Raw genomic sequence first — 45,869 nt, forward strand, 5'->3', positions numbered from 1 at the left:
GGGTACCTCTTGTTCTTGGAATATGCGCCAAGGCTAGAGGACAGGGGGCTCGGGAATCYAACCTTCAGTTGGCAACGAGCGTTCGCGAAATGCGAACGCTCTGGAAGATTGTCGTGACCTGTAGTCCGTCATCGCGAGCAAGCTCGCTCCCACAGGGATCTTCGGTGTTCGCACAACTTGTGCTTCACATTGCCCACTGTGGGAGCGGGCTTGCCCGCGATGGGGCCAGCGCTACCAGCCGGGATCTTTCAGACATCCCCCCGCAAATGCTCAAACAACATCCGGCTCACCGGCGACAGCAACGCCTCATCGCGCACCACCAGGATCAACGCCCGGTCCGACCATTCGTCCGTCAACGGCACCGCGTGCAAACCCAGTGCCCGGCCAAACAATTCATAGGCCCGCTGCGGAAGGATGCCAATCCCCATGTTGGCCTGGATCATGCGGCACATGGCATCGAACCCTGGCACATGAATGCGCACCCGCAACACCTTGCCGGCCTCCCGGGCCGCGGCATGGGTACGCATGTTGATCGAACTGGCGGCATGCAAGCCAACGTAATCGCTGTCCAGCGTATCGGCGAATGCCAGGCTCGAACGGCTCGCCAGCGGATGATGGGGCGGCATCAACACCACCAGTTTGTCCTGGCGATACAGCACGCTGTGCAGGCCTTTGATATCACTGTCGATGGAACAGATCCCGAGGTCGGCCACCCCGTCGAGCACGCCTTGAATCACCCCGGCGCTGGGGCGTTCTTCGAGGTCGGTCTTGACCTGTGGGTGACGCTCGGAAAAGTCCCGCAGGTCCTCGGGCAAAAACTGAATGATCGCCGACAGGTTGGCGAGCATCCGCACATAACCGCGTACACCGTGGCTGTGCTCGCCCAGTTCAAGGCCCATTTTCTCGACGTTGAACAGCATCTGCCGGGCATGGTGCAGCAGGGTTTCACCGGCAGGCGTCAGGGACATGCCCTTGGCCTGGCGCACGAACAGGCTGATGCCCAGTGCCTCCTCCAGCTCCATCAAGCGCTTGCTCGCCGCCGAAACGGCAATCGCTTCGCGCGAGGCGGCACGAGTCAGCGTGCCCTCTTCATGCACGGCGACGAACAATTGCAGAGTGATCAGGTCGAGACGGCGGATCAGGCTTTTTTGCAGCATCGGGTACTCGGCGAAGTCGGCTCAGACAGAATCGCAGCATAGCGTTCTTCGCCCGCGTCGTGCCGTGGTCCGGGCACCCGGTCGTGATAAAGTCGCCGCCCAAAGACCTTTTGCCGTGAGACGAAGACCGCAATGACCGATTTCCAGGATGTCGATGCCCAACTTGAAGACTGGAACGCCTTGCGCAACACCGCTTCGTTCAGTGGTTTGCTGGTGGGCAACGGCGCCAGTCGCGCGGTGTGGGACGATTTCGGCTACGAGTCGCTGTTCGAAAACGCCCGCACCGTTGAAGAAAAACCCTTGAGCCCGTCCGAGCTGAGCGTGTTCGATGCGCTGCAGACCCGCAGTTTCGAGCAGGTACTGAGTGCACTGAAAACCACCAGCCGGGTTAACAAGGCCCTGGCTGTCAGCTCCGCCGCCCCGCGCAATCGCTACTACGCGATCAAGGAAGCGCTGATCAACACCGTGCATGCGGTGCATATCCCGTGGCGGCTGGTGGTGCCCTCGACGCTGGCAACCATCAATCAGGAACTGGCCAGTTATCGCACGGTGTTCACCACCAATTACGACCTGCTCAACTACTGGGCGGTGCAACAGCAGCCCGAGGCGATCACCGATTTGTTCCAGGGCGCAGAACCCGGTTTCGACCTGAGCGACACGGCCACCGACAAAACCCGTTTGCTGTACCTGCACGGCGGTCTGCATCTGGTGCGCAACCAGGACGGCACGGCGCGCAAGCTGATGTCGACCGAGGGCACCTTGCTGGGCAGTTTCGCCATCAACAACACGATCAAGACCCTCGACGACGTGCCGCTGTTCGTCAACGAAGGGCCGAGCGCGGACAAGCTCAAGACCATCCGCAGTTCGGACTATCTGTCGTTCTGCTACGAGCAACTACTCGGTCACGGCCAGGCACTGTGCATCTTCGGCCATGCGTTGGGGGAGCAGGACAGTCATATCATCCACGCCTTGCGCCTGGCGAAGCCGCAGGTGGTGGCGATCTCGATCTATCCGCGCAGCAAGGCATTCATCCAGCACCAGAAGCGGCATTACGCGAAGGTGTTTGAGGGGACGGGTGTGGAGTTGCGGTTTTTTGATTCCAAGAGCCATGCGCTGGGTGGCCCGAAGCTGGCGGTTCCGGTCGAGGTTTAGCGGCGACGCGGCTGCCGCCATTGTCGGATCGCATTACCCCTGTGGGAGCGAGCTTGCTCGCGATGAGGCCATTACATTCAACACAGATGTTGATTGTCAGACCGCCATCGCGAGCAAGCTCGCTCCCACAGGATTGGTACTGGATGTGAAGGTAGCGTTCAAAGCACTGGCAAGGTCTTGTCCTTGACCACTTTGCTCGGGCCATTAGCCTTCACGCTGGCGATGCCTTTCTCCATGGCTGCAGCGGAGGAATAGGCCTCGCTGCTGCCGATGATCTCGTGGTTGCCTGCCTTGAGGTTGAAATACGGGTGGCCATCCTTGGTGGTTTTCTTCTCGTAACGCTCATCCAGCGGGCTGTTGGCCTGGACCGCGGCGATGCCTTTGTCGGCGGCGGCGTGGGTGGTGTACAGCTCGCTGGTCAGGATGGTCTCGGCGTTGGCCGCCTTGAGGACAAACCTGAACTGGCCATTGCTGCTTTTGCTCACTTCATACCATCCGGACATGCTCTTTCTCCTGGGCGATTGAGAGGTTGCGCGCTTCACAGTAAAGACCAGCCTGGTGTTTCTGTCGTCTGTACCGGCCCCATCGCGAGCAAGCTCGCTCCCACAGGTTCAGCGTGATCCCTGTGGGAGCGAGCTTGCTCGCGAAAGGGGCAATGCGGTTGCAGCTATTTCACCACTGCCCGAACCACCGACAACTCCGGCGCCGACGTCCGCCGCTGGCTCAGATACCGCGTACAACTCACCCGCAAGAACGAAGCGAAATTGACCACCTCGCCGCGATAGTCCATCACCTCTTCATACAACTTGGCGATCAACTGATTGGTGGTCATGCCATCGACCTCGGCGATTTCGCTGAGGATGTCCCAGAACTGATTCTCCAGCCGCAGGGTGGTGACCACCCCGCAGATGCGCAGCGAGCGGGAGCGCGATTCGTAAAGAATCGGGTCGGCTTTGACGTACAGCTCGCACATGGACATGCCCCCTCGTTACAGCGTGATTTTGGTACCCAGCAACCCCAGGAAACCGGCCAGCCAGTTCGGGTGCGCAGGCCAGGCCGGAGCCGTGGCCAGATTGCCCTGAACATGGCCGTCCGTCACCGGAATATCGATATACGTACCGCCCGCCAGTCGCACTTCCGGAGCGCAGGCCGGATAAGCGCTGCATTCGCGACCTTCGAGAACACCCGCTGCCGCCAGCAACTGCGCGCCATGGCACACGGCGGCGATCGGTTTGCCGGCCTTGTCGAATGCGCGCACCAGTTCCAGGACTTTTTCGTTCAGGCGCAGATACTCCGGCGCACGGCCGCCCGGAATCAGCACGGCGTCATAATCGGCGGCGTTGACCTTGGCGAAATCGAAGTTGAGGGCAAACAGGTGACCGGGTTTTTCGCTGTAGGTCTGATCGCCTTCAAAGTCATGAATCGCCGTGCGCACGGTCTGGCCGGCAGTTTTGTCCGGGCAAACGGCGTGTACTGTGTGGCCGACCATCAGCAGCGCCTGGAACGGCACCATCACCTCATAGTCTTCGACGTAATCACCAACCAGCATCAGAATTTTTTTCGCAGCCATGGGAGGACTCCTCTGGAAGTGGGCGTGCAGGAGTATTCAAGGTAGTCCTTATCCGGTGGGGTGGGTAACAACCGGCTACTACCTGATGGACCGCGTTATCGTTCTTCGCGGGCAAGCCACGCTCCCACAGGTTTTGCGTTGGCCACGAGAACGACACAGGACCTGTGGGAGCGAGCTTGCTCGCGATGGCGGCCTCAAACTGTACGGATACTTCTGTAGCCAGCTGTAAGCGCCACAGCCCCGGGTTTATGGCTAGATAACACCCTCTCCCACCCTCCACGATTCTGGTTGCCATCATGTCCTCGCGCGAAAACACCGGCATGGCCCTGGGCCTGCTCGGCGTTGTGATCTTCAGCCTCACCCTGCCCTTCACGCGGATCGTCGTGCAGGAACTGCACCCGCTGCTCAATGGCCTGGGCCGGGCACTGTTTGCAGCGGTTCCGGCGGCGTTGTTGTTGCTGTGGCACCGGGAAAAATGGCCGACCTGGAAACAGGTCAAAGGCCTGACGCTGGTGATGGCCGGGGTGATCCTCGGTTTCCCGGTATTGTCGGCCTGGGCCATGCAAACCTTGCCGGCGTCCCACGGTGCGCTGGTCAACGGTTTGCAGCCGCTGTGCGTGGCCCTGTATGCCGCGTGGTTGTCCCATGAACGGCCTTCAAAAGCCTTCTGGGCCTGCGCCGCATTGGGCAGCGCGTTGGTGCTCGGTTATGCACTGATCAGCGGTGCCGGCAGCATTCAGGCCGGTGATTTGCTGATGCTGGGGGCCATTGCAGTGGGCGGATTGGGCTACGCCGAGGGAGGCCGACTGGCCAGGGAGATGGGCGGCTGGCAGGTGATCTGCTGGGCACTGGTGCTGTCGACGCCGTTGCTGATCGGGCCGGTGGTGTATCTGGCGCTGCAACATCAGGGCGAAATTTCCGCCAAGACCTGGTGGGCCTTCGGTTATGTCTCGCTGTTTTCGCAGTTCATCGGCTTCTTCGCGTGGTACGCCGGGCTGGCCATGGGCGGCATTGCCCGGGTCAGTCAGATCCAGTTGCTGCAGATCTTCTTCACCATCGCCTTCTCGGCGCTGTTCTTCGGTGAACATGTGGAGCCGATTACCTGGCTGTTTGCTGCCGGCGTCATTGTGACTGTGATGCTGGGACGCAAGACCGCGATCAAACCCAATCCTGTGGGAGCGACGGTGCGGCGATCCGACTTGCTCGCGATGGGGACATCACATTCAACACATCTGTCGACTGTAAATCCGCCATCGCGAGCAAGCTCGCTCCCACAGGATCAAAGGTAACCGTCAGCGCGCAGCAAGGTTTCCAGGCAATGCTCGCTGATGTGATAGAAGTCCTTCAGTTCCTGAATCTTCGCCAGCAACCGGGCCGGGTCCCCCGGCTCGGCGCGTTTGACTGCCAGGATCATCTTGTTCTTGTTGGTGTGGTCCAGTGAGATGAACTCGAACACCTTGGTCTCGTAGCCGCAGGCCTCAAGGAATAACGCGCGCAAACTGTCGGTGACCATTTCCGCCTGCTGGCCCAGGTGCAGGCCGTATTGCAGCATCGGCTTGAGCAGCGCCGGGCTCTGGATTTGCAGGCGGATCTGTTTGTGGCAGCACGGCGAGCACATGATGATCGCCGCGCCGGAGCGGATGCCGGTGTGGATCGCATAGTCGGTGGCGATGTCGCAGGCATGCAGGGCGATCATTACATCCAGCTCGCTCGGTGCCACGCTGCGCACGTCACCGCACTTGAACACCAGGCCGGGGTGTTCAAGCTTGGCGGCCGCGGCGTTGCACAGGGTGACCATGTCTTCACGCAACTCGACGCCGGTCACTTCACCTTCGGCCTTCAAGGTGTTGCGCAGATAGTCGTGGATGGCGAAGGTCAGGTAACCCTTGCCCGATCCGAAGTCCGCCACGCGCACCGGTTTGTCCAGCGCCAGGGGCGACGAGGTCAGCGCATGGCTGAACACTTCGATGAACTTGTTGATCTGCTTCCACTTGCGCGACATCGCCGGGATCAGTTCATGCTGCTTGTTGGTCACACCCAGGTCGGCGAGAAACGGCCGGCTCAGGTCAAGAAAACGGTTTTTCTCACGGTTGTGCTCGGCCGATGGCACTTCGCGCAATTGTTGAGGTTTGCTCTTGAACAGCGATGACTTGCCCTTTTTGCTGTATTCGAGCTGGACTTCGTCGGTCAACGCCAACAAATGCGCATTTTTGAAAGACGCTGGCAGCAGTCCGGCAATGCTTGCCACACCTTCGGCCAGCGGCAGGTTCTTGGTGATGTCGCGGGTCTTGTAGCGGTAGACAAAGGACAGGCTAGGCAGCGCCTTGACCGTCACCGGTTTGATGATGATCCGCTGCAGGTCCGTTTCATCACCCACGTACCTGGCCAGCACCAGTTTGATGAACGCATTTTGCTCGAGGCTGGTTTGCACCAGGTCGATGAACTGGGTGTGATGATCCGGCGCGAGACTGGCGGGAGTGGCGGTGACGGACATGGAAAAACGGCCTCAGGCGATGCAAATCGGAGAATGCCGTTATTTTAAGGGGGACGAGGACTTTGGGCACGGAGTTATTTTGCGGCAGGTCCCAGTCATGATGCCCAGGACCTCAATACAACCGCCGAAAACTCAGGGTTCCACCAAGCGAAGCCTGCGGTTGTTCGGCGAGTTGATGATGTGTTTGACGATCAGCCCCACTGGTACCGCCCAAGTCAGGCCATTGGCAGGGTCAGTCACCACGGCGACCGTTTCGGAACTTGCCTCGATATCCAGGCGCCGCCGGTCGTTGCACGACTTGAGTACGCCGTAGGCACGGCTAACCAGCCTTTCCGCCAGGTACATCGGTACATCCATATTCTGCAGATGCTTCACCGCGCGACAAAACAGGACTTGATCATCGTTCCCCCCTTCACTTTCATGGCGCCCCAGAAACGCCTGGGCTATAGCCAGCAGCTCCCCATTCAGGTCTGCATATTCATCGATGATTTTCATGCTCACGCCCCCTGCGGCACGTCTGTCGTGGCAGGACTGACTGCTACGGGCCGGGCGGCACGGCGCAAATCGGGTCCGGCGCAAGGCAAACGTACGGCCGGATTGGGCATGCCGCTGGGCGAAAGTTCATGGGTCATTTCAAACTCGGCACGTACGGACCAACCGCAAGCTTCCGACGTACATTGCAGATACGCCACCCGCAGGAAAATATGTCGGCCCTCGCTGGTGCGGATGCGCATCCTGTTCAAGCAGTGCGGACACACCATTTTATAAGTACTCATGCTTGATTCCCGACGGTCATTGAGTGGCAATCAACCTGATCAAACGCAATACTGCTTGAAACGTTCATCGCGGCACTCCGGACTTGCGAACAGTGTCTGCCAGGCATAAGGAGGTGCATCCGGCGGACGTGTAATGGGTTCGAGCCATGCTCGTAGGAAATCACCCTGATACTATTAGGAAGTTTCAACATCGTATTCTTCTGACTCATCTTTGAAGATTGATTACTCACATGAAAAAAAGTATTCATTACGCATAAATTAGGCACTCAAAAAGCATAAGTCAAAAGAAAGAGGCTCAAATTGCGTAGCAAAAAATCACAAGCTGTTCTGGCTCGATTAAAGCAAGTCACGGGCACAAAAACCGATGCCTCTTTATCTTCCGCGCTACAGATCAGCCCGCAAACCCTTAGCAGCTGGAAAGGGCGCGATAGCACGCCATACTCACTATGCGTAGAAATCGCTCAAAACCGGGGAATATCCCTTGACTGGCTGCTGCTGGGCGAAGGTCCGATTTTGAGACAAACAGTTACTAATTCTTCGGAAGCCAATCAGGAAAGCACAGCACGGGAAAACACCATTCTCACGCTCTGGCGGTTGCTCGGCGAAGATGATCGCTGCGCCATACAAAACGCACTCGAGGAAAAGCAACGACTGCGTGATATGGAACTCAGGCTTTCCGAAATGGCTTCCATTCTGGCAACGCTTAAACCTTCGAATGAAACTTGATGACCCATGTAATCCGAAGTTTCATTGCTTCAAGACATGCCGCGTCCGCCACCCACACCAGAGCAACCCATTCACGGCCCCTCATCTTCGCCCTCGCAGGTGTCGAATGATTTCGCCGATACCGACGCTATCGATCCATTGCATGAGCTTGATGCTGATAGGAATAACAACCAGTGCGCAAAGAAAGGCTGTCACGCCTGCTGTCAGAAAAGGCACCAGCGGATGTGCGACAGGCGTGAAGAGGTAACCGACACCCGCAGACAGCAACCAGGAACCGATGCGCTGCCAGGCTTTGAAGTCAGTGCGAGTGGTTGTGACCAGCCACGCGCCGAGCATTGCACCGAACAGTACCTCGCCATCAACCACTGGCAGCGATGCAATCCCCATTCCCAACATGAGCCCGCTGATACCGTTGTAGGTCGAATCAGTCAGGCTCATGCGCACCTCGCGCAACGACCGAATCCACGATGATGGCTCCCGACTCGATCGCCTTGAGCAAGGCAGAACTGCGAGAGTCGACGTCGAACTTTCGGCGAATATTGGCGAAGTGAAAATTGACGGTAGACTCCGCGCAATTCTCGATCCTGGCGATTTCCCAGGAAGTCTTGCCCTTGAAACACCACATCAGGATTTGTGTTTCTTTCGCCGTCAGCTTCGCCGTTGGCGTACTTCCCTCTCCGCCGGGTGCTACCCGTGCCAAAGAGTCATTCGATTGTTGGCTTGACATAAGAATCCCTCTTCGCGGGAACACCCGTCGCTGGGCGTCCACTGTTAGAGAGAAATACTGACGACAAGGCCGAACCCGAACAATTAACGGGAGTTGTAGCGGCGAGCGCTACACAACGCCACTGCAAGACTTAGCCGAGCACCACCAACCGGTTCGGCAACTCATTGCGCACATGGGTCACTGGCACATGCACCTTGAGCAGCTCGCCGCAGGCTTCGATGCAGCTGATAAACCCTTGCAGCGTCTGCCCCAGCTGCACCTGCCGGGTGAATGTGGCGACGATCGCGTCCCAGTGCTTGTTGTCCAGGCGACTGGAAATCCCTTCATCCACCAGGATCTCCACGTAACGCTCGGCTTCGGAAACGAAAATCAGCACGCCAGTGCTGCCCTCGGTGTGGTGCAGGTTCTGCTCCAGGAACTGTCGGCGCGCCAGGTTCGAGGCGCGCCAGTGGCGCACCGAGCGCGGGATCAGATGGGTGGTGACTTTCGGCAGGCGGAACACCAGGCATAACACGATGAAGAGGGCCCATTGCACCAGCAGCAGGCTGTGCAGGGTCAGCCAACCGGTGAAGTAATGCACGATGCCCGGTACCAGCAGCGCCAGCAGGCTGGCCCACAGCAGCGGGATGTACGCATAGTCGTCGGCGCGGGCCGCGAGCACGGTCACCAGTTCTGCGTCGGTCTCGCGCTCGACCCGGGCAATGGCCTCGGCCACTTTGCGTTGTTCGTGTTCAGTCAGTAATGCCATGTCGTGAATTGCCTGCTCGTTTTTATTATCACCAGCCGCCGGACGAACCGCCCCCGCCGAAACTGCCCCCGCCGCCGCTGAAGCCTCCCCCTCCACCGCCGCCGCCAAATCCACCACCGCCAAAGCCGCCCCCGGATCCACCGGAGCCGCCCCGGCCGGCAGGAAGAATACCGAGCATCTGGCACACAAAAACAGTCAGGATGAGCAACATCAGCAAAAACACGAACAACCCGGGATGCCGCGAGACGAAATCGTCCCCCGGATCGCCTCTGGACGCATACGCCGTGGAGGGTTCGTCCAAGGGGTTGCCGCCCAGCACTACCAGCATCGCCGCCACGCCATCACTGATGCCCTTGCTGAAGTTGCCGGTCTTGAACGCCGGGGTGATGACCTGGTTGATGATCACCGAACTCTGGGCATCGGTCAGGCGATCCTCCAGGCCGTATCCGACTTCGATGCGAAGTTTACGCTCGTCACGGGCGACGATCAGCAAGGCGCCGTTGCTCTTGTCCTTCTGCCCGATGCCCCAGTGGCGGCCGAGCCGGTACCCGAAGTCGGCGATGTCGGTACCCTGCAAATCCGGCAAAGTCACTACCACAAGCTGCTCGCCGGTGGCTTGCTCATGGGCCTGAAGCTGTTGGGTGAGATGCTGGCGCACCGATGGCTCGATCATCTGCGCATTGTCGACCACCCGCCCGGTCAGCGCCGGGAAGCTCAGCTCGGCCCGGGCAGCGATCGTCACCACCCATAACAACAGCAACAGGCCTGTTTTCAGGACGCGCATTGGCAACCTCTTGCGTGGTGACACCGATGACCGCTGTTCAGAATTTGACCTCGGGGGCCTTTTCCGACCCTGGTGTGGCTTCGAAGGTCTCGCGCACCGGCAGATTGCTGTACATCACGCTGTGCCAGAGGCGACCGGGGAACGTGCGGATCTCGGTGTTGTATTTCTGCACTGCGAGGATGAAGTCGCGCCGGGCCACGCTGATGCGGTTCTCGGTGCCTTCAAGCTGCGATTGCAAGGCGAGGAAATTCTGGTTGGCCTTCAGGTCCGGATAACGCTCGGAGACCACCATCAAACGGCTCAAGGCGCCGCTGAGCTGATCCTGGGCCTGTTGGTACTGCTTGAGTTTTTCCGGGTTGTCGAGGGTCGAGGCATCCACCTGGATCGAGGTGGCCTTGGCCCGAGCCTCAATGACGGCCGTCAGGGTCTCTTCTTCATGTTTGGCGTAGCCCTTGACGGTTTCCACCAGATTGGGAATCAGGTCGGCACGGCGCTGATACTGGTTCTGCACCTGGCCCCAGGCAGCCTTGGCCTGTTCATCGAGGGTCGGGATATTGTTGATGCCGCAGGCAGTCAGCAACGTGGCCAACATCAGCAGCGTGGCGACCTGCAGGCGCGAACGGTAGGTTGGACTTACATTCATCAGGCTGATGCTCCCTTGTACATGTCATGAAAAAACCGACCGTGAAACCTTCTGGGCCGGCTCTTGGGGCATAATCGCCCGCGCCTCTGGATTGCAACGGGCCGATGGGCTAAAAAGAGGCCCTGCGCAAAAACGCATCCGCCATCTGGCTGTGGTTTTTTGGCTCTGGTCTTTTGAGCCGGCACCCGAACAACAATAGACGCTCCCTAAATTTTGGCTGGCCGGCGTGTACATCGCCGTTTGGGCCCTTGAGAAAACTATTCATGAAGAAGCTGTGTTTGCTGGGCCTGTTCGTCAGCCTGGCCAGTCATAACGTATTGGCCGCCACGACGCCCGCACCCCTGGAGAACAAGGAAGCCTTCGTCAGCAACCTGATGAAGCAAATGACCCTCGATGAAAAAATCGGCCAACTGCGCCTGATCAGCATCGGCCCGGAAATGCCGCGCGAAATGATCCGCAAGGAAATCGCGGCGGGCAACATCGGCGGTACGTTCAACTCGATCACCCGCCCGGAAAACCGGCCGATGCAGGACGCGGCCATGCGCAGCCGCCTGAAGATCCCGATGTTCTTCGCCTACGACGTGATCCACGGCCACCGCACCATTTTCCCGATCCCGCTGGCCCTGGCCTCGAGCTGGGACATGGACGCCATCGGCCTGTCCGGGCGTATTGCCGCCAAGGAAGCCGCGGCTGACAGCCTCGACGTCACCTTCGCGCCGATGGTCGACATCTCCCGCGATCCGCGCTGGGGGCGTACTTCCGAAGGCTTCGGCGAAGACACCTACCTGGTGTCGCGCATAGCCGGCGTGATGGTCAAGGCGTTTCAGGGGACTGGTGCGAACGCGGCCGACAGCATCATGGCCAGCGTCAAGCACTTCGCCCTGTACGGCGCGGTCGAGGGTGGCCGCGACTACAACATCGTCGACATGAGCCCGGTCAAGATGTACCAGGACTACCTGCCGCCGTACCGTGCCGCCATCGATGCCGGCGCTGGCGGAGTCATGGTTGCGCTGAACTCGATCAACGGCGTGCCGGCCACCGCCAACACCTGGCTGATGAACGACCTGCTGCGCAAGGAGTGGGGCTTCAAGGGCCTGGCGGTCAGCGACCACGGGGCGATATTCGAGCTGATCAAGCACGGCGTTGCCGCCGACGGTCGCGAAGCGGCGAAGCTGGCAATCAAGGCCGGCATCCACATGAGCATGAACGACACCCTGTACGGCAAAGAGCTGCCAGGGCTGCTGAAGTCCGGCGAAATCCAGCAGAGCGACATCGACAACGCCGTGCGTGCGGTACTGGGCGCCAAGTACGACATGGGCCTGTTCAAGGACCCGTACCTGCGCATCGGCAAGGCCGAGGATGACCCGGTCGACACCTACGCCGACAGCCGCCTGCATCGCGCCGAGGCCCGTGATGTGGCACGCCGCAGCCAGGTGCTGCTGAAAAACCGCAACGAAACCCTGCCGCTGAAGAAGACCGCGAAAATCGCCCTGGTCGGTCCGCTGGCCAAGGCGCCCATCGACATGATGGGCAGCTGGGCCGCTGCCGGTCGCCCTGCTCAATCGGTGACCTTGTTCGATGGCATGACCGCCGCGCTGGGCGATAAATCGACACTGATCTACGCCCGTGGCGCCAACATCACCAGCGACCCGAAAATCCTCGGTTACCTGAACTTCCTCAACTTCGACGCCCCGGAAGTGGTGGATGACCCGCGCCCGGCCAAGGTGCTGATCGACGAAGCGGTGAAAGCGGCCAAGGATGCCGATGTGGTCGTTGCCGCCGTCGGCGAATCCCGTGGCATGTCCCACGAATCGTCGAGCCGCACCGACCTGAACATCCCGGAAAACCAGCGCGAGCTGATCCGTGCCCTGAAAGCCACCGGTAAACCGCTGGTGCTGGTGTTGATGAACGGCCGCCCACTGACGATCCTCGAAGAGAAAGAGCAGGCTGACGCGATCCTGGAAACCTGGTTCACCGGCACCGAAGGCGGCAACGCCATCGCCGATGTGCTCTTCGGCGACTACAACCCGTCGGGCAAACTGCCGATCAGTATCCCGCGTTCGGTCGGCCAGATTCCGACCTACTACAACCACCTGACCATTGGCCGGCCGTTCACTCCGGGCAAACCGGGCAACTACACCTCGCAATATTTCGATGACACCACAGGCCCCCTGTACCCGTTCGGCTATGGCCTGAGCTACACCGAGTTCAGCCTGAGCGACATGGCCCTGTCGTCGACCACACTGAACAAGACCGGCAAGCTCGACGCCAGCGTCACGGTGAAAAACACCGGCAAGCGCGACGGCGAAACCGTGGTGCAGTTGTACATCCAGGACGTGGCCGGCTCGATGATCCGCCCGATCAAGGAACTGAAGAATTTCCAGAAAGTAATGGTCAAGGCTGGCGAGCAGAAAGTCGTGCACTTCACCATCACCGAGGACGACCTGAAGTTCTACAACACCCAGCTCAAATACGCGGCGGAACCGGGCAAGTTCAACGTGCAGATTGGCCTGGATTCAGTGGACGTGACGCAGCAGAGTTTTGAGTTGCTCTAATCCCTGAAACACCGCAAAAACCTGTAGGAGCGAGCCTGCTCGCGATGACGCCATAACATTCAACATCATTGTTGACTGTCAGGCCGCCATCGCGAGCAGGTCGGGTCGCCGCACCGTCGCTCCTACAGTGGTTTCAGGGTGTTTGAAAGTTTGGGTTCAACCCCTTCGATCCAGCAGATTCACCACCACCCGATCCACCCATCCCCACACCCGCTGCTTGACCCGCCGCCACAATGGCCGGCGCTTCCACTCCTCCAGACTGACTTGCTGGCTCAGGGCGAAGTCGTGCTCGAAACTCGCCGCCACCGACCGGGTCAACCCGGGGTCCAGCGCTTCCAGGTTGGCTTCCAGGTTGAAGCGCAGGTTCCAGTGATCGAAGTTGCACGAGCCGATGCTCACCCAGTCATCGATCAGGACCATTTTCAGGTGCAGGAAACACGGTTGGTACTCGAAGATCTTCACCCCGGCCTTGAGCAGTCGCGGGTAGTAACGATGCCCGGCGTAGCGCACGGACGGGTGATCGGTACGGGGGCCGGTCAGCAGCAACCGCACATCGACGCCCCGGGCAGCCGCCCGGCGCAGGGAACGGCGGACTTTCCAGGTCGGCAAAAAGTACGGCGTGGCCAGCCAGATTCGTCGTTGGCCGCTGTTCAACGCGCGCACCAGCGATTGCAGAATGTCCCGGTGTTGACGGGCGTCGGCATAGGCCACCCGGCCCATGCCCTCGCCCATGGACGGCACCCGTGGCAGGCGCGGCAAGCCGAAATGCGAGGCCGGTCGCCAGGCGCGACGATGGCGGTTGGCGATCCACTGGCGATCGAACAGCAACTGCCAGTCGAGCACCAGCGGCCCGGTGATTTCCACCATCACCTCATGCCATTCGCTGACGTCTTCCCCCGGGGTCCAGAACTCATCGGTGACACCGGTGCCGCCGACGACCGCCAGGCTCTGATCCACCAGCAACAATTTGCGGTGATCGCGGTAGAAGTTGCCGACCCAACGCCGCCAGCTCAGGCGATTGTAAAAACGCAGCTCCACGCCGGCAGCCGTCAGCCGCTGACGCAAGGTCAGGGTGAAGGCGAGGCTGCCATAGTCATCGAACAGGCAGCGCACTCGCACCCCGCGCTCGGCGGCCTGCACCAATGCCTGGACCATGGCTTCGGCGCAGGCGCCCGCTTCCACCAGATACAGCTCCAGCTCGACCTGTTCTTCGGCGCGGGCAATCGCCACCAGCATGCGCGGGAAAAACTGCGGACCATCGACCAGCAGTTCGAAGTGGTTGCCTTCACGCCAGGGAAAAATCGCTCCGGCCATGTCAGCGCGCCGTGAAAATCAGCACCGCACCCACCGGCACCGACAGACTGATCGCCGACAGGCCGGCCATTTTGCGCAACGTTTCCAGACCAGGTGCCAGATCGAAATCCTCGGCGTTGATCACCAGCGGTTCTAGGGTCACCACTTGAAAGCGTCGGTCATCGAGACGGGTCGCCAGCAGTTCGGCGGGGTATTCGTGTTGTTTGCCGTGCAGGTCCACCATCAGCGGCAGGCGCAATTCCAGCTGCGCGCCGGGAGCGAGGTCGTTGATCGGGCGCAGATCGATTTTCGTGGTGATCACGGCGTCGGGAAACCGGTCGATCTGGAACAGTTCCTTGCGCATGCGCTCATCGCGCAACGGGATGCCGCTGTTGATCGATTCCAGCTCGACTTCCACCTGCGCCAGTCCCTCGGGATCGACCTTGCCGTGCAACACCAGAAAGCGCTGCACTTCGGAAACATTGGCGTTTTTGGTGCTGACGAATGACAGACGCGAGGACTCACCATCCAGGTACCAATCGGCGCGGGCCGACAACGCGGCACCGGCCAGCAGCAGGAAAGCAAGGGATTGAAGGGTGGAGCGCTTGAACATAGAGACTCGTGGGGCAGATAAACCTGTGCTGAACCTTAACTGGCCTTCAGCGCATTGCAAGCCGTCTATTACGCCAAACCTGCTTTTGTGGCGAGGGAACTTGCTCCCTCGCCACAAAAGCCCTCCCCTCACCCAGGAACTTCATTGTGATCATGGCTCCAAGCGACAGCCCTGTCGCTCCCCCATCCACACGGCGCTGTTGCTGCGGCCCATGCCGCTGACCGTGACACGCTTGCCGGCAGCGTCATCGGTAAAGCCGCTGGCGGGCAGCCACTGCTTCACATAGCGGTGGCAATACTCGGTGTCGTTACCCATCACATAGCGGCACGAGCAATATTCCTTGGCGGTGTAAGCGCTGATGATGTCGGGGAACGCCCACAGCGCCACCCGCTCGTGCCAGATCCAGCCGAGCAAGGCGATCAGCAGGATCAACAATAGGGAACTGGCCGGTCGACGACGAATGAAACCGGTCATGGCTGCACCTTCCCGGCAAAGACCTTGAGCGCGAGTTGGAGCAGTTGGTTGTGCCGGTAGCTGCCGTCGCGGTCATCGCCATAGCGGACGATCACCAGGTGTTCGCTGGGGATCACATACATTGCCTGCCCCCAATGACCCAATGCGGCGAATGTGTCGGCGGGGGCATCGGGCCAGGCTCGTGCCGCGCCCTCGACGGCTCGATTGAGCCACCATTGGCCGCCGGGGACGGCATCGTCTTCGTGTGCGTGATAGTGAGCGAAGGGCTCGCGGTTGAACGCCACCCAATCCTTGGGCAGTAACTGCTTGTCTCCCCAACGACCCTCGCGGGCCATCAACAGACCGACCCGGGCCAGGTCCCGTGCAGTGAGGTAGGCATAGGACGACGCGACGAAAGTGCCCGTGGCATCGGTCTCCCAGATCGCGTGACGAATGCCCAGCGGTTCGAACAATGCAGTCCACGGAAAGTCGGGATAACGGCCGGGACCGACGATGGTTTTCAACGCGGCGGACAGCAGATTGCTGTCGCCGCTGGAGTAGCGAAACGTCTGGCCTGGCGCCGCATAAGCATCATGGGCCGCGGTAAATGCGGCCATGTCGTGGCGACCACGGGTGTAGAGCATGGCCACCACCGAAGACTTCAGCGGTGCGTATTCGTAGTCTTCCTGCCAGTCCAGGCCCGAGGCCCAGTGCAGCAGGTCGGCCATGGTCATGTCGGGGTGTTTATGCAGGGGCGGATAAAACTTCGCCACCGGGTCGCCGAGCTTGAACAAGCCTTCGCCATAGGCCACGCCGAGGACCGTAGCCATCAGGCTTTTACTGATCGACCAGATCAGGTGCGGTGTCTCGGCCGTCGTCGGACCGGCGTAGCGTTCGTAGAGCAACTGGCCGTCGCGAATCACCAGCAAGGCATCGGTGCGAATGCCCTGGCGAGTGGTGTCATCGCGGGATGGGAAGGCATAGGCCTCCAGGGCCTGAAGCGCCGGACCGGTCGGTGTCGGGGCGGTCGGCCATTGCTCGGCGGGCCAGTTTTCGGCCCGGGCCGTGAAGCTGAACAACAGCAGGAAAATCAGGGACAAGCCTTTGGACATGGCGGGGGCTCGGAGATTGAACTTGCTGAGCCTAGTCGAGCTTGATGACAATTCAGAAGTTCATGTTGCCAATCAGGCCGCCATCGCGAGCAAGCTCGCTCCCACAGGTTTAGTGTCCTAACTGATTTTGTGTGTGCCAGAGCCCCCTGTGGGAGCGGGCTTGCCCGCGATGAGGCCAGTCAATTCAACGAAAATTCCGCCAACGCCTTGGCCAACCGCTTGCCCCGAGCCCCCGCCGCCAACTCCATCACCGCCTGATCCCGCTGCCACATCACCGCCCACTCCACAGGCCCTCCAGCCAACGCCTCATTGACCTCAGCCTTGAGCCCTTCGAACTGTGCAAACAACCCGCCAAGCAACACATGCCCGGCCGGATGGGTCGGTGGCTGGCGGCTGGTTTCCGCGCACCCCGCCAACAACCCCAGCAACCGCAGTTGCAAGCCTTGCGGCCAAGCACATTCCTGGCCGACGCCATACAACCACGCCGTCATGGCGCTCAGCACATAGATGTCTTCCAGGGTGCGGAACGGTTTGACGTAGGCGTCCCAGCCATCCCCGGCGAGCAATTCACACAGTGCGTTATCCAGAAACAACCGGCCATGACTGATGTCCGGCATCAACGGGATCGGCGCCAGTTTTTCCACCCGCACACCCGGCTCACCACGATGGATCACCGCCAGGCTCAAGCGTGGATCGGTGCCAGGCTCCTCGCTGCGCGCCGCCACCAGTAGCCAGTCGGCGGCATCGCCGGCGGTGACGAAATCCTTGCGTCCGCTCAGGCGCAAACCGCTCAGTCGGGTTTGCATGTCGGCCGGGCGCAGGCTGCGCTGTTCGGTGGCGCACAGCGCGCCGAGGCTCAGCGGCGCACTCGGCCAGAGCATGCGCAAGGCCGCTTGATACCCCACCAGAAACGCCAGCCCCGGCGTCGCCATCAACCGCCCGCCAAGCACGGCCAATTCGAACGGTGTGACCGTGCCCAACTGCTGCAACAAGGTCGCGAAACCTTCAGCCAGATCCGGGTTGGCGGGCAAGCGATCACGGCGGTTCAACAGGGATTGCCAGGGCATAAGAGGCTCCTCGAGGGCTGTCATATAAGCATCACCAAAGCTTAATGGCGATGACACCGGGGCTACATAGCCTGACTTTGCCAGACAAAGAAAGTCGATTCGCTGTAGCCCAAAGACGGGTGAGCAGCCCGCACGGAGATTCGCCATGACTCAGATCGCCCGCATCAGCGACACCGGCAACGAACGCCGCCTGCAAGCCGAACGCCTGGTGGGCGCCGAGGCATTGCAGGAGGCCCAGGCCTTGCGCTTCAACGTGTTCAGCGGTGAGTTCAACGCCAGGCTGAAAGGCGCGGAACTGGGTCTGGACATGGATGACTACGACGTTCACTGCGCCCACATCGGCGTGCGTGACTTGAACACCGGGCGTCTGGTGGCGACCACCCGTTTGCTCGACCACACGGCTGCCAGCAGCCTGGGCAAATTCTACAGCGAAGAAGAATTCAGCCTCCACGGCCTGGTGCACCTGCAAGGCCCGATCCTGGAAATCGGTCGCACCTGCGTCGACCCGGCCTACCGCAACGGCGGCACCATCGCCGTGCTCTGGGGCGAACTGGCTGAAGTCCTGAACCAGGGCGGCTACAGCTACCTGATGGGTTGCGCGAGCATTCCGATGCAGGATGGCGGCGTGCAAGCCCACGCGATCATGCAGCGTCTGCGCGAACGCTACCTGTGCACCGAACATCTGCGTGCCGAGCCGAAAAACCCGCTGCCAAACCTGGACATCCCGTCGAACGTGATTGCCGAAATGCCACCGTTGCTCAAGGCCTACATGCGCCTGGGCGCGAAGATCTGCGGCGAGCCATGCTGGGACGAAGACTTCCAGGTCGCCGACGTGTTCATCCTGCTCAAGCGCGACGAACTCTGCCCGCGCTACGCCAAACACTTCAAGGCGGCTGTGTAATGAGCCGGTTGCGGGTGTACGCGCGAATCGCGCGAGTGCTGTTGGTGGTGACGCTGGGCCTGGGCATGGCCAGCGTGTTCGGGGTGTTCGAGCGCCTGGGCCTGGCCCATTCGATGGCGCGTCGCCAGCGCTGGTCGCGGTTCTTCATGGCCCGCCTGAGCAACGCTCTGCCCTTTGACGTGACCGTTCACGGCGAACTGCCGAAGGCCCCGATGCTCTGGGTCAGCAACCACGTGTCCTGGACCGACATCCCGCTGCTGGGCATGCTCACGCCGCTGTCGTTCCTGTCCAAGGCCGAAGTGCGCACCTGGCCAGTAGCCGGCTGGTTGGCGGCCAAGGCCGGCAGCCTGTTTATCCGCCGTGGCTCGGGTGACAGCCAGTTGATCCGCAAGCAGATGACCCGCCACCTGGAACAAGCCTACCCACTGCTGATGTTCCCGGAAGGCACCACCACCGATGGTCGTTCGCTGCGTACCTTCCATGGTCGCCTGCTGTCCGCCGCCATCGATTCCGAAGTGGCGCTGCAGCCGGTGGCGATTCGTTATGTGCGTGACGGCGAGCCTTGCGCGCTGGCGCCGTTCATTGGCGACGATGATCTGCTCTCGCACTTGATGCGCCTGTTCAGCAATGACCGTGGCGGTGTGGAGATTCACTTGCTGAAGCCAATCGCTTGCGAAGGTCGGGAACGTGCTGCACTGGCGTTCGAAGCGCAGCAGGCGGTGCAGAAGGTGTTGTTTGGCGCTGTTGTTGAACCTCAGCGAGCACCGATGCGCCCCGCAATTGCAGCGTAAGCACATAGCCCCTGTAGGAGCGAGCCTGCTCGCGATAGCGGCTTAACATTCAACGATGATGCTGAATGACAGACCGCAATCGCGAGCAGGCTCGCTCCTACAGTGGTTTTATGTTGTTGGATAGTTCCGGGCAAATGCCTGCAGTTGCGGGTAGAACAACCTGAAGTCCTCGCTCAACGGTTCATACAACCGCCGCAATTCCTGCATCGCTGCCGCCAGCTCTTCCGGCCGGGTCAGGCGCCGCGAGATCCCGCGCAACACCTGCTCCAGCACTTCGAATTCCTGATACGACCCCAACCAGTCATTGGCCACCATGTGCGGCGCAATCTTCGCCAGCCGCTCCGGCAGTTGTCGTTCGCTGGACAAAACCTGGTAAACGTCCGAGGTAAACAACGCCAGAGGCCGGTCGGCATACAGCGTCCAGTCCCGGGCCAGGCAATGGTCGAAAAACACGTCGAGCACGATCCCCGCGTAGCGTCGACGGGTCAGGGAGAAACGCGACAACGCGACGTCCACCAGCGGATGGCGATCAGTGAACACGTCGATGCTGCGGTGCAGTTGGATGGCCCCCTCGATTTCCGGAGCGAACTGCCCTTGCAGCCGTCCCTTGACGAAATCGCCATACAGACTGCCGAGCAATTGACCGGGACGCTGACCACCGAGGTGAAGATGTGCGAGATAGTTCATGGGCGCAGCTTAGCACTGCCCCCTTGTCTTGTTACACTCAACATATCGTTATAACTCGATATACCGAAATGTGAGCGGATGAGAGCAAAATCATATTTGTATATCGCGAAATACCGATTTAAAGTTCGCCTCATCGCGATATAGCGTTTTAAACATCACGAGCCCACATCATGACCATGAATCTCGACGAAATAATAAAAGCCCTGGCACACCCGGTACGGCGAGAAATCCTGCACTGGCTCAAGGACCCGACCGTCGAATTTCCCGACCAGTCCCACAGTAACGAGCACGGCGTCTGCGCCGGGCAGATCGATCAACGTTGTGGCCTGTCGCAGTCCACGGTGTCCGCACACCTGGCAACCCTGCAACGCGCCGGCCTGATCAGCAGCCGCAAAGTCGGCCAGTGGCATTTTTTCAAACGCAACGAGGAAACCATTCAGGAGTTCCTCAAAACCTTCAGTAAAGAGCTCTGACCCTTAACGTCAGCCAGCCAAAAGGAAATACCCATGCCCCTCTCGCTACTCATCCTGGCCTTGAGCGCTTTCGCTATCGGCACCACCGAGTTCGTCATCATGGGCCTGCTGCCCAACGTGGCAGCCGACCTCGGTGTGTCGATTCCTGGTGCCGGCTGGCTGGTGACCGGTTACGCCCTGGGCGTGGCCATCGGCGCACCATTCATGGCGCTGGCCACCGCCCGACTGCCGCGCAAGGCCGCCCTGGTAGCGTTGATGGGCATCTTCATTGTCGGCAACCTGCTCTGCGCAGTGGCCGGCGACTACGATGTGCTGATGTTCGCCCGTGTGGTCACCGCCCTGTGCCACGGCGCCTTCTTCGGTATCGGTTCAGTGGTAGCCGCCGGCCTGGTGCCTGCGAACAAACGCGCTTCGGCCGTGGCCCTGATGTTCACCGGCCTGACCCTGGCCAACGTCCTCGGCGTACCGCTGGGCACCGCCCTCGGTCAGGAAGCTGGCTGGCGCTCGACCTTCTGGGCCGTGACCGTGATTGGTGTGATTGCACTTATAGGCTTGATCCGCTTCCTGCCGGCCAAGCGTGATGAAGAAAAACTCGACATGCGCGCCGAACTGGCCGCACTCAAGGGCGGCGGCATCTGGCTGTCCCTGAGCATGACCGCGCTGTTTGCCGCCTCGGTGTTCACCCTGTTCACCTATGTCGCGCCGCTGCTGGGCGAAGTCACCGGCGTCTCGCCCCGTGGCGTGACCTGGACCCTGATGCTCATCGGCCTGGGCCTGACGGTCGGCAACATCATCGGCGGCAAGCTGGCCGACAAAGGCATGGCTGCGACGCTGATCGGCGTGTTCATCACCATGGCCGTGGTGTCCACCGTGCTGACCTGGACCAGCGTCGCGCTGATCCCGACCGAAATCACCCTGTTCCTCTGGGCCACCGCGTGCTTCGCCGCCGTACCGGCGCTGCAAGTGAACGTGGTGACCTTCGGCAACGCCGCACCGAACCTGGTGTCGACCCTGAATATCGGCGCTTTCAACATCGGCAACGCCCTGGGTGCCTGGGTCGGCGGCAGTGTCATCGCCCACGGCTTCGGCCTGACCAGCGTGCCGCTCGCCGCAGCCGCACTGGCGGTACTCGCCCTGCTGGTGACCCTGATTACTTTCCGTCAGAGCGGCAATCCCGATCTGGCCCCTGCTACCAACTGATCAACCATTACCTCACGAGGGTTGCTTTAAATGACGACTATTTTCGATCCGATCAAACTGGGCGACCTCGAGTTGGCCAACCGCATCATTATGGCACCGCTGACCCGCTGCCGCGCCGATGAAGGCCGCGTACCCAACGCGCTGATGGCCGAGTACTACGTACAACGCGCCTCCGCCGGCCTGATCCTCAGCGAAGCCACATCGGTGACGCCGATGGGCGTCGGCTACCCGGACACCCCGGGCATCTGGTCCAACGATCAGGTGCGTGGCTGGTCCAACGTGACCAAGGCAATCCACGGCGCGGGCGGCAAGATCTTCCTGCAACTGTGGCACGTGGGTCGCATTTCCCACGGTTTGTACCTGAACGGTGAAGCCCCGGTCGCGCCGAGCGCCATCCAGCCCAAGGGCCACGTCAGCCTGGTTCGTCCGTTGGCCGACTTCCCTGTCCCGCGCGCCCTGGAAACCGMTGAAATCGCTGACATCGTCGACGCTTACCGCGTCGGAGCCGAGAACGCCAAGGCGGCCGGCTTCGACGGTGTGGAAATCCATGCCGCCAACGGTTACCTGCTCGACCAGTTCCTGCAAAGCAGCACCAACCAGCGCACTGACAACTACGGCGGCTCCCTGGAGAACCGTGCCCGCCTGCTGCTGGAAGTGACCGACGCGGCGATCGAAATCTGGGGCGCCGGCCGTGTGGGTGTGCATCTGTCACCACGCGCCGACCTGCATGACATGGGCGACGACAACCTGGCCGAAACCTTCACCTACGTCGCTCGCGAACTGGGCAAGCGTGGCATTGCCTTCATCTGCTCCCGTGAGAAAGAAGGTGCCGACAGCCTCGGTCCGCAACTGAAGGAGGCCTTTGGCGGCCCATACATTGCCAACGAGCGTTTCACCAGGGACAGCGCCAACGCGTTGCTCGCCAGCGGCAAGGCCGATGCGGTCGCCTTCGGTGTACCGTTCATTGCCAACCCTGACCTGCCAGCGCGTTTGCAGGCTGACGCGCCGCTGAACGAAGCGCGTCCGGAGCTGTTCTACGCCAAAGGCCCGGTCGGTTACATCGACTACCCATCGCTGTAATCAGCAACCGTTGAAACGCAAAAGCCCCGACTCGAAAGAACCGGGGCTTTTTAATATTTGACGGTTTGACACTATCCACTGTGGGAGCGAGCTTGCTCGCGATGGCGGCGTAACCATCAACGAAGACGTCAACTGACACACCGCYATCGCGAGCAAGCTCGCTCCCACAGGGGCCGCGATCATCGGCAGGTGCTCACAGACTCGACACAAATTCCCTACAAAATACTGAGCTTGCTACCTGTCAACCTGCCGAGCGTGAGTATATAAAAGCACCCCATTGTCGAAGAGCGCGTGAAGAACTGTTCATCTGCGGCCTCAACGGTTGACACACAAGGCGCTAATTACGCATTTTGCTTTATTTACGCAGGCTGGGGCTGAAGCGCAACAAATCCAGCCCCGTATCGACCCAACGCTCGGCTTCGGTGTGCAATTCAAAACTGTCGGGGGCCAGCAACCACTGGTACAGAATGCCGTCTATATAAGCATGCAAGCTGATCGCGGCGCGGGCGGTGTCGAGGTTTTCCGGCAACTGGCCGCGATTCACGGCATTTCTCAGGGCCAGGCCGATCCGTACATTGCATTCGAGGCTGGCTGACACGCGCTGCTGGCGCAGGTCGCACATTTCATCGGTGAATTCGCACTTATGATAAAGAATCTCATTGATGCGGCGGGTTTTCGGGTCCAGCGCAATTTGATGAAACAAATGAATCAACAGTTTGCGCATGCAGCCCAGGGGATCCAGTTCGTCTTCGCTCTCGCTGGCCTTGGCCATTTCTTCCAGCGGCTCATGCAAGGTGTCGAGCATGGCCTGTACCAGATCCGCCTTGTTGCTGAAGTGCCAGTAAATGGCCCCTCGAGTGACACCGGCCAGGGTCGCGATGTCCGCCAGGGTCGTGCGCGCCACACCTCGCTCGAAAAAGGCCTTTTCGGCCGCCTCGAGAATTTGTGCGCGGGTTTCCTGAGCTTCCTCTTTGGTACGACGGACCATGGCAGTACAACCTCAATCAGGGTGCTTCAGCGATGTCTGAATATCAGCTGAATAAAAGTGGGGCGAACGTTCTGGGGGGCGTCCCGGGCCTGCATTTCCAACCTTTCAACGGCTTGTGTAACGGCGTTGATACGCAGCCCGGGTATTTACAAACAGCCATGTACGTAAGTATATTCATTAGCAAGCTACTTATCCACTCGGTAACCACTTTTCAACCTTCCACCTTTCTAGTGCGCTCCTTGCGCGCCTGACCCGAGGATTTTCATGCAATTCAAGCCAGCTGTTACCGCTCTGGTCGCCGCCTTCGCCCTGGCATCGCTGCTCAGCGGATGCAAAAAGGAAGAGGCAGCACCGGCCGCCCCACCGCCTCAGGTCGGCGTCGTGACTCTGCAACCGCAAGCTTTCACCCTGACGTCCGATCTGCCAGGTCGTACCAGTGCGTTCCGCATTGCCGAAGTTCGCCCGCAGGTCAACGGCATCATTCTCAAGCGTTTGTTCAAGGAGGGCAGCGACGTCAAGGCCGGCCAGCAGCTCTATCAGATCGACCCCTCGGTCTATGAGGCAACGCTCGCCAGCGCTGAGGCCAACCTGCGTTCGACCAAATCGATTTCCGACCGCTACAAGCAACTGGTCGACGAACAAGCCGTAAGCCGTCAGGAATACGACACCGCCGTGGCCAACCGCCTGCAATCGGAAGCCGCGCTGCAAACCGCCCAGATCAATGTGCGCTACACCAAGGTCTATGCCCCGTTGACCGGCCGTATCGGCCGTTCCTCGGTGACTGAAGGCGCGCTGGTCAGCAATGCCCAGGTCGACGCAATGGCGGTGATTCAGCAAATCGACCCGATCTACGTCGACGTGACGCAGTCCTCGGTCGAGTTGTTGCAACTGCGCCGCGAGCTGGAAAGCGGTCGCCTGCAAAAAGCCGGTGACAACGCGGCCTCGGTCAAGCTGACCCTCGAAGACGGCAGCGAGTACACGCTGGACGGCAAGCTGGAATTCTCCGAAATCTCGGTTGACCAGACCACCGGTTCCGTCACCCTGCGCGCGATTTTCCCGAACCCTGATCACACCCTTCTGCCTGGCATGTTCGTGCACGCCAAGTTGCTGGCCGGTGTGAACAGCGCGGCGATTCTGGCCCCGCAGCAAGGCGTGACCCGCGACCTCAAGGGTACCCCGACCGCACTGGTTGTCGGCCCGGACAACAAGGTCGAACTGCGTCATCTCAAGGCCAACCGCACCGTCGGTAACCAATGGCTGATCGAAGACGGCCTGAAGGCCGGCGATCGACTGATTACCGAAGGTCTGCAATTCGTCAAACCCGGCATCGAAGTCAAGGCCAGTGAAGCGACCAACGTAGCCGTAAGGAACCCGGCCCCCGCCCAGGTAGCTGATAAAGCGTCTGGCGACAAAGGGGAGTAAACCATGTCGAAATTTTTTATCGACCGTCCGATTTTCGCCTGGGTAATCGCCCTGGTGATCATGCTGGTCGGGGCTCTATCGATCCTCAAACTGCCGATCAATCAATACCCGAGCATTGCGCCGCCAGCGATCGCCATTTCCGTTGCCTATCCGGGTGCTTCGGCACAGACCGTGCAGGACACCGTGGTTCAGGTGATCGAGCAGCAACTCAACGGTATCGACCACCTGCGTTATGTCTCGTCGGAAAGTAACTCCGACGGCACCATGACCATTACCGCGACCTTCGAGCAAGGCACCAACTCCGATACCGCGCAGGTTCAGGTCCAGAACAAGCTGAACCTGGCCACCCCGCTGCTGCCGCAAGAAGTGCAGCAGCAAGGTATCCGCGTCACCAAGGCGGTGAAGAACTTCCTGTTGGTGATCGGCGTGGTGTCGCGTGACGGCAGCATGACCAAGGACGACCTGTCCAACTACATCGTGTCGAACATGCAGGACCCGATCTCGCGGACCGCCGGTGTCGGTGACTTCCAGGTGTTCGGTTCCCAGTACGCCATGCGGATCTGGCTCGACCCGGCCAAGTTGAACAAATTCAACCTGACCCCGATCGACGCCAAGACCGCCATCGCTGCGCAGAACGTCCAGGTGTCGTCCGGCCAGCTCGGCGGCCTGCCGGCCCTGCCCGGCACCCAGTTGAACGCGACCATCATCGGCAAGACCCGTCTGCAGACCGCGGAGCAATTCGACAAGATCCTGCTCAAGGTCAACAAGGATGGCTCCCAGGTTCGCCTCAAAGATGTCGCCGAAGTCGGTCTGGGGGGTGAGAACTACAGCATCAACGCCCAGTTCAACGGTGCCCCGGCATCCGGCCTGGCGGTGAAACTGGCCACCGGTGCCAACGCTCTCGATACGGCCAAAGCCCTGCGCGCGACCATCGACAACCTCAAACCGTTCTTCCCGCAAGGGATGGAAGTGGTGTTCCCGTATGACACTACTCCGGTGGTGACCGAATCGATCAAAGGCGTGGTTCACACCCTGGTCGAAGCGGTCGCACTGGTGTTCCTGGTGATGTTCCTGTTCCTGCAGAACTTCCGCGCCACCATCATCACCACGATGACCGTGCCGGTAGTATTGCTGGGTACATTCGGGATCCTCGCGGCAGCCGGTTTCAGCATCAACACCCTGACTATGTTCGGTATGGTGCTGGCCATCGGCTTGCTGGTGGACGACGCCATCGTCGTGGTGGAAAACGTCGAACGGGTGATGAGCGAAGAAGGCCTGTCACCCAAGGAAGCCACCAAGAAATCCATGGGCCAGATCCAGGGCGCACTGGTGGGTATTGCCCTGGTGCTGTCGGCGGTGCTGCTGCCGATGGCGTTCTTCAGCGGTTCCACCGGTGTGATCTACAAGCAGTTCTCGATCACCATCGTCTCGGCCATGGCCCTGTCGGTACTGGTTGCACTGATCTTCACCCCGGCGCTCTGCGCGACCATGCTCAAGCCGATTCCGAAAGGCGAGCACGGCACCCCGAAACGCGGCTTCTTCGGCTGGTTCAACCGCAACTTCGACCGCGGCGTCAGAAGCTACGAGCGTGGCGTGGGCAATATGCTCGCGCAAAAGGCCCCGTACCTGCTGGCCTACCTGATCATCGTCGTCGGCATGATCTGGCTGTTCACCCGTATTCCAACGGCGTTCCTGCCGGAAGAAGACCAGGGCGTACTGTTTGCCCAGGTGCAGACCCCGGCCGGTTCCAGCGCCCAGCGCACCCAGGTGGTCGTGGACGAGATGCGTGAATTCCTGCTGCGTCCGGGCAAGGATGGCGGTGAAGGCGATGCGGTGAACTCGGTGTTTACCGTAACCGGCTTCAACTTCGCCGGCCGTGGCCAGAGTTCGGGTATGGCGTTCATCATGCTCCGGCCGTGGGACGAGCGTAACGCCGACAACAACGTGTTCAAGGTAGCGGCCCGCGCCCAACAGCATTTCTTCACCTTCCGTGACGCCATGGTGTTCGCCTTCGCGCCACCGGCGGTACTGGAGTTGGGTAACGCCACCGGTTTCGACGTGTTCCTGCAGGACCGCGCCGGCATCGGCCACGACAAACTGATGGCTGCACGCAACCAGTTCCTCGGCATGGCCGCGCAAAGCAAGATTCTGACTCAGGTGCGTCCGAACGGCCTGAACGACGAACCGCAATACCAACTGGAAATCGATGACGAGAAGGCCAGTGCCCTGGGCATTACCATCGCCGATATCAACAACACCCTGTCGATTGCCCTGGGCAGTAGCTACGTCAACGACTTCATCGACCGCGGTCGCGTGAAAAAGGTTTACGTGCAAGGCCAGCCAGGCGCTCGAATGAACCCTGAAGACCTGCAGAAGTGGTACGTGCGCAACAGCAGCGGCACCATGGTTCCGTTCTCGGCGTTCGCCAGGGGCGAGTGGATTTACGGTTCGCCGAAACTGGCCCGCTACAACGGCGTGGAAGCGATGGAAGTCCTCGGGGCCCCGGCGCCTGGCTATTCCACCGGTGAAGCCATGGCCGAAGTCGAAGCCATCGCGCAGAAGCTACCGGCGGGTGTCGGTATTTCCTGGACCGGTCTGTCGTACGAAGAACGTCTGTCCGGTTCGCAAGCGCCAGCGCTGTACGCCCTGTCGCTGCTGATGGTGTTCTTGTGTCTGGCGGCGTTGTATGAGAGCTGGTCGATTCCGATCGCGGTGATGTTGGTGGTGCCGCTGGGGATCATCGGTGCATTGATGGCCACCAGCCTGCGCGGTTTGTCCAACGACGTGTACTTCCAGGTAGGTCTGTTGACGACCATTGGTCTGGCGGCGAAAAACGCCATTCTGATTGTCGAATTTGCCAAGGAACTGCACGAACAAGGGCGTAGCCTGCGCGATGCGGCAATTGAAGCCAGTCGCATGCGTCTGCGACCGATCATCATGACCTCGCTCGCCTTCGTTCTGGGTGTGGTACCACTGGCGATATCCACCGGCGCGGGTTCCGGTAGCCAGCATGCAATCGGCACCGGTGTGATCGGCGGTATGATCACGGCCACTGTGCTGGCGATTTTCTGGGTCCCACTGTTCTTCGTCACCGTGTCGTCCATTGGCCAGCGTAAAATCGCCGACCAGGATGACGCCATTGAAACTCCTCAAGAGGCTGGCTAATGAGCAAGTCGCTACTCTCCCTGGCAGTCGCCGCCTTCGTGCTCGGTGGCTGCTCGCTGATACCTGATTATCAGCAGCCCGAAGCGCCGGTGGCGGGCCAATACCCGCAGGGCCCGGCGTATTCGCCGGCCCAGGCACCGGCGCAAGCCGCTGCCGAGCAGGGCTGGAAGCAGTTTTTCCATGACCCGGCGCTGCAACAGCTGATCCAGGTTGCCCTGGAAAACAACCGTGACCTGCGTGTCGCGGCCCTGAACATCGACGCGTTTGCGGCGCAGTACCGCATCTCCCGTGCCGATCTGTTCCCGGCCGTCTCGGCCAACGGCACCGGCAGCCGTCAGCGCGTTCCGTCTAACGCTTCGCAGACCGGCCAAACCGGCATCGTCAGCTCCAACTCGGCCACAGTCGGGATCAGCGCCTATGAACTCGACCTGTTCGGTCGGGTTCGCAGCCTGAACGAAGAAGCGTTGCAGAAGTACTTCGCCACTGAAGAAGGCCGCCGCAGCACACAGATCAGCCTGGTGGCCAGCGTGGCCAATGCCTACCTGACCTGGCAGGCCGACCAGGAACTGTACAAGCTGACCCAGGACACCCTGGCCACCTTCGAGGAGAGCTACAAGCTCACCGCCCGCAGCAACGAAGTCGGGGTCGCCTCGGCCCTGGACCTGGCGCAGTCGCGTACCTCGGTGGAAAACGCCCGTGCGCAACTGGCCAAGTACACCCGTCAGGTCGCCCAGGACGAGAACAGCCTGGTGCTGCTGCTCGGCACCGGTGTCCCGGCCAACCTGCAAGCGGCCAAACCACTTGACGACGACCTGTTGAGCGACGTGCCGCCCGGCCTGCCGTCGGACTTGCTGCAACGTCGTCCGGACATCCTTCAGGCCGAGTACAACCTGAAGGCCGCCAACGCCAACATCGGCGCGGCGCGGGCAGCGTTCTTCCCGAGCATCAGCCTGACGGCCAATGCCGGCACCCTGAGCCCGGACCTGTCCGGCCTGTTCAAGGGCGGTTCGGGCACCTGGCTGTTCCAGCCGCAGATCAACCTGCCGATCTTCAACGCCGGCAGCCTGCGCGCCAGTCTGGATTACTCGAAAATCCAGAAAGACATCGGCGTGGCGAACTACGAGAAGTCCATTCAAACAGCCTTCCAGGAAGTCGCCGACGGCCTGGCCGCCCGCGAGACTTACGTCCAGCAGTTGCAGGCACAGAAAGATTTCGTCAGTGCCAACCAGGAATACTACCGCCTGGCCGAGCGTCGTTACCGCATCGGTGTCGACAGCAACCTGACCTTCCTCGATGCCCAGCGTCAGCTGTTCAGTGCGCAACAGGTGTTGATCACCGACCGCCTGGCGCAGCTGGTCAGCCAGGTCAATCTGTACAAGGCACTGGGTGGTGGCTGGAACGAACAAACGGCAAAGAACGAGCCGTTGAAAGAAGAAGCGCCGAAGATGAAGTATTTCTGATAGCGCTGTGAAAACACGGAGCCCACCTTTTTGGTGGGCTTTTTGTTGGCTGCGAGAAAAGTTGCGTTGTCAGTGATGGCACCATCGCGAGCAAGCTCGCTCCCACATTGGATCTTCAGTGTGAACACAGTTTTTGTATTCAACACCAATCCCCTGTGGGAGCGAGCTTGCTCGCGATGAGGCCGGTGCTGACACCATAAAACACTGCGTCATGTTGCGTTCGATAATCGCCCAAAACCCGCTTTTTACGATTGAACCATCCAGTACATTCCACGCACCATCCGAACCACAAAACCAATAACAACAGGTTCGACACCATGCCCCCGCGCCTTGCCCTCTCCGGCTGATCCGCTTCGTTTGTACTGATTTCGAAAATTCGTCTGCAACCCCGGGTTGCGGCATCACCGCGCTTCATCCCCAAGAATTAGAGAGACCCGAGCTCATGACGTCTTCCACCGCGCAGTATTTCGTACCCAGCCTGATCGTCGCCGCCCTGGCCAGCGCCGCCCTGCCCGCCTATGCCGAAGAGTCGGGCTTCGTCGATGGGGCCAAGGTCAACCTGAACCTGCGCAACTTCTACATCAACCGCAACTTCACCAACCCGACCAAGGCCCAGGGCAAGGCCGAAGAGTGGACGCAAAGTTTCATCCTCGACGCCAAATCCGGGTTCACCCAGGGCACCGTCGGGTTCGGCATGGATGTGCTCGGTTTGTATTCGGTGAAGCTTGATGGCGGCAAAGGTACCGGTGGTACGCAACTGCTGCCGCTGGATCACGACGGTCGCCCGGCAGACAACTTCGGCCGCACCAACGTGGCGTTCAAGGCCAAGCTGTCGCAGACCGAAGTGAAAGTCGGCGAGTGGATGCCGGTACTGCCGATCCTGCGCTCCGACGACGGTCGCTCGTTGCCGCAAACCTTCCGCGGCGGCCAGATCACGTCGAAGGAAATCAATGGCCTGACGCTCTACGGCGGCCAGTTCCGCCAGAACAGCCCACGGGACGACAGCAGCATGGGCGACATGTCGATGACCGGCAAAGCGGCGTTCACCTCCGACCGTTTCAACTTCGAGGGCGGCGAGTACCTGTTCAATGACAAGCGCACCCAGATCGGTCTGTGGAACGCCGAGCTCAAGGACATTTACAGCCAGCAATTCGTCAACGTGATCCACAGCCAGCCGCTTGGCGACTGGACCCTGGGCGCCAACCTGGGCTTTTTCTACGGCAAGGATGACGGCAGCGCCCGGGCTGGCGAGCTGGACAACAAAACCATGTACGGCTTGTTCTCGGCCAAGTACGGCGGCAACACGTTCTATGTCGGCCTGCAGAAACTCACCGGCGACAACGCCTGGATGCGGGTCAACGGCACCAGCGGCGGCACCCTGGCCAACGACAGCTACAACTCCAGCTACGACAATGCCCGGGAACGCTCCTGGCAGGTACGCCACGACTACAACTTCGTCGCCCTCGGCGTGCCGGGCCTGACTCTGATGAACCGCTATATCAGCGGCGACAATGTGCACACCGGCAGCATCACCGATGGCAAGGAATGGGGGCGTGAAAGTGAACTGGGCTACACCGTGCAGAGCGGTGCGCTGAAGGACCTGAACCTGAAATGGCGCAACTCGACCATGCGTCGCGACTACAGCAACAATGAGTTCGATGAGAACCGCGTGATCATCAGCTATCCGATCAGCCTGTTGTAAACACAATCCCCTGTGGGAGCGAGCTTGCTCGCGATGGCGGTGTATCAGGCGACATCAATAGTGAATGTGCCGACGCCATCGCGAGCAAGCTCGCTCCCACAGGTTGTACGGTGTTACTAATCACTCCCGCGACTCAACCCCCAACTCATCCCACACCGACTCGGCCAAATGGAACGTCGCATTGGCCGCCGGAATCCCGCAGTAGATGGCGCTCTGCATGATCACTTCCTTGATCTCGCCACGGCTCACGCCGTTGTTGGCGGCGGCGCGCAGGTGCAGTTTGAGTTCGCCCTCGCGGTTCATGCCGATCAACATGGCAATGGTGATCAGGCTGCGGGTATGGCGCGGCAGGCCCGGGCGGGTCCAGATGTCGCCCCAGGCGTGACGGGTGATCATCTCCTGAAACTCCGAGTTGAACTCGGTCAGGGCGGTCAGGCTGCGGTCGACGTGGGCGTCGCCGAGGACCGCGCGACGGACTTTCATCCCCTCGTCGTAACGTTGTTTCTCATCCACAGCAATACCCTCAATCAGCCGACAGAAACGCCAGCACGCGCTCGCTGAACGCATCGCCTGCCTGGACGTTGGATAAGTGCGCGGCGTAGAACTCGGCGTACTCGGTGCCCGGCACATGCTCTTGAATGAAATGCCCGCCAGACGGTGGCGTCACGGCGTCTTCGGTACCGGCAATCACCAGCAGCGGCGCCTTGATCGACGACAGCTGATCGCGGAAATCGGCATCGCGCACCGCCGCACAGTTGGCCGCATAGCCTTCTGGCGAAGTGGCCGCGAGCATGTCGGTAATCTGCTTCGCTGCTGCCGGGTTGGCTTCGGAAAAGTCCGGGGTGAACCAGCGGGCAATCGACGCATCGCGCAGTGCAACCATGGCCGCCTGACCATCACGCAGCACCATTTCGATACGCGGGTTCCACACCGACGGATCGCCGATTTTCGCCGCGGTGTTGCACACGATCAGCTTGTTCAGGCGTTCGCCGGCATTGATCCCCAGCCACTGGCCAATCAACCCGCCCATGGACAGACCGCAGAAATGCGCGCGCTCGATGTGCAAGGCATCCAGCAAGGCGAGCACGTCATGACCCAGCTGTTCGATGCTGTAAGGCCCCGGCGTCACCAGCGATTGGCCGTGACCACGGGTGTCGAAACGCAACACGCGAAAATGCTCGGTGAACGCCGGGATTTGCGCGTCCCACATGTGCAGGTCAGTGCCCAAAGAATTGGACAACACCAGTACCGGCGCATCGACCGGTCCATCGAGTTGGTAATGCAGTTCGCCCTCGGCGAGTTGTACAAAAGCCACAGCAAGTCTCCTTCAGGCAGTCAATGCAGAATGTTCAGCCACCGCGCGCTCGACCCAGGTTTTGGCCTGACCGAGGTAATGAGCGGGGTCCAGCAGATGATCGAGTTCAGCCGCCGACAGCTCGGCGGTCACTTGCGGTTCGTCGCCGAGGACCGCACGCAGGTGACGCTGTTCGGCCACCGCGCGTTTGCAGCATTGTTCGAGCAGATGGTGTGCGGTATCGCGACCGACCCGTTGCGCGAGCACGATGCTCACCGCTTCGGCGAGCACCAGTCCCTGGGTCAAATCGAGGTTGCGCGCCATGCGCCCGGCATCCACTTCCAGGCCTTGAGCGATCAGCAACGCCTGCTGCAGGCTGCCCGACACCAGGCAGCAAATTTCCGGCAGGGTTTCCCACTCGGCATGCCACAGGCCGAGGCTGCGCTCGTGTTCCTGGGGCATGGCGCTGAACAGCGTCGAGAGCAGACCGGGTACACGCGTCGCCGCGCCGATCAGCACCGCCGCGCCCACCGGATTGCGCTTGTGCGGCATGGTCGAAGAACCGCCCTTGCCCGGCGCCGAAGGCTCGAACAATTCGGCGGCCTCGGTTTGCATCAGCAGACTGATGTCGCGGCCGAGTTTGCCGAGACTGCCGGCGATCAGACCGAGTGCGGCGCCGAACTCCACCACGCGATCGCGCTGGGTATGCCACGGCTGATCGGGCAAGGTCAGTTGCAGTTCTTCGGCCAGCGCCCGGGCAATCGGCATGGCCTGTTCACCCAGGGCGGCAAGGGTTCCGGACGCGCCGCCGAATTGCAGCACCAGCAGGCGCGGCTTGAGTTCGGCCAAGCGCTGACGACTGCGCGTCACCGCCCCCAGCCAGCCGGCGATTTTCATACCGAGGGTGACCGGCGTTGCATGCTGCAGCCAGGTACGTCCGGCCAATGGCGTGGTCGCGTAGCGCTGGGCCTGGGACGCGAGCGTCTGCCCCAGTTGCGCCAGATGGTTTTCGATCAGTTCCAGTGCGCGGCGCAGTTGCAGCACCAGGCCGCTGTCCATCACGTCCTGACTGGTCGCGCCCAGATGCACATAGCGCTCGGCTTCGGCATCGGTGGCCGCGATCTGTTTGCCCAGTGCCTTGACCAACGGAATCGCCGAGTTACCCGCGGTGGCAATCGCCTCGCCCAACGTAGCGAAGTCATAAAGCCCGGCGCGGCAAGCCGCTTCAATCGGCGCGACAGCACTCGACGGAATCAACCCTACCTGCGCTTCGGCCCGGGCCAGTGCCGCTTCGAAATCGAGCATGGCCTGGACCCGGCCCTGATCGCAGAACACCTCACGCATATCGCGGGCAGTGAAATAGGCATCGAACAATTGATTGCCCGGTCGCTGGTTCATAAACAATTCCTGGAGGCGCGGGCCGCTGCGGCCCACGCGTGAAGATCAAAGATCGTGATGCAGATACTTCGCCTGTTTCGGCAGACGCAGGCTGAACAGGAACGCTATCGCCATCATCACTGTCACGTACCAGTAGAAGGAGTTTTCCATGCCCACGGCCTTGAGACTCAAGGCCACGTATTCCGCCGAACCACCGAAGATCGCATTCGCCACCGCATACGCCAGGCCGACGCCCAGTGCACGCACTTCCGGCGGGAACATCTCGGCTTTTACCAGGCCACTGATGGAGGTGTAGAAACTGACGATCGCCAGCGCCAGGGTAATCAGCACGAAGGCCAGAAACGGACTTGTCACGCTTTTGAGGCTCAACAGGATCGGTACGGTGAACAGCGTGCCGAGGGCGCCAAACCAGAGCATCGAGTTACGCCGGCCGATCTTGTCGGCGAGCATGCCGAAAACCGGCTGCATGCACATATAGAGGAACAGCGCGCCGGTCATGATGTAGCTGGCGGTCTTGGCCGGCATGCCGGCGGTGTTCACCAGATACTTCTGCATATACGTGGTGAAGGTGTAGAAAATCAGCGAACCACCGGCGGTGTAACCCAGTACGGTGATGAACGCGGCTTTGTGGTCGCGAAACAGCGCGCTGATGCTTCCTGCGTCCTTGTTTTCGCGCATTTCCTTGCTGGAAGTTTCTTTAAGCGAACGACGCAGATACAGCGAAACCAACGCCGCCATGGCACCGACCACAAAGGGAATCCGCCAACCGTAGGCACGCARGTCATCCTCGGTGAGGAACTGTTGCAGGATCACCACCAGCGACACCGCGAGCAACTGGCCGCCAATCAGGGTCACGTACTGGAACGAGGCGAAGAAACCGCGCTGGCCCTTGAGCGCCACTTCGCTCATGTAAGTCGCGGTGGTGCCGTACTCACCGCCCACCGACAAGCCTTGCAGCAAACGGGCGAACAGCAACAGGATCGGCGCCCAGACCCCGATACTGTTGTAGGTCGGCAAGCAGGCAATAAGCAAAGAGCCGAAGCACATCATCAGAATCGAGATCAGCATCGAGTTCTTGCGCCCGTGCTTGTCCGCCAACCGACCGAAAATCCAGCCACCAATCGGGCGCATCAGGAAGCCGGCGGCAAACACGCCAGCCGTGTTGACCAACTGCACCGTGGGGTTGTCGGACGGGAAAAAGGCCGGCGCGAAATAGATCGCGCAGAAGGCATAGACATAGAAGTCGAACCATTCGACCAGGTTGCCGGACGAAGCACCGACGATGGCGAAGATCCGCTTGTTGCGTTCTTCGCCCGTATAAAGAGCTATAGGAGCCGTGGGTGTTGTCATTGTTTTTTCACTCAAAGGGGACAGTGAGAGTCTAGACACACTTTGCAACAGTCCCGTTCCGCAGATGCATCAGCAACGCAAATCCACTGTGGGAGCGAGCTTGCTCGCGATAGGGGCGGGTCAGACAACATCAATGGTGAATGTTCCGACGCCATCGCGAGCAAGCTCGCTCCCACAGGTTTTTGCGGTGTTCACTTAATAGTCGAAGAACACCGTCTCGGCATCGGTACCCTGCAAAATCACGTTCCACTGGTACACGCCCAACGCATCCTGCTTCGCCATCAGCGTATTACGACGCTCGGCCGGCACGCACTCCAGCAATGGATCGTCGACGTTGGCGGCTTCGCCATCAAAGTAAATCCGCGTCAGCAAGTGCTTCACCAGGCCACGGGCAAACACCAGCACCACCAGGTGCGGTGCCTGGGTCGTGCCTTTCAAACCTTCAACCGTGCCCGGCTTGATCGTGGTGAAGCGAAAACGCCCTTCGGCATCCACCGGCACCCGGCCAAAACCTTCGAAGTTCGGGTCCAGGGGTTTGTCCTGGTCATCTTCCGGGTGATCGTATTTGCCGGCGGCGTTGGCCTGCCAGACTTCCAGCATTGCGTCGTTGACGACATCACCGTTGCCATCGACCACTTGCCCGGTGATCGCCACGCGCTCGCCCAGGGTTTGTTCGACGGCCAGGTTTTCGCGGTTCAGCCAGGTCAGGCCGATGTGGTAGTACGGCCCGACGGTGTGGGACGTGGTCGCAGTCAGCGTCATCTTATTTCTCCATCGGCGTGGCGTCGCGGCCGCGCAAAACGATGTCCCAGCGATAACCGAGGGCATAGGAAGGGATGGTTTTTTCCAGATCGAACGTGGCGATCAAGCGCTCTTTGGCGCCGGTATCGGGCACGCAGTTGTAGATCGGGTCGTAGGCCAGCAACGGGTCGCCCGGGAAATACATTTGCGTCACCAGCCGCGTCAGGATGCTCGGTCCGAACAGAGAGAAATGGATGTGCGCCGGGCGCCAGGCGTTGTGGTGGTTACCCCATGGATAGGCGCCGGGCTTGATGGTCTGGAACTGATACCAGCCATCGGCGTCGGTCACGGTGCGGCCGGTGCCGGTGAAGTTAGGGTCCAGCGGCGCGTCGTGCAGGTCGCGAGCATGGGCGTAGCGACCGGCGGCGTTGGCCTGCCAGATCTCCACCAGAATCCCCGGCACCGGCAGACCGTTCTCATCCAGCACACGGCCGTGGATGATGATGCGCTCACCCTGTGGTTGCCCTTCATGCTGGGCAGTCAGGTCGTTGTCCTTCTCGTTGACGCACTCGGCGCCGATGGTCGGCCCGGTGATTTCCGACAACGAATGGGGCAGAAACACCAACGGCTTGGACGGCGAGCGCAGGTTGGTGGATTGATAGGTCGGGTGCAGGTATTCCGGCTGAGTGCCCGCCTGCGGGCGACGGTATCCAGGCTTGTCAGTCATTACACTTTCCTCAGTTCTTATTAGCCGACGGGGCGTGTCAGACACGTTCGATCGCCAAGGCCAGACCCTGGCCGACGCCGACGCACATGGTCGCCAGGCCTTTCTTGCCACCGGTTTTTTCCAGCTGATGCAACGCGGTCAACACTAGTCGCGCACCGCTCATGCCCAACGGATGACCCAAGGCAATCGCGCCACCGTTGGGGTTGACCTGGGCCGCATCGTCGGCGATCCCCAGTTCACGCAGCACCGCCAAACCCTGGCTGGCGAAGGCTTCGTTGAGTTCGATCACGTCGAAATCGCTGACCGCCACACCGAGGCGTTCGGTCAGTTTACGCACCGCAGGCACCGGGCCAATGCCCATCACCCGCGGCGCAACACCGGCGCTGGCCATGCCCAGCACTTTGGCGCGGGCGGTCAGGCCGTGTTTCTTCACGGCTTCGGCCGAGGCCAGGATCAACGCTGCCGCGCCATCGTTTACTCCGGAGGCGTTGCCGGCGGTGACAGTTTTGTCGGGGCCGTTGACCGGTTTGAGTTTGGTCAGGGCTTCCAGGGTGGCGTCGGCGCGAGGATGCTCGTCCTGGCTGACCACGGTTTCACCCTTCTTGTGGGCAATGCGCACTTCGACGATTTCTTCGGCGAAGAACCCGGCAGCTTGCGCGGCGGCCGTGCGTTGCTGACTGCGCAGTGCGAAAGCGTCCTGATCTTCGCGGGAAACTTCGTAGTCATCGGCTACGTTATCAGCGGTCTGCGGCATCGCGTCCACGCCGTACTGGGCTTTCATCAATGGGTTGATAAAACGCCAGCCAATGGTGGTGTCTTCCAGCTTCATGTTGCGCGAGAACGCGGCATCAGCTTTACCCATCACGAACGGCGCACGGGACATCGACTCGACGCCACCGGCAATCGCCAGCTCCATCTCGCCGCTGGCGATGGCACGGAACGCGGTGCCGATGGCGTCCATACCCGAAGCGCAAAGACGATTGAGGGTCACACCAGGAATGCTTTCCGGCAGGCCCGCCAGCAGCAGCGCCATGCGCGCGACGTTGCGGTTGTCTTCCCCGGCCTGGTTGGCGCAGCCGAGGAACACCTCGTCCACGGCGCTCCAGTCCACCGACGGGTTGCGTTCCATCAAGGCTTTGATCGGCACGGCAGCCAGATCGTCAGCCCGCACCGTCGACAGACCACCGCCGAAACGGCCGATGGGGGTACGAATCGCGTCGCAGATATAAACGTCACGCATCAGGCTTCTCCGGGGGCTTGGCCGTGGGCGGCGGCGGTGCGGGCTTCAAGATCGCGCAGCGCGGTCAATTCCACGATGGTTGGCTCCGCGGTGGTCGCAACACTGTCGGCAAAGCGAATCGGCCAACCGGTGGCGGCGACCACTTGCTCGCGGGTCACGCCCGGATGCAGTGCGGTGACCACGAACTCGTGGGTACCCTCCTCCGGCTCCATGGTGCACAGGTCAGTGATGATGCCGACCGGACCGGCGCCTGGCAGACCGAGACGCTTGCGTGAATCGCCGCCCTCGCCATGGCCGACCGAGGTAATGAAGTCGAGTTTGTCAACAAAGGAGCGCGACGATTGCTTGAGGATAATCAGTACGCTCTTGGCGGAACCGGCAATCTCCGGCGCGCCACCGGCACCCGGCAGACGCACTTTCGGCGCGTGGTAATCGCCGACTACGGTGGTGTTGATGTTGCCGAAACGGTCGACCTGCGCTGCGCCGAGGAAGCCGACGTCGATGCGCCCGCCCTGCAGCCAGTAACGGAATATCTCGCCGGTGGGGACCACGGTGTCGGCGGTTTCCGCCAGTTCACCGTCGCCGATCGACAACGGCAGTACGCTCGGCTTGGCACCGATCGGACCCGATTCGTAGATCAGCACGACATCAGGCGAGGAAGTCAGGCGCGCCAGGTTGGCCGCTTTCGACGGCAGGCCGATGCCGACGAAGCACACCGAACCGTTCTTCAGACGGCGAGCGGCGGCGACGGTCATCATTTCATTGGTGGTGTAAGTCATTACTTCGCCTCCGAAGCGGCGGCCAGTTTGGCCTGGAACTCGCTGAAGTCAGCGCTGCCGTGGATGTACTCATTGATCCACGCGGTGAAGGTTTCACGGTCGCGGGCAATCGGGTCCCAGGCCTGGTAGAAACGGTTGTCGCGCTCGTTGTAGCCGTGGGCGTAGGACGGGTGCGCGCCGCCAGGCACGTGGCAAACAGCGCTCAAGGCCCAGGTTGGCAATACACAGGAATTCATCGGTGCATTGAGGTCGTCGACGATTTCCTCAACGGTGACGATGCAGCGCTTTGCCGCCAGCGCGGCTTCTTTCTGCACACCGAGAATGCCCCAGAGCAGCACGTTGCCCTTGCGGTCGGCTTTCTGTGCGTGAATCACGGTAATGTCCGGACGTACCGAAGGCACGGCGGCCAACACTTCGCCAGTGAACGGGCAGGTGACGGATTTGATCAGCGGGTTGACCTTCGGCAAGTCGGAACCGGCGTAGGCACGCAATACCGCGAATGGCAGGCCGGAAGCGCCGGCAACGTAGGCATTGGCCAGGTCGGCGTGGCTGTGCTCTTCGATTTCCAGCGGGTGCGGCCACTGCTTCTCAACGGCGTCACGCAGGCGATGCAGGGAGCCGACACCCGGGTTACCGCCCCAGGAGAAAATCAGCTTGCGGGCACAACCGGCACCGATCAACTGGTCGTAGATCAAGTCAGGGGTCATCCGCACCAGGGTCAGGTCTTTCTTGCCCTGGCGAATGATTTCGTGACCCGCCGCCGTCGGGATCAGGTGGGTAAAGCCTTCGAGCGCGACCGTATCGCCGTCGTTTACGAATTGCTTCACCGCGTCGTGCAGCGAAAGGATTTCAGCCATTGGGGCAGGCTCCCATTTATTGTTAACCGACAGTGGAAGAAGGCGCCGATGCGCAGCGCCGGAATGACTGAAGATTAAGCCCGTGCAAAACGCCAAACAATCCGATAATCGACTAACCGTTCGATTATCGAACATATTGTTGCTTGGCTACCGATCCCCAAAAGCTTCGCGAGCAGGCTCGCTCCCACAAGGTATGGCGTAATCCATGTGGGAGCGGGCTTGCCCGCGATGAGGCCCTCAACCTCGCTGAAAATTCTGAACCCTGGAATCAGGTCGCATCCGCATGACTGACCATGCCCTTGATCACCACTGCCGTGGTCGCCAAGGCCGCCGGAATCACCAGCGCTGTCAGCACTTGCTCGAAATTCCAGCCCAGCCCCAGCAGCGTCGCTCCCATCCACGCCCCGAGAATGGCGCCGAAGCGGCCGATCCCGAGCATCCACGACACCCCGGTGGCCCGCCCCTGAGTCGGATAAAACCGTGCAGCCAGCGACGGCATTGCCGATTGCGCGCCGTTGACACACATCCCGGCCACCAGCACCAGGGTCGCCAGCAGCGCGATGTTGCCCAGGCTCTGCCCTACCGCGTAGGCAAACACCCCGGCCAGCAGGTAAAAAATGCCGATGACCTTGTGCGGATTGAACCGGTCCATCGCCCAGCCCACGCCCACCGCACTCAATACGCCACCGAACTGGAACAGTGCGCCGATGAAAGCGGCTTGCTCCATGCTCGCGCCACTGTCACGCATCAGCGTCGGCAGCCAGCTGGTCAGCAGGTAAACGATCACCAGGCCCATAAAGTAGGTCAGCCACAGCAGCAAGGTGCCGGTGCTATAGGTGCCGGAGAAGATCACCGCGAACACATTGCGCGCCTTCACGGTTTTCTGTTCCGGCACGCTGAAACTGGACGCCTGGGCCACCACCGTCGGATCAATCGGCGCCAGTGCCTTGCGCACTTTGTCCGTACCGCGATTGCGTACCACCAGGTAACGCGCCGACTCCGGCAGCCAGAGCAGCAAAACGACGGCGAGGATCAGCGGCAGAATCCCGCCGATCAGCAGCAGGCTGTGCCAGCCAAAGGCCGGAATCAGCTTGGCCGAGATAAATCCGCCGCCAGCCATGCCGAGGTTGAAACCGCAGAACATGCTGGTTACCAGCAGGGATTTTTTGCGTTCCGGGGTGTACTCCGACAGCAGGGTCGTGGCATTCGGCATGCCGGCGCCCAGACCCAGGCCGGTCAGGAAGCGCAACACCAGCAACTGATCGACATTGCTGCTGTAGGCCGAAGCCAGACTGAAGGCACCGAACAACAGCACCGCACCGACCAGTACGACTTTTCGTCCGAAGCGGTCGGCCAGAGGGCCGGAGCCCAGTGCGCCGAAGACCATGCCGATCAACGCCGCACTCATCACCGGGCCGAGACTGGCACGGTCGATACCCCAGTCCTGGGACAGGGCCGGGGCGATGAACCCCATGGCCGCGGTGTCGAGGCCGTCGAGGAAGACAATCAGGAAACACAGGATCACCACCCGCCATTGGTAGCGCGAAATGGGTTGAGCATTGATGAAGGACTGCACGTCAAGGCAGTTACCTACAGCAGACTGAGGCTGGTTCATTATTTTTATTCCACGGATCGCTGTCGAACGGTGTCAGCAGATGCTGACGAAGCCGCGACAGTAATGATCCGGGGGAAACAGCGTCAATTCACCCAGCGCGACTCTGTGCGTTTATCGAACACCTTAAGTGAACAGCTGCGTACTCAGGTCGCGACTGGCACTTAGCAGGCCGGGCAGGAAACGCTGCTCCAGCTCATTGCGGCTGACCCGCCCCGCATGGGTGCTAACGTTGAGGGCCGCAACCACCTGGCCGGAGGCGTCATACACAGGAACGGCAATTGAACGCAGCCCTTGCTCGAGTTCCTGGTCGACGATGCACCAGCCTTGCTGTCGCACCTCTTGCAGGCATTCGAGCAGCGCCTCGGGGGTGTGGATCGTGCGGCTGGTCTTGGCCTGCAATTCGGCGTGGTCGAGGTATTCGCCCAGCGACGTGTCATCCAGCGCGGCCAGCAGAATCCGCCCCATCGACGTGCAATAGGCCGGCAAGCGCCCGCCCACCGACAGGTCCACCGAAATCAGGCGCTGGGTGGTTGCGGAGCGGGCGATGTACAAAATGTCATCACCTTCCAGCGTGGCCATGTTGCAGGCCTCGTGCAGTTGCTCGCTCATGCGGTCCAGGTAAGGCTGGGCGGACACCGCCAGCGGCGTCGATGACACATAGGCATGGCCGAGGGTCAGGACTTTGGGCAGCAACGAATAGGTGCGGCCGTCGGTGGTGGCGTAGCCGAGTTTGATCAGGGTATGCAGGCAACGGCGCACGGCGGCGCGGGGAATTTCCGTGCGGTGACTGATCTGGGCGATGGTCAGGTGCCGTTTGCGCTCCTGGAACGCCTGCACTACGGCCAGGCCACGGGCCAGGGACGTCATGAAGTCCGGGTCGCCGGTCAGTGCCTGGATCCGCTTGGCCGGCGAAGCAACGATGGGGGGAGCCACTGAAGTGAAGGAATTGCGCATTTGATCGTTCATACAAGGTCCTGTTACCCACTCGGATCAGCGACTATTACAAAGGGCTACCGCCTGGCGCTCAAGCCCGGCCTGCCATCTTCGGGCGATTATCGAACGCTCGACCGATAATCGCAATCCACCGTGTCAATCACCCGATTCGCGGGTGTTCGATTTTTTCGCTGACTCACGAACCGCTGTTTACATCGACTCGACACAGGACTTAATGGGGCAATCTAAATACCGTAACTTGTTCGAACTATATGGCGTCCGGCAGGCATCGCTGCAATGTGGTACCCGTCGGCGTTCCAGTTAATCGTAAAATTTCGAGCAACAAAACGGTCACACACCGGGATCCGCTTTTAACTCTTTGGAGATAGTGTTCTTCAAATCGGCCGCTATAATACAATTCAGTAGCGCTTCGGTTTTTTACTTGCCGAACCCGCTACCCGGCAATGCGATGTTCCATCGCCGTTGCCCGTTGCAAGCGCCAGACTCGCATTGAACCGCCTTGCCAGTGCGCTTGCCGATACAGGAAACTGAAGCTACGTCAGCTGTTTATATCTGGTGCCGTGGCCGCCTGTGACATGGAAGTATTGATCACCCTGTTGCCAAAACGATGCCTTGACGGGCATTGCCCATTCGACGAACGTGATCAATCGATTTGATGCAGCGCGTGTTCACCAGAATTTATCCCAACTCAATCAGGTAGCACTGTGACGAAAGACGAACTGCGCGCGGAACTAGAGCGCCAGGAACAACGCTACAAGGAAGTTTACGGCGGAGAAGTCACCACTTACGCCGCTCAACCCGAACCGGAACGCAAACCCTGGCGTAAACGCGCCACTGTCCAGGATCAGGTTTTCCAGCAAGAACTTCAAAAAATGGAAAAGGAACTCAAAGCCGAAGAGCCGTGACTGCTTTGGCCTGATCCTTACAAAGGCCTGCCTCTGCACCCGTTAAAAGCGGGGGTGTATTGATGCTGCCTTTCGCGCCCGCCATGAGCGGGCAGCGGCCATCACCGTCGTCGAATCCGGCAAATTTCCGGTATCTGACCTATTTCTCAGATTTTTCTCACAACCGTTCAAGCCCCTCTTACCGGGCCGCGAAGGTTTTGTGACGGTATATTTTTTAAATTAAATCAATGACTTATAAAACACAGCAAAACCGTGGGTTTTCAGGTGCTGCGGCAAAAAAATTCGTTGAAGAATGTTACCGACGAGCAGCTAGTGCATTGATTAGCGGTCTTTTCTGGCATAATCGCGCCCCCTTATGACCGGGTCAGAAAACCTTCATGATCGATTTATTCAGCGGACTGGATGCTTGGGTGCTTGTGAGCCTCTTGCTCGCCCTGGCCTTTGTCCTCGCCTTCGAGTTCATCAACGGCTTTCATGACACCGCTAACGCGGTGGCGACCGTTATCTACACCAAAGCCATGCCGCCTCACCTGGCGGTGTTTTTCTCCGGTGTGTTCAACTTCCTCGGCGTACTGCTGGGCGGGGTCGGCGTGGCGTATGCCATCGTCCACCTGCTGCCGGTAGAACTGCTGATCAATGTGAACACCGGGCACGGACTGGCGATGGTGTTCTCGTTGCTCGCCGCCGCCATCACCTGGAACCTGGGCACCTGGTACTTCGGTATCCCCGCCTCCAGCTCCCATACGCTGATCGGTTCGATCCTCGGCGTGGGTCTGGCGAACGCCTTGATCAACGAAATTCCGTTGGCCGATGGTGTGAACTGGCAGAAGGCAATCGATATCGGCATGTCGCTTGTATTCTCACCAATGGCAGGCTTCCTGATCGCCGCACTGATCCTGATCGGTCTTAAATGGTGGCGTCCGCTGTCGAAGATGCACAAGACGCCGGAAGAGCGCCGCAAGATCGACGACAAGAAACACCCGCCGTTCTGGAATCGCCTGGTACTGGTGATCTCGGCCATGGCCGTGAGCTTCGTGCACGGTTCCAACGATGGCCAGAAAGGTATCGGCCTGATCATGCTGGTCCTGATCGGTATCGTGCCGGCCCAGTTCGTCCTCGACCTGAACAGCACGACCTATCAGATCGAGCGGACCCGCGACGCCACGCTGCACCTGAGCCAGTTCTACCAGCGCAATGCCGAAACCCTGGGCGAGTTCCTGGCCCTGGGCAAGAGCCTGAATGGCGATCTGCCGGAGAAATTCCGTTGCAACCCGCAACAGACCGAACCGACCATCGCCGCCCTGCTCGACACCCTCAAGGGTGTAGCCGACTATCACTCGCTGCCGGCGGAAAGCCGTATCGAAGTCCGTCGCTACCTGCTCTGCCTGGACGACACCGCGAAGAAAGTCAGCAAGTTGCCAACTCTCGGGGCTCGTGAAAAGGCCGACCTGGACAAGCTGCGCAAAGACCTGACCACCACCACCGAATACGCGCCGTTCTGGGTAATCCTGGCGGTTGCACTGGCCTTGGGCCTGGGCACCATGGTCGGCTGGAAACGCGTGGTACTGACCATTGGCGAGAAGATCGGCAAGCAAGGCATGACCTACTCCCAAGGCATGTCGGCGCAGATCACCACTGCCAGCCTGATCGGCATGGCGAACATCTTCAGCCTGCCGGTTTCCACCACCCACGTGCTGTCCTCGGGCGTGGCGGGCACCATGGTCGCCAACAAAAGCGGCCTGCAAGGCGGCACCGTCAAAACCATCCTGCTGGCCTGGGTATTGACCCTGCCAGCCACCGTGGCCCTGTCGGCCGGGTTGTTCTGGCTGGCTTCGAAGGCCCTTGGCAGCTGATAGGCGGCCAAACGAAAAAAGGCGCGCTCCGCAAGGACCGCGCCTTTTTTATTGCCAAAATCTTCGCCACACCACAAATCACTGTGGGAGCGAGCTTGCTCGCGATAGCGGCCTTACAGCCAATATAGATGCTGAATGTTATGGCCTCATCGCGAGCAAGCTCGCTCTCACATCTATGGTTACCCCCTTTTCTGCAATACTGTTGTTGATGTCGTGTTTGGCTTGCTTTCATCTATCCGGCGTCTGAGTTGGGGTTGTGGCCCCCGCGCCTCGATGAGAATCGATGCCCAACGACCCTAATTAGGGGAACGGCCTTGCAGCCGTGTGAGAGCCCAGGGTTGTCGTCAGGCCGGTTGGCCGTTCATGTCATCAGTTATCCAGCATCGCAAAACCAGGTGGGTGGTGCTTGGGTGACAG

The 45,869-nt window shown here is 60.5% G+C and carries 45 protein-coding genes; 15 read left to right on the forward strand and 30 right to left on the reverse strand.

Translation table 11 applies throughout. The features are described 5' to 3' along the window. Positions 1–248: 248 nt before the first annotated feature. Entirely contained in the window at positions 249–1,157 is a 909-nt protein-coding gene (locus tag AC1DRN_RS12235; protein ID WP_223462964.1) for a LysR family transcriptional regulator, read from the reverse strand. Between the two features lie 132 nt (positions 1,158–1,289). Here AC1DRN_RS12235 and AC1DRN_RS12240 point away from each other — a divergent pair, with 132 nt between their 5' ends. Then, positions 1,290–2,309 (forward strand): DUF4917 family protein, encoded by a 1,020-nt coding sequence (locus AC1DRN_RS12240; RefSeq protein WP_223462963.1) that lies wholly within the window; start codon positions 1,290–1,292, stop codon positions 2,307–2,309. 158 nt (positions 2,310–2,467) lie between these two features. On the opposite strand, the gene AC1DRN_RS12245 is transcribed toward AC1DRN_RS12240, so the two are convergent. The 3 genes from AC1DRN_RS12245 to AC1DRN_RS12255 all read right to left on the reverse strand — a co-directional run bounded on the left by AC1DRN_RS12245 (position 2,468) and on the right by AC1DRN_RS12255 (position 3,879). Continuing rightward, positions 2,468–2,812: a YegP family protein gene (locus AC1DRN_RS12245; protein WP_223462962.1), complete on the reverse strand. Its 345-nt coding sequence runs from the start codon at positions 2,810–2,812 to the stop codon at positions 2,468–2,470. Between the two features lie 164 nt (positions 2,813–2,976). Beyond that, positions 2,977–3,282 (reverse strand): ribbon-helix-helix domain-containing protein, encoded by a 306-nt coding sequence (locus AC1DRN_RS12250; RefSeq protein ID WP_008051823.1) that lies wholly within the window; start codon positions 3,280–3,282, stop codon positions 2,977–2,979. Positions 3,283–3,297: 15 nt separating this feature from the next. Then, on the reverse strand, positions 3,298–3,879 hold the full coding sequence (locus AC1DRN_RS12255) for a DJ-1/PfpI family protein (RefSeq protein ID WP_223462961.1): 582 nt from the start codon (positions 3,877–3,879) through the stop codon (positions 3,298–3,300). Positions 3,880–4,175: 296 nt separating this feature from the next. On the opposite strand from AC1DRN_RS12255, the gene AC1DRN_RS12260 reads away from it, so the two are divergent. Further along, positions 4,176–5,168, forward strand: a complete 993-nt coding sequence (locus AC1DRN_RS12260) for a DMT family transporter (RefSeq protein ID WP_223462960.1) — start codon at positions 4,176–4,178, stop codon at positions 5,166–5,168. Here the strand turns inward: AC1DRN_RS12260 and AC1DRN_RS12265 are convergent. The 3 genes from AC1DRN_RS12265 to AC1DRN_RS12275 form a co-directional block, all read right to left on the reverse strand. Further along, positions 5,159–6,373: a class I SAM-dependent methyltransferase gene (locus AC1DRN_RS12265; protein ID WP_223462959.1), complete on the reverse strand. Its 1,215-nt coding sequence runs from the start codon at positions 6,371–6,373 to the stop codon at positions 5,159–5,161. The two genes, AC1DRN_RS12260 and AC1DRN_RS12265, sit on opposite strands and share 10 nt — an antisense overlap. 132 nt (positions 6,374–6,505) lie before the next feature. Further along, positions 6,506–6,868, reverse strand: a complete 363-nt coding sequence (locus AC1DRN_RS12270) for a hypothetical protein (protein WP_223462958.1) — start codon at positions 6,866–6,868, stop codon at positions 6,506–6,508. 2 nt (positions 6,869–6,870) lie between these two features. Next, the gene (locus AC1DRN_RS12275; RefSeq protein ID WP_223462957.1) at positions 6,871–7,149 is read right to left on the reverse strand and encodes an Ogr/Delta-like zinc finger protein; all 279 of its coding nucleotides are present in this window, start codon (positions 7,147–7,149) and stop codon (positions 6,871–6,873) included. A 300-nt stretch (positions 7,150–7,449) separates the two neighbouring features. Between AC1DRN_RS12275 and AC1DRN_RS12280 the strand changes: the two genes are divergently transcribed. After that, complete coding sequence (locus tag AC1DRN_RS12280) at positions 7,450–7,875, forward strand: helix-turn-helix domain-containing protein (RefSeq protein WP_223462956.1); 426 nt, start codon at positions 7,450–7,452, stop codon at positions 7,873–7,875. A gap of 81 nt (positions 7,876–7,956) precedes the next feature. Here AC1DRN_RS12280 and AC1DRN_RS12285 read toward each other — a convergent pair whose 3' ends face one another. From AC1DRN_RS12285 to AC1DRN_RS12305, 5 genes are all read right to left on the reverse strand, one after another. Next, the gene (locus AC1DRN_RS12285; RefSeq protein WP_108216780.1) at positions 7,957–8,313 is read right to left on the reverse strand and encodes a putative holin; all 357 of its coding nucleotides are present in this window, start codon (positions 8,311–8,313) and stop codon (positions 7,957–7,959) included. Continuing rightward, entirely contained in the window at positions 8,300–8,602 is a 303-nt protein-coding gene (locus AC1DRN_RS12290) for a helix-turn-helix transcriptional regulator (protein WP_223462955.1), read from the reverse strand. The genes AC1DRN_RS12285 and AC1DRN_RS12290 overlap by 14 nt, the downstream gene beginning before the upstream one ends. Positions 8,603–8,732: 130 nt before the next feature. Continuing rightward, entirely contained in the window at positions 8,733–9,350 is a 618-nt protein-coding gene (locus tag AC1DRN_RS12295) for a TPM domain-containing protein (RefSeq protein WP_223463009.1), read from the reverse strand. 28 nt (positions 9,351–9,378) lie between these two features. Further along, the gene (locus AC1DRN_RS12300; protein ID WP_457266123.1) at positions 9,379–10,134 is read right to left on the reverse strand and encodes a TPM domain-containing protein; all 756 of its coding nucleotides are present in this window, start codon (positions 10,132–10,134) and stop codon (positions 9,379–9,381) included. Between the two features lie 37 nt (positions 10,135–10,171). Further along, entirely contained in the window at positions 10,172–10,777 is a 606-nt protein-coding gene (locus tag AC1DRN_RS12305; RefSeq protein ID WP_116262195.1) for a LemA family protein, read from the reverse strand. A gap of 263 nt (positions 10,778–11,040) precedes the next feature. Here AC1DRN_RS12305 and bglX point away from each other — a divergent pair, with 263 nt between their 5' ends. Further along, entirely contained in the window at positions 11,041–13,332 is a 2,292-nt protein-coding gene (gene bglX / locus AC1DRN_RS12310; protein WP_457266124.1) for a beta-glucosidase BglX, read from the forward strand. A gap of 156 nt (positions 13,333–13,488) precedes the next feature. Here the strand turns inward: bglX and AC1DRN_RS12315 are convergent, their stop codons facing one another. The 5 genes from AC1DRN_RS12315 to AC1DRN_RS12335 all read right to left on the reverse strand — a co-directional run bounded on the left by AC1DRN_RS12315 (position 13,489) and on the right by AC1DRN_RS12335 (position 17,870). Then, positions 13,489–14,646, reverse strand: a complete 1,158-nt coding sequence (locus tag AC1DRN_RS12315; protein WP_223463822.1) for a phospholipase D-like domain-containing protein — start codon at positions 14,644–14,646, stop codon at positions 13,489–13,491. Between the two features lies 1 nt (position 14,647). Continuing rightward, the gene (locus tag AC1DRN_RS12320; RefSeq protein WP_223463821.1) at positions 14,648–15,238 is read right to left on the reverse strand and encodes a YceI family protein; all 591 of its coding nucleotides are present in this window, start codon (positions 15,236–15,238) and stop codon (positions 14,648–14,650) included. A 150-nt stretch (positions 15,239–15,388) separates the two neighbouring features. Beyond that, positions 15,389–15,712 carry an amidase gene (locus tag AC1DRN_RS12325; RefSeq protein ID WP_223463820.1) on the reverse strand — a complete coding sequence of 108 codons (324 nt, stop codon included), beginning with the start codon at positions 15,710–15,712 and terminating at the stop codon, positions 15,389–15,391. Continuing rightward, positions 15,709–16,803, reverse strand: coding sequence for a serine hydrolase domain-containing protein (locus tag AC1DRN_RS12330; RefSeq protein ID WP_223463819.1), 1,095 nt, complete (start codon positions 16,801–16,803; stop codon positions 15,709–15,711). The genes AC1DRN_RS12325 and AC1DRN_RS12330 overlap by 4 nt, the downstream gene beginning before the upstream one ends. A gap of 179 nt (positions 16,804–16,982) precedes the next feature. Next, complete coding sequence (locus AC1DRN_RS12335; RefSeq protein ID WP_223463818.1) at positions 16,983–17,870, reverse strand: acyl-CoA dehydrogenase family protein; 888 nt, start codon at positions 17,868–17,870, stop codon at positions 16,983–16,985. Between the two features lie 145 nt (positions 17,871–18,015). On the opposite strand from AC1DRN_RS12335, the gene olsB reads away from it, so the two are divergent. Beyond that, complete coding sequence (gene olsB / locus AC1DRN_RS12340; protein ID WP_223463817.1) at positions 18,016–18,771, forward strand: L-ornithine N(alpha)-acyltransferase; 756 nt, start codon at positions 18,016–18,018, stop codon at positions 18,769–18,771. Continuing rightward, complete coding sequence (locus AC1DRN_RS12345; RefSeq protein ID WP_223463816.1) at positions 18,771–19,562, forward strand: lysophospholipid acyltransferase family protein; 792 nt, start codon at positions 18,771–18,773, stop codon at positions 19,560–19,562. The genes olsB and AC1DRN_RS12345 overlap by 1 nt, the downstream gene beginning before the upstream one ends. Before the next feature lie 108 nt (positions 19,563–19,670). Here the strand turns inward: AC1DRN_RS12345 and AC1DRN_RS12350 are convergent, their stop codons facing one another. Next, positions 19,671–20,249, reverse strand: coding sequence for an acyl carrier protein phosphodiesterase (locus tag AC1DRN_RS12350; protein ID WP_223463815.1), 579 nt, complete (start codon positions 20,247–20,249; stop codon positions 19,671–19,673). Positions 20,250–20,419: 170 nt separating this feature from the next. Between AC1DRN_RS12350 and AC1DRN_RS12355 the strand changes: the two genes are divergently transcribed. From AC1DRN_RS12355 to AC1DRN_RS12365, 3 genes are read left to right on the forward strand one after another with little or no spacing between them, the layout of a single operon-like run. Then, positions 20,420–20,722, forward strand: a complete 303-nt coding sequence (locus AC1DRN_RS12355) for an ArsR/SmtB family transcription factor (protein ID WP_223463814.1) — start codon at positions 20,420–20,422, stop codon at positions 20,720–20,722. Positions 20,723–20,755: 33 nt separating this feature from the next. Beyond that, the gene (locus AC1DRN_RS12360) at positions 20,756–21,922 is read left to right on the forward strand and encodes an MFS transporter (protein ID WP_223463813.1); all 1,167 of its coding nucleotides are present in this window, start codon (positions 20,756–20,758) and stop codon (positions 21,920–21,922) included. A 30-nt stretch (positions 21,923–21,952) separates the two neighbouring features. Next, on the forward strand, positions 21,953–23,002 hold the full coding sequence (locus AC1DRN_RS12365) for an alkene reductase (RefSeq protein ID WP_477786722.1): 1,050 nt from the start codon (positions 21,953–21,955) through the stop codon (positions 23,000–23,002). A 355-nt stretch (positions 23,003–23,357) separates the two neighbouring features. On the opposite strand, the gene emhR is transcribed toward AC1DRN_RS12365, so the two are convergent. Further along, entirely contained in the window at positions 23,358–23,990 is a 633-nt protein-coding gene (emhR, locus tag AC1DRN_RS12370) for an efflux system transcriptional repressor EmhR (RefSeq protein WP_223463811.1), read from the reverse strand. A 264-nt stretch (positions 23,991–24,254) separates the two neighbouring features. On the opposite strand from emhR, the gene AC1DRN_RS12375 reads away from it, so the two are divergent. The 4 genes from AC1DRN_RS12375 to AC1DRN_RS12390 all read left to right on the forward strand — a co-directional run bounded on the left by AC1DRN_RS12375 (position 24,255) and on the right by AC1DRN_RS12390 (position 31,739). Continuing rightward, positions 24,255–25,412 (forward strand): efflux RND transporter periplasmic adaptor subunit, encoded by a 1,158-nt coding sequence (locus tag AC1DRN_RS12375; protein ID WP_223463810.1) that lies wholly within the window; start codon positions 24,255–24,257, stop codon positions 25,410–25,412. Between the two features lie 3 nt (positions 25,413–25,415). Continuing rightward, positions 25,416–28,577 carry an efflux RND transporter permease subunit EmhB gene (emhB, locus tag AC1DRN_RS12380; RefSeq protein ID WP_223463809.1) on the forward strand — a complete coding sequence of 1,054 codons (3,162 nt, stop codon included), beginning with the start codon at positions 25,416–25,418 and terminating at the stop codon, positions 28,575–28,577. Then, positions 28,577–30,037, forward strand: a complete 1,461-nt coding sequence (gene emhC / locus AC1DRN_RS12385; RefSeq protein WP_223463808.1) for an efflux RND transporter outer membrane subunit EmhC — start codon at positions 28,577–28,579, stop codon at positions 30,035–30,037. The genes emhB and emhC overlap by 1 nt, the downstream gene beginning before the upstream one ends. A 442-nt stretch (positions 30,038–30,479) precedes the next feature. Next, the gene (locus AC1DRN_RS12390; RefSeq protein WP_223464016.1) at positions 30,480–31,739 is read left to right on the forward strand and encodes an OprD family porin; all 1,260 of its coding nucleotides are present in this window, start codon (positions 30,480–30,482) and stop codon (positions 31,737–31,739) included. A 120-nt stretch (positions 31,740–31,859) separates the two neighbouring features. Here the strand turns inward: AC1DRN_RS12390 and pcaC are convergent, their stop codons facing one another. The 11 genes from pcaC to pcaR form a co-directional block, all read right to left on the reverse strand. Then, complete coding sequence (pcaC, locus tag AC1DRN_RS12395) at positions 31,860–32,252, reverse strand: 4-carboxymuconolactone decarboxylase (protein ID WP_130210590.1); 393 nt, start codon at positions 32,250–32,252, stop codon at positions 31,860–31,862. 10 nt (positions 32,253–32,262) lie between these two features. Continuing rightward, on the reverse strand, positions 32,263–33,054 hold the full coding sequence (gene pcaD, locus AC1DRN_RS12400; protein WP_223463897.1) for a 3-oxoadipate enol-lactonase: 792 nt from the start codon (positions 33,052–33,054) through the stop codon (positions 32,263–32,265). Between the two features lie 12 nt (positions 33,055–33,066). After that, complete coding sequence (locus AC1DRN_RS12405) at positions 33,067–34,431, reverse strand: 3-carboxy-cis,cis-muconate cycloisomerase (protein WP_223463898.1); 1,365 nt, start codon at positions 34,429–34,431, stop codon at positions 33,067–33,069. 45 nt (positions 34,432–34,476) lie between these two features. Beyond that, entirely contained in the window at positions 34,477–35,781 is a 1,305-nt protein-coding gene (locus tag AC1DRN_RS12410) for an MFS family transporter (RefSeq protein ID WP_223463899.1), read from the reverse strand. A gap of 195 nt (positions 35,782–35,976) precedes the next feature. Next, positions 35,977–36,543: a protocatechuate 3,4-dioxygenase subunit alpha gene (gene pcaG, locus AC1DRN_RS12415; RefSeq protein WP_223463900.1), complete on the reverse strand. Its 567-nt coding sequence runs from the start codon at positions 36,541–36,543 to the stop codon at positions 35,977–35,979. 1 nt (position 36,544) lies between these two features. After that, positions 36,545–37,249, reverse strand: coding sequence for a protocatechuate 3,4-dioxygenase subunit beta (gene pcaH, locus AC1DRN_RS12420; protein WP_223463901.1), 705 nt, complete (start codon positions 37,247–37,249; stop codon positions 36,545–36,547). A 37-nt stretch (positions 37,250–37,286) separates the two neighbouring features. Then, positions 37,287–38,492, reverse strand: coding sequence for a 3-oxoadipyl-CoA thiolase (gene pcaF, locus AC1DRN_RS12425; RefSeq protein WP_457266126.1), 1,206 nt, complete (start codon positions 38,490–38,492; stop codon positions 37,287–37,289). Further along, positions 38,489–39,268 (reverse strand): CoA-transferase subunit beta, encoded by a 780-nt coding sequence (locus tag AC1DRN_RS12430; protein ID WP_223463902.1) that lies wholly within the window; start codon positions 39,266–39,268, stop codon positions 38,489–38,491. Before AC1DRN_RS12430 ends, pcaF begins: the two co-directional genes overlap by 4 nt. Continuing rightward, the gene (locus AC1DRN_RS12435) at positions 39,268–40,125 is read right to left on the reverse strand and encodes a CoA transferase subunit A (RefSeq protein ID WP_020798340.1); all 858 of its coding nucleotides are present in this window, start codon (positions 40,123–40,125) and stop codon (positions 39,268–39,270) included. Before AC1DRN_RS12435 ends, AC1DRN_RS12430 begins: the two co-directional genes overlap by 1 nt. 268 nt (positions 40,126–40,393) lie before the next feature. Further along, positions 40,394–41,740, reverse strand: a complete 1,347-nt coding sequence (gene pcaK, locus AC1DRN_RS12440; RefSeq protein WP_223463903.1) for a 4-hydroxybenzoate transporter PcaK — start codon at positions 41,738–41,740, stop codon at positions 40,394–40,396. A gap of 123 nt (positions 41,741–41,863) precedes the next feature. Continuing rightward, entirely contained in the window at positions 41,864–42,706 is an 843-nt protein-coding gene (pcaR, locus tag AC1DRN_RS12445; RefSeq protein ID WP_150718587.1) for a pca regulon transcriptional regulator PcaR, read from the reverse strand. A 692-nt stretch (positions 42,707–43,398) separates the two neighbouring features. Here pcaR and AC1DRN_RS12450 point away from each other — a divergent pair. Further along, positions 43,399–43,599, forward strand: a complete 201-nt coding sequence (locus AC1DRN_RS12450) for a hypothetical protein (RefSeq protein WP_007986337.1) — start codon at positions 43,399–43,401, stop codon at positions 43,597–43,599. A 377-nt stretch (positions 43,600–43,976) separates the two neighbouring features. After that, positions 43,977–45,452 (forward strand): inorganic phosphate transporter, encoded by a 1,476-nt coding sequence (locus AC1DRN_RS12455; protein ID WP_223463904.1) that lies wholly within the window; start codon positions 43,977–43,979, stop codon positions 45,450–45,452. Positions 45,453–45,869 lie beyond the last annotated feature (417 nt).

Source organism: Pseudomonas sp. P5_B3 (assembly GCF_056400405.1).

Coding starts and splice junctions, on each gene's coding strand:
- AC1DRN_RS12245 (WP_223462962.1), bottom strand. CDS start 2,812: ATGTCCGGATGGTATGAAGTGAGCAAAAGCAGCAATGGCCAGTTCAGG.
- AC1DRN_RS12295 (WP_223463009.1), bottom strand. CDS start 9,350: ATGGCATTACTGACTGAACACGAACAACGCAAAGTGGCCGAGGCCATT.
- AC1DRN_RS12275 (WP_223462957.1), bottom strand. CDS start 7,149: ATGAGTACTTATAAAATGGTGTGTCCGCACTGCTTGAACAGGATGCGC.
- AC1DRN_RS12330 (WP_223463819.1), bottom strand. CDS start 16,803: ATGTCCAAAGGCTTGTCCCTGATTTTCCTGCTGTTGTTCAGCTTCACG.
- AC1DRN_RS12335 (WP_223463818.1), bottom strand. CDS start 17,870: ATGCCCTGGCAATCCCTGTTGAACCGCCGTGATCGCTTGCCCGCCAAC.
- AC1DRN_RS12320 (WP_223463821.1), bottom strand. CDS start 15,238: ATGTTCAAGCGCTCCACCCTTCAATCCCTTGCTTTCCTGCTGCTGGCC.
- AC1DRN_RS12290 (WP_223462955.1), bottom strand. CDS start 8,602: ATGTCAAGCCAACAATCGAATGACTCTTTGGCACGGGTAGCACCCGGC.
- AC1DRN_RS12355 (WP_223463814.1), top strand. CDS start 20,420: ATGACCATGAATCTCGACGAAATAATAAAAGCCCTGGCACACCCGGTA.
- emhR (WP_223463811.1), bottom strand. CDS start 23,990: ATGGTCCGTCGTACCAAAGAGGAAGCTCAGGAAACCCGCGCACAAATT.
- AC1DRN_RS12315 (WP_223463822.1), bottom strand. CDS start 14,646: ATGGCCGGAGCGATTTTTCCCTGGCGTGAAGGCAACCACTTCGAACTG.
- pcaG (WP_223463900.1), bottom strand. CDS start 36,543: ATGACGCTGACTGCGACCACGTCCCACACCGTCGGGCCGTACTACCAC.
- AC1DRN_RS12345 (WP_223463816.1), top strand. CDS start 18,771: ATGAGCCGGTTGCGGGTGTACGCGCGAATCGCGCGAGTGCTGTTGGTG.
- AC1DRN_RS12285 (WP_108216780.1), bottom strand. CDS start 8,313: ATGAGCCTGACTGATTCGACCTACAACGGTATCAGCGGGCTCATGTTG.
- AC1DRN_RS12240 (WP_223462963.1), top strand. CDS start 1,290: ATGACCGATTTCCAGGATGTCGATGCCCAACTTGAAGACTGGAACGCC.
- AC1DRN_RS12375 (WP_223463810.1), top strand. CDS start 24,255: ATGCAATTCAAGCCAGCTGTTACCGCTCTGGTCGCCGCCTTCGCCCTG.
- AC1DRN_RS12270 (WP_223462958.1), bottom strand. CDS start 6,868: ATGAAAATCATCGATGAATATGCAGACCTGAATGGGGAGCTGCTGGCT.
- AC1DRN_RS12260 (WP_223462960.1), top strand. CDS start 4,176: ATGTCCTCGCGCGAAAACACCGGCATGGCCCTGGGCCTGCTCGGCGTT.
- AC1DRN_RS12455 (WP_223463904.1), top strand. CDS start 43,977: ATGATCGATTTATTCAGCGGACTGGATGCTTGGGTGCTTGTGAGCCTC.
- AC1DRN_RS12360 (WP_223463813.1), top strand. CDS start 20,756: ATGCCCCTCTCGCTACTCATCCTGGCCTTGAGCGCTTTCGCTATCGGC.
- AC1DRN_RS12300 (WP_457266123.1), bottom strand. CDS start 10,134: ATGCGCGTCCTGAAAACAGGCCTGTTGCTGTTGTTATGGGTGGTGACG.
- AC1DRN_RS12390 (WP_223464016.1), top strand. CDS start 30,480: ATGACGTCTTCCACCGCGCAGTATTTCGTACCCAGCCTGATCGTCGCC.
- AC1DRN_RS12325 (WP_223463820.1), bottom strand. CDS start 15,712: ATGACCGGTTTCATTCGTCGTCGACCGGCCAGTTCCCTATTGTTGATC.
- bglX (WP_457266124.1), top strand. CDS start 11,041: ATGAAGAAGCTGTGTTTGCTGGGCCTGTTCGTCAGCCTGGCCAGTCAT.
- AC1DRN_RS12235 (WP_223462964.1), bottom strand. CDS start 1,157: ATGCTGCAAAAAAGCCTGATCCGCCGTCTCGACCTGATCACTCTGCAA.
- pcaR (WP_150718587.1), bottom strand. CDS start 42,706: ATGAACGATCAAATGCGCAATTCCTTCACTTCAGTGGCTCCCCCCATC.
- pcaH (WP_223463901.1), bottom strand. CDS start 37,249: ATGACTGACAAGCCTGGATACCGTCGCCCGCAGGCGGGCACTCAGCCG.
- AC1DRN_RS12265 (WP_223462959.1), bottom strand. CDS start 6,373: ATGTCCGTCACCGCCACTCCCGCCAGTCTCGCGCCGGATCATCACACC.
- olsB (WP_223463817.1), top strand. CDS start 18,016: ATGACTCAGATCGCCCGCATCAGCGACACCGGCAACGAACGCCGCCTG.
- AC1DRN_RS12405 (WP_223463898.1), bottom strand. CDS start 34,431: ATGAACCAGCGACCGGGCAATCAATTGTTCGATGCCTATTTCACTGCC.
- AC1DRN_RS12430 (WP_223463902.1), bottom strand. CDS start 39,268: ATGACTTACACCACCAATGAAATGATGACCGTCGCCGCCGCTCGCCGT.
- emhC (WP_223463808.1), top strand. CDS start 28,577: ATGAGCAAGTCGCTACTCTCCCTGGCAGTCGCCGCCTTCGTGCTCGGT.
- AC1DRN_RS12305 (WP_116262195.1), bottom strand. CDS start 10,777: ATGAATGTAAGTCCAACCTACCGTTCGCGCCTGCAGGTCGCCACGCTG.
- AC1DRN_RS12350 (WP_223463815.1), bottom strand. CDS start 20,249: ATGAACTATCTCGCACATCTTCACCTCGGTGGTCAGCGTCCCGGTCAA.
- AC1DRN_RS12435 (WP_020798340.1), bottom strand. CDS start 40,125: ATGGCTGAAATCCTTTCGCTGCACGACGCGGTGAAGCAATTCGTAAAC.
- emhB (WP_223463809.1), top strand. CDS start 25,416: ATGTCGAAATTTTTTATCGACCGTCCGATTTTCGCCTGGGTAATCGCC.
- AC1DRN_RS12250 (WP_008051823.1), bottom strand. CDS start 3,282: ATGTGCGAGCTGTACGTCAAAGCCGACCCGATTCTTTACGAATCGCGC.
- pcaK (WP_223463903.1), bottom strand. CDS start 41,740: ATGAACCAGCCTCAGTCTGCTGTAGGTAACTGCCTTGACGTGCAGTCC.
- AC1DRN_RS12255 (WP_223462961.1), bottom strand. CDS start 3,879: ATGGCTGCGAAAAAAATTCTGATGCTGGTTGGTGATTACGTCGAAGAC.